This window comes from Anabaena sp. UHCC 0399, assembly GCF_034931465.1.
GTDB classification, from domain to species: Bacteria; Cyanobacteriota; Cyanobacteriia; order Cyanobacteriales; family Nostocaceae; genus Trichormus; species Trichormus minutissimus.
Map to the genome: position 1 here is coordinate 57672 of NZ_JAYGGZ010000016.1, position 49690 is coordinate 107361.

The window sequence follows — 49690 nt, forward strand, 5'->3', positions numbered from 1 at the left end:
TCTAAGTTGGCTTCCATGTGTGTCATTAACTGGACTTGTAATGACAACAATTCTGGACTTCTCACCACATCTATATATATGACGCGGGGCGGAAAGGCCGCAAACCCACTTAATGTTATGGATAATGATTCCTGCTGGCTTGTAAATTCTCTCAGCGAAGCTTCTAGACGTGATACCTTGCCATCTAGCCATTCAAAAGGGGGTTGCAGTGTAATGTGTGGCGGCGACTTTTGCGCGTGCTGACTAGCATAGTGATCAGCAAAGTGTTGCTTGATTTCGTTGGCGTAAGCTTGAATGTCTTGAGGTGGTAACAAGGCAATGAAAAACCGGCTCTTAGAAGCATCAAACATTCAAAAAACAGATAATCTTTAAGAATATTAGAACATAAAATTTCAAGAGGTCTACAGCAAAATGCCCATGTTTGTCAAAATAGAGGAAGGCAAAGTTGATAAAACTATTTTTGACCAATACGTACCCGCCCATAGAGCCTACGTTCAAGAGTTAATTGCTCAAGGACACAAAGCCAAAACAGGCTACTGGGCAAATTTTGGCGGTGGAATGTTACTATTTGAAGCTGCTTCTATGAAAGAAGCTGAGGCGATCGTGGCACTCGACCCCTTGGTAAAGAACGGGTGCGTTAACTACAAACTATACGAATGGAAAATCGTAGCGGAATAATACTCACTTACTAAATATTGATGTTATACTATTGTTTAGACCTGGATCTATGCGACTGCAACGCCTAAATTTTGTCAGGACCGGAAGGTAGCAGCAACACAGGATGCTTGTAGTAGGCGTAGTCTCCGGGTCGCCCTATTTTGTAGGAGCGATCAGCAGCAATGCCTGGTTTTGGAGATTTAGTTCAAAAAGCTTTTTACCTTGGTGTCGGTTTGGCTTCTTACGCTGGTGAGAAAGCCGGAGGCAAGTTATCTGAACTGCGATCGCAAGTCCAAAAGCTGGCAGATGAGATGGTAGCGAAGGGCGAAATGAACACAGAGGAAGCCCGCCGCTTTGTGGAAGACATGATGAGACAAGCTCAACAGCCGCAACCACCTGCTGACACTTCCGAAAAATCACCACCTTCTGAACCTCGTCGCATCGAAATTTTAGAGGAAGACGAAGAACCCACGGTGAAAAAGGAATCGACTGAAAACGTAGATCAATTACGCCAACAAGTTCTAAACCTGCAAGAAGAGTTAAAGAAGTTGCAAAACGAGTAAGGCACTAGTGAGTAATGGGTAATGGGTAATGAGTGCTGAGTAAAAAGAAGAATACTCAACGCTTTGACACTTGATAAGTGTCGTAACTTCTGTTGCAGGAATATTCTTAACCCAAGTAATGTTTATCCCTTTCTACTCACTACTCAGCACCAGCTAAACGCCGCGCTACCGCTAACATTACTCAGCACTCACAACTCACTACTCAGCACTCTTTTGCAGCTAGTACCGTAAAACTTTGGTGGAATGTCGTTTCCATAAGAATCTATAATATAGATTACCTAGGGTGTACTCTAGTGCTTCCAGCCAAGTAGCACTAAGCGTCCTGTTGAAAGGAATTAAGGGCGTAACATTTATGGAACAGTGGCAAAAAGATTTGATCGAAATCGTGGAAACCGTGGCTGATGAAGTAGAACGCTTCTTCCTAGGAATGAGTGAAATGGTAGATACTTTCTTTGAGCTAACAGAAGAGATTTCCGAACAAGTACAAAACTCGATTGCTACTGAAGTGGATCAGTATTTACAGGATATAGCTGAACCAATTTTTGATGCTTATTGGGAATTGGAAGACCTTGTAGTTGATGCTGATCCCGGTTTTCCTTATTCCGTTGAACCTTCAGTTGAACAAAACCCTGCTTGTGTCGGTTGTCAGCATTACCACGGTCATGTGTATGGGGGTAATTTGTTGGTTTGTGGGATGCACCCCCACGGCTGGGATGATGGGAGTTGTCCAGACTGGAATGGGTAGTGAGTGCTGTTAGCGGTAGCGCGGCGTTTAGCCGATGCTGAGTAAGTGAGTGGTGAGTGTTAAGTTAGTAATTATTGGGTTCTCCATATTGCTAACATAGCCACCTTAGTAACTTATGAGTAATTTATCACCAGAAAATGTATCTCAGTCTAGCCAAGAGTTGAAGTATGGCGAACGTATTATTGCGGAAGGACAGCTAATTACATTTCCTAACCCGCGTGTGGGTAGACGCTATGACGTTAATATTAGTTTGCCGGAGTTTACTTGTAAGTGTCCGTTCTCCGGCTATCCTGATTTTGCTACCATTCATATTACCTACGTTCCTGATGAGCGCGTGGTGGAGTTAAAGGCACTGAAGCTTTATATTAATAGTTATCGCGATCGCTACATTTCCCATGAAGAGTCTGCTAATCAAATTCTTGATGATTTTGTCACAGCTTGTGACCCCTTAGAAGTGACGGTGAAAGCTGATTTTACTCCCCGTGGTAATGTTCATACTGTTGTAGAAGTGCGTCATCAAAAATAATTCAATCAACCTAGAACCCCGGATTTTCCAAAAAACTGGGGTTCTCAAGTTTAATCAAGATTTATTTGGTGGCTGGAACTAGTGGTCTATCAAGTTAGCTTTGAGGGTTTGTAGTAAGGACTTTAGTCCTTAGAAAAATCAGGACTAAAGTCCTTACTACAAACCTGCTTATCTCTCAATTCAAATTTGATGACCTACTAGTTGGGAATCAGAACTCACACTATCTAAAATTTCTAAAACTTCCCGTTCAAAAGCTACTTGAGCGCGATTAGTTTTACCACCAATATACAAGCGATCGCCTGTTTCTAATGCCCAAATTTGGGAGTGAGAAAAATAACTCATCACTGTACCCAGCATCAAAATAGCAAACCCAGTATAAACAATGGGTATACCTGGGTCGGCTTTAATTTGCAAGCCTGTACTACCCACTACATCTAAAACTTTCAGAGTGACACCGTTGACTTGGGTAGACATTCCAGCGCGGACAGTATCAACTAACTTCCCTTGGGAATCGTAAATTAACACCATCCCCTGCAAGTCTTTTGCTAATAGAGACACACCCTCACTCATATCTGGCTTCGTCGGAATCCAAGTTCCCCAAATGCGACCGGGAACTTTAGTATTTAATAGTCCCATTGGTAACTGAAAGATGGGGCTTTTGTTGATGCGGACGCGAACAGCCGAAATCCCCCAATCTGTTTGATAGAAAGTTATGCCATGATAACGCAGAGGTTGGTTAACAAAAATCTTTTTGTGGTCAACTTCCTCTCCCTGATTATTCAAAACAGACATATCGGAATAAAATTGGTCAATCCCACCAGTGGGAGTGTAATCAATCCAAAATCGATTGACGCGTACAGACCAATCTTTGGGAACTGGTGCGGCTAAAGGCCCAGCATCGATAATATTATTGACTTGAAATGTATCACCACTAGCAATCATTTCTTGAGCCATAAATCCCGTCATCGCCCCCCAGATTCCCCCTAGAAGAATCATGACGATGCCAATATGCACGATAATCGGGCCAATGCGCCCGACTAGACCTTTACGGGCGTAGAGAATACCATCTTTTTCTTGAAAGATTTTATAACGACGATTTTGTAATAAGGGAGTTAAAGATTTCACAGAACCAGTATCTAGTTCTGCACTTAAAGCGAGTTTTTGAAATTGTCGTGGTTCTTCGTAATATTTCCAGCGTTGAGCAGTTTTTAAGGTTGGTAACTGACGGGTAAATGTGCAAGCAGTCAGGCTAGTTCCAAATAAGACTAACAAACTTAAAAACCACCAAGTCCGATACACATGATCTAAACCTACTACTTGAATGACCTTCCAAGTCAGAAAACCAAATAAAGCCGGGTGTTCTGGGTAGTTGGCTTGATAGAATGCTGGTGATTGACCTTGCTCGATGACAGTCCCGCTTATACTGAACAAGGCGATGATTAATAATAGTGCGATCGCCAATCGTAAATCTGTCAATACAGGTAAAAACTCTCGCCGCAAGTATTTCCCTGGTACTGACCACCAAGGGGATGCTGTAGACGTTGAATTATCTATAGTCATTGCTTACAAACTGCCAAGGGGAATCCTAGAAATTAGAGAGAATACGCCAAATCCGACTAAAAGCGCACCGCTAACGGGGTTAATCCAACCAGACCAGCGACGCAACTCTAGTAATTTTTTAATTGAAGCAGTAAAAGTACCTGCTAAAATCAATGGTGCGACATATCCGGCTGTGTAAGAAATTAACAACACAGCACCCAAAATTAAGTCCTGTGTATTCGCTACCCAACCCAATAGACTAGCTAAAACAGGTGTACTACAAGGGGATGCAACTAAGCCAAAAGTCAACCCAACCCCATAGGAACGCACCCCAGGAGGTAAATCTTGGGAAATCCAATTGGTATCACCAAAAGAAGGTAATTGCAGAGGTAATGCTTCTAGTAAGTTCAGCCCCATAAGAATGGCGATAATGCTAACAATAATCGGCAAACCAATACCTATCTGACCGTAAACCTTGCCCACCAAAGCGGCTATAATGCCTAAGCCTGCTAGGGTAGTAGCCAATCCCAAAGCGAACCACGTTGATTGGGCTGCTGCTTGGAGACGGCTTTTTGTTTCATAGCCACCAATATAGCCTATCGTAATTGGCAGCATAGACAGCATACAGGGAGTAAGGCTAGTCAGCAAACCTGCGGCAAAGATAATACCAATACTCAGCAAACTCAGGTGTGTCAGTTGATTAGCAACAAGGGTATTGGCAAATTGTTCTAGTTGGTAAAGTTGGGTTTGCAGATTCTCCAGCATTGGGTTTTAGTGAGCGTGAAATGCTTGTTCTGCTTGAATTGTAGCTTACTTTGGGATGCTAAGTTGGAGAAATGAGGATGTGTCGCCGTTGGCGATCGCTTTTCTCAATTGCTTTCCTCAATTGTTATTAGCGATTAAAATTAAGCCAGAGGTGGTTCTCTCCCCTTCGCGGGTCTCGTTGGCGCAGCCTCTGTCTAAGACAGGTGATTTCCTTTCTTTATCTTCTTTTCCTAAACAATCTGATTGTTTTTGATTATTAAATATTACTTCCGGTAAACTGTCTTCATATTCTCCATCTACATGAAATTATGTTGAATCTAAGGGTGATGATGAGAGGAATATCTGATATATTTTTACAGCATTTAAACTGATTGCTAAAAATACTCTATCTGTTTCTTTAGAATGTGGCAGTTGTGGGTGCAGAATGTAGGTTGAAATAGTTTGTAAAAAATTGAGTCTCGCCGCATAAATAATTCAGATTTTACCCAGGAGCAACCGCACTGGTGGCGTTACCACTCGCCACGAATGAAAGAAAAACTCTTGTTTCCTCTTTACTTTCACCTGTTACCTGTTACCTGTCACCTATGTTTCTCAGGAGCAAGTACCACTAGATACAGACAAACCACGAGGAGTAGTATTCGGTACTTGAGCTACTAGAGATACATTACCGTTTTTATCGACAATCCAGCCTTGCGCCTCGACTATTTTCGCTGGGGAAGATGGCAGACTTTCATTGATTACATTACTATTTTTATCAGCATCGACTGTATCTAATGTTATCCATCGTGCTGTAGATACATCACCTTGAAACGGTTCTATCGGACTGCGGGCAATTCCTCCCCTTCCTGTGACCGTAAAGGAACTACGCCTAGCAGCATTACCGGGGTTACAACTAGAGACAATTTGTTGTGACGCATCCGTGAGATTATTAGGTAACTGTACCAAACCGCGACTAGGATCTATATCGGGTGTATTAATTGTGACTGTACCTATTAAGCCAAATTGGGAACTAGCATCAATATCGTTAGTATTATTAGGCGGAGTTGATCGGCGTTGTTCCAGATTAAAAATACTCCGAGCATTAATGTTAATATTGCCACCTCGCCCTTGAAAAGCATTGGCTGTGATATCGCTATTTTCATTAGGGACGGCAACGATAAAGCCACTATCAATCAAGATGTTGCCACCATCTCCACCAGCCTGATCAATGCCTGCGGTAGTGGAAATTTGACTGTTGCGGCGTAAAAGCAAGATATCGGCAATTTTGAGCGTCATATTACCGCCCTGACCTGATGTAGTTGTGGCTGAGAGAACCGCTCGATTATCTAACAACAGGTTACGAGCTTCCACTTCTAAATTACCTGCATCTCCTAATCCCTGATTGTTCACACTAATTGTAGCCGCATCTCGCAGCGTTAACTTATCAGTTTCAATCCTCAACTTTCCTGCTGTACCAATACCTTGAGAGCTAGTAAACAAACCGCTAGGAAACTGCTGACCCGACTGATCTCGAAAAAACTGGCGATTGGGAATCTGTGGAACTGTGCCAATTAGTTCAATCGAATCAGTAGCTTTGATAAAAAGATTTCCACCTTGACCGCTACTAAAAGTCCCAGTCCCAACCCCTATTTGCGCTCCGTCTTGGACGATTAATCGAGCCGTGTCAACTCTGATTTCGCCTGCGTCGCCCTTGCCAAGAGTATTAGCAAACACAATGGTAGGTTCGCCATTTTCAGAGGTACCGGTTAATTGGATATCGTCAGCCTCGATGTTAATGTTTCCCCCCTTGCCTGTACCGTTCTCAAAAACGGTAGCTAAAGTTTGTGCGCCTTTGCTAGCGGTAAACCTGCCCGTATTCACTGTCACAGTACCACCGTCGCCAGACCCTTGAGTCTGCACTCTCAACCCACTCCCAAAACCTACGGCCATTACCTCTGAGGCATTTACGAGTATATCGCCTCCATTACCCTGATCAGAAGTAGAGGCAGTTAACCTTGCCCCATCTAGTAGAATTAGGCTTCCTGTGTTAACGAGTATATCGCCGCCATCACCCTGATTAGAAGTAGAGGCAGTTACCCTTGCCCCATCTAGTAGAATTAGGCTTCCTGTGTTAACTATTACAGTACCACCCTTGCCAGTCCCAGAAGTCTGTGCTGTCAAGCTGCTGATAAAATTACCACTTCGACCAATAACTTCTACTGACTCCCTCGCATTTACAAGCACAACGCCCCCGATACCCGCATTGGTAGTTCTGGAGGTTACCAGTCCCCCATCCTGAAGTATCAGCTTCCCTGTAGTGATATCTACTGTACCGCCCTTCCCTGTCCCCTCAGTCTGTGCTGTCAATCTGCTGGGTATTCTGCCAGTTTGATTAATGCCAGTCACTTCCACTAATTCCTTGGCGTTGACGAATATATCGCCTCCATCACCTTGACTAAAAGTTGTGACACTTATCAGTCCTCCATCCCGGAGTATCAACTTCCCTGTTGTAATATCTACTGTACCGCCTTTCCCTGTCCCCTCAGTCTGTGCTGTCAATCTACTGGGTATCCTGACAGTTTGATCAATACCAGTCACTTCCACTAATTCCTTGGCGTTGATGAGTACATTTCCTCCATCACCTTGATTAGAAGTTGAGGCACTTACCTGTGCGCCATCCAAGAGTATCAACTTACCTGTCGTGATATCTACTGTGCCGCCATTACCTGCACTCTCACTGCCAGCAAATAAGCCACTAGAAGTAATTGGCGCAATCCCAATAGCTTCCACTGACTCAGAAGCGTTCACCAGTACATTTCCTCCACGCCCCAGACTAAAAGTTGTAGCACTTACCTGCGCCCCATCTCGGAGTACCAGCCGCTTAGTTGTTACCTTAACTGTGCCGCCATCACCAGTACTGCTCTGGGCAATAGAAAATAAGCCACTGACAAAATTGCCAGTGGCCGTGATTCCTGTCGCTTCAAATAACTCTGAGGCGTTGACAATAATATTTCCACCACGTCCTTGACTAAAAGTGCTAGATGATACTTGCGCCCCATTTTGAAAAATCAATTTCTTAGTGTTAAATTCTACATCACCAGCTTTTCCTAAACCTATTGTTTCAGTGAAAAAGTTACTAGCCTCGCCATTGGGAGCAGTACCACTGGCTTCAATAGACTCAGAAGCTCTGATGCTTAAAGTTCCTCCACTTTCGTCACCCCGTGTCAGAGATAAAATCAATGAACCATCTTGTAGTGCCACTCGCCGGCCTTGCATTTGAATATTACCACCTCCAACACCACTGGTATCAATAGCAGCAGTTTGGGAGAGGAAGATGTCTTGGAAGTTCTGCACGTTCTGGTTGCTCAATTCCCACCCTGGATTGGTTGGGGTAAGACCTATTAAACCCTCTCCCTGAACACTCCAAACGGCAACTCGCCCTGATTCAGCTCTCAAACTTCCGCCTTCCAGCACGACTTCACCACCAGCCAGAGCCAAGGTTTGACCAGGGTCAACCTCCAGACCACCAGTACGATTGACCTGAACTACCCGACCAGTCTCCTGATTCATTATTAGTTCATTACCTTGCCCCTGGACGAGAATTCTGCCTGGATTTTCTCCGTATTGCAAGCCAGTGGGAACATTGAGCGTTAGTAAAGGAGGAGCAGAGGGGTTAGTAGTGCTAAATTCTATACCATCGTTAAATTTAATACTTTGGGCTGTACTGGCTAAAAAAGAACCACGGAGGTCAAGCCTGGCATTAGGGCCAAAAATAACGCCATTGGGATTTATTAAAAATAGATTCGCTCCACCGTTAACACCGAGTGTCCCCAGAATCGTTGATGGGTTAGTTCCAGTGACTCGACTGAAAATGTTGTCAATTCCCCCAGGATTAGCAAACAGGACTCGTTGTCCATCCCCAACATTGAATTCTCGAAAACTGTGAAATAAGCTTGTACCTCTTATAGCTCCCCCATCAACCCGATCAGCAGGAAGGCCGTCTATGCTAACATTTGGAGTCAGCATAGAACTTTCAGGACTTAAGGAGGAATCAGGGGTAATCTGAGCTTTGGCAATATCTCCAGATGCAGTGTATGCTGCACACACTACGAAGAAACTAGCTACCCTAAATAGCCAGCAGGAATTTGACCAGCTTAGACCCATGATTGCCATCCTCAAAAATATTAGGACTTTATTTTTAAACAACTCTGCATTTTTTAAAGAAAAACTAATGGGACAATTGAAATTAAAAGGTTAGGGAGTAGTTTTTAGGAAGATTGTACCTTCTTTTCCTGGTGGACAGGACGGCCGTATCTTGTCAACAAAGAAATCCTATTCTTGACAAAGCTCAGACTAACCGCATCAAGCCATGCTTATTGACAAAGTTTTAGGCGATGGTCTACGACCGACAGTCGGTCATCGTTTTGAGGCTTGGAAAATAAATCAAACGAGAAAGATTTTTTCGTTGGTTCTTAATCTTGGTTGTGATTAAAAATTTTTTAGATGCGTTTGAGCGGACCTCCTGGGTACAAATCAACCTCTGAGTCTGGGTCTGGTGGTGGAGATTCTGGAATCGTCCCGAACCCCGGAGACCTACCACCGGGAGTACCATCACCATCAGATGTAAGGTCAAGATTACCCCCATTGATTTGTTCTTGCTCACTCAGAGTAAGTTTAGTGAGAAAATCGATATCTTTCAGTTTTTTCAGGTTATTTTTCATGTTTACCTTTTTTGTTGCTTCAGTGTCTTACTAGCAGATGCAGTTTCCGAAAAAATCAGTCTCTTGTACAGCTTTAGCTGGACTTTATTTATCCAAGATTAAGAACTTTGTTTCTTTTATCTAAAGTTTGACCTTGTTGAGCAATTTTTGCTCGCCTGAGTTCTTTGATAGTTTTAAGTTACTCGAAAGCAGTCTTAGCAAACATCTAATAAATGTCATGACTCAACCATGACATTTGTCATAACTAAGTAAGTCGGTAGAAAAAACACAACCATGTTAAGAAAAAACTAGGCTGAAACCCTGATGCTTTCGTCAACTTACAAAAGTTTTCGGTCTACTCAAGATAGAAAAGAATTGGCAAAAATAGCAGCTTGAGTGCGATCGCGTAAGTTCAGTCGTGTCAAAATATTAGTAATATGGTTTCTCACAGTTCCTTCTGAAAGGTGGAGATCCTGAGCAATTTCTCGATTACTGTAGCCAGTTGCAATCAACTGTAAAACTTCCAGTTCCCTGGATGTGAGTTCTGCAAGTTCAGGTGGTTGCTCTTTTGGTGCTTCTGTCCCAGAAGTGGGTACAACACTCAGCATCTTTTCCAAAATTCCGGGGCCAAAGTGAGTATAGCCTTTGTAAATTGAACGGATTGCTTCTGCAAGTTCTTGTGCGGGCGTATCCTTGAGTAAGTAGCCCTTAGCTCCAAAACGTAATGCCTCAGAGATGTATTGAACATCATCAAATGTTGTTAGAATCAGGATTTTCGTGTCTGGAAACTGCTGACATAATTGTTGGGTAGCTACGACCCCATCCATGACAGGCATACGGATGTCCATCAACACAATATCGGGTTTAGCATCTCCTGTATACAGGCTTTCCATTTGATGAATTGCTTGTTGACCGTTTTCTGCTTCTGCCACTACTTGTAAGTCGGATTGAATCTCTAGTAAGGTTTTCAACCCACGACGCACAATCTCTTGGTCTTCAACAAGCAATACCCGAATCATAAATTAAATCATTCAATAGGTTAGATATTGATAGAAATCCGGTTTAATTACTGAAATCACTCTTAGAGGTAGGGAATAGGGAATAACACAACGGCTTGTGTGCCAAGTTCTTTCAGAAATTTAGATATGACTTTTATATCCACTTTTAGCACTACACAACAGTATATCAGTTACCAGAACCACAGTAAAATTACTAAGAACAATTTTAGATTCTGGAATATAATTTACCCACAAAATAAAAGGCTGGTAATTGTTAGCAATTGTTAGTATTTTTATATTGAAAAATGGCAGTAATCCTACAGCCTGCATTTGGGTTACTGATAATTTCTAAGTCACCACCTAATGCTGTAACCCTCTCTTGCATTCCCTTGAGACCAAATCCCCTAGTATTTTCGGTTACTTGGAAGCCTTTACCATTATCTTGAAGCATGAGTACCGTATGAGAATCTGTACTCTGAATCTGAATGTTAACTGTTGTCGCTTCCGCATACTTACAGATATTAGTCAAGCCTTCTTGTAAAATTCGATAAATAGTTGTATTCACTGGATGGGGCAAGTTTGGTGGGATATGAATGTTACATTCTGGTAAAATGCCAGTTAGTCGATGAAATTCTTCTGTCAGATTAGCGATCGCAGTTGCTAAAAGTTGACTTTGTAGGGGTTCTGACCTGATTAACCCCACAGATTCACGTACCGCTTTTAACGCTTGTGACCCCAGTTGTTTCGCTTCTAACAAACATTCATAAGCTTTGGTAGAGTTATCTGGCCACAAAGCCATAGCTGCTTCCAGTTGAATATTCAGTGCTACCAACGAATGGCCTAGAGAATCGTGAATATCACGGGCAATGCGATGGCGTTCTTCTATAGTTGCCATTTCCTGAAGTCGCAGATTAAGTTCTCGTTCTTGTTCTAAAGCTTTGAGTAAGTCTGCTTCTGCTTGCTGCAACCGGGAATTTTGCACTTGTAGTTGAGCTTGCAATCTCCGACTTGTCAGTTGTGTTTCCATCCGCACAAATACCTCTTCTAACTGAAAAGGCTTACTAATATAATCAACACCTCCAACTGAGAAGGCTTTGACTTTATCAAATGTTTCATTTAAAGCACTGATAAAAATTACCGGAATTTCGCAGGTGCGAGAGTCTGCTTTTAACTGCTGGCAAACTTCATAGCCATTTAATCCTGGCATGGTGATATCTAATAAAATTAAATCGGGCGGTTGAGCCTGAGATCCTATCAATGCTGTTGCCCCATTGGTGACACACCGCACCTCATACCCTTGATTAGTCAGCATTTTCGATAAGAGGCGCAGGTTATCCAAGGTGTCATCAACTATGAGAATATCTCCCTTGTGTAAGTGACTAGCATCCATAAAATTTAGCTCGAATTAAACTCAAGAAATTATCATGATTAATTGTGAAAAATTTCAAGAAAACTATACATTTTTTTATGTGATAAATAAAGATTAACTAATTTCTTGCCCCAGTTACTTTATTGCAAACTTGCCAACACAGATATAACGCTTAATGTTATGTTAATTCAGTTATCAGGAGCTTTCCCGCATAATAATTCTAAATTTCTGTATTTCTGTGCAATAAATTTGCATAAAATGAGATATAAAGACGTATATGGTTTAAAGTTATCGTTTAATTCTCAAGCAATATCATTTAAACATCAAAGCCTAGTTATGAAAAATTTCCAGCAAATGCAGTTAGAAACCGAACTGCCAGTAGTTATTACTGACCAAGAAGGATTTATTACTTATATAAACGAGGCTTTCAAAACTGTTTATGGTTGGACTGCTGAAGAAATCCTTGGGTTTCCTTTAGAAGTTATTATTCCGCAAAGCCTCCATGATTCTCATCGACTGAGTTTTTCCCGCTTCGTGATGACTGAAAAAGCGAAAGTTCTCAATCATCCTCTTTTACTCAAAACTGTAACTAAGGAGGGGATAGAAGTAGAAAGTGAACATTTTATCACGGCTGAAAAACAAGGAGAAATTTGGTTTTTCGCAGCAACAATTTCTCCATTATAAAAAGTAATATTCTTTTAAATTAGGTTATTTTTATGGATAAAGACCCTGCCCTTCAGTTAAATCTGCTGCGTTCAACTTTAGGCAAAATGGAAGTAGCATTAGGGGCTATTGATGATGCAATTGTTTGGACTGGTGAGGACACCAAGGTGCAATGGTGTAATACCGTCTTCGATCGCTTAATTGGTAGACCTCATATTACAATTTTGGGTAGATCACTAATTCAATTACTACCACTAAAACAGCAGGGTCAAGTAATTACTAATGAAGAACATCCGGTGCTAATAGCACTACAAGACCAATTAAAAGCAACAGAATATGAGTTTGAACAATCTCAGGAAACGCTAATTTTGGAAATTTCAGGAAGCTATATCGAACTTGTTGAAAGAGAAAAATGTGCTGTTTTGGCAATTCGTGATATTACCGCTCGTAAACAAACAGAAGCAGCACTCCAACAGGCTAAAGAAGCAGCAGATGTAGCCAATATTGCTAAAAGTCAGTTTTTAGCAAACATGAGTCATGAATTACGAACTCCCCTCAATATTATTTTGGGTTTTACCCAATTACTGACTAGATATGGTTCTCTTGATAACCAACAGCAAGAGTATTTAGATACTATTGCCCGCAGTGGTGAACATCTGTTGAAATTAATTGACGATGTTCTAGAAATGTCCAAAATAGAAGCTGGTAAAACCACATTGAATCAAACTGGTTTTGATTTAAAATATCTTTTGGAAACACTGTACCAAATGTTAAATTTAAAATCCCAATCGAAAGGATTACAATTAATATTTAAACTTGCTCCAGAATTACCCCAATATATCTTCGCTGATGAAAGTAAACTGCGCCAAGTTTTAATTAATTTATTAGGTAATGCCATCAAATTTACCCAAACAGGTAGTGTGACTCTGCGCGTCTGTCAAGATACAGAAGAAATAGACGCAGGGATACGCCTATTATTTGAAATTGAAGATACTGGATCTGGTATTGAATTAATTGACATGGAAAGGTTATTTGAACCTTTTGTCCAAACTCAAACAGGTCAAAACTCTCAAGAAGGAACTGGATTAGGTTTACCCATTAGTCAAAAATTTGTCCGACTCATGGGGGGAGAGATAACTGCTAACAGTCAAGTAGGCATAGGAACAATTTTTAAGTTTGATATCCACACCCAACAAGTTCGACCTGATGAAGTGGAGACAGCAAAATCTAGCCAGCAAGTCATTGCTTTGGCAGCCGGACAGCCAAAATATCGGATTCTGGTAGCAGAAGATAAACCAGAAATTCGCCAGATTATGATTAAGTTGTTGCAACCAGTTGGCTTTGATGTGCGGGAAGTGAATAATGGAGAAGAAGCGATCGCCATTTGTAAAAGTTGGTGTCCTGACTTAGTGTGGATGGATATGCGAATGCCTGTAATGGATGGGTATGAGGCAACTAAGCGCATTAAAACAGCGATTGATTCGCCGCCAGTCGTCATTGCTTTAACTGGTAGTGCATTTGAAGAAGACCGGATTGTTGCTTTATCTACAGGTTGTGATGATTTTGTCCGTAAGCCATTTCGAGTTGAAGTGATTTTTGACAAAATGGCAGAACACTTGGGTGTGAAATATATATATGCAACTGAACAAACTACACAGCCACAATCAGCAGAGATTCCTGTAAATGAATTAAGTAATGCAATGCTCCAAATGCCTGCTGAATGGATAGAACAATTGCATCAAGCAGCAAGGCGAGTCAATTCTAAGCATATTCTCCAACTGATTGCAGAAATTCCATCATCCCAGGCTGGTTTAGCTAAAACGCTAACAAACCTCGTCAATGATTTTTGTTTTGAAGAGATTATCAATTTAACTGAGAATCGTTGACTGTTGATTGTTGACTATTGATTGTTGACCGTTGACTGTTGATTGTTGACCGTTGACTGTTGATTGTTGACCGTTGATTATTGATTGTTGACCGTTGACTGTTGATTGTTGACCGTTGACTGTTGACTGTTGATTGTTGACCGTTGACTGTTGATTGTTGACCGTTGACTATTGATTGTTGACTGTGAACAATCGCAATCAATGATCACAATAGAATATTTTTTATTTCTTTAAGTCTTTCACTGAAGACAATATTACCAGTCTGCAATTAACCTGGCTTTTCTGAGCAAGAATTTCAAGACTGTTTCTTTGCGGGAAATAATATCGGCTCGTCCTTCCATTCCCGGTTGAATATTACATTGATGGTTGCTTCTACCGAATGAAAAGCTTTCTGGGAGTATCATCACCTCATAAACAGAACTCGCACTACCTTGTACGGGATGAGACTGATTTACTTGAGATTTGATAGTGTCTTCAGAAATTTGACTGACAATACCTTTGAGAGTGCCGTAATCGGGATAGGGACAAGCAGAAACCCGCATCTGTACTTCTTGACCTTTTGCCAACTTACTCACATCATCAGGGGAAACTGCGGCTTTGATGACTAAGGGTGCATTGCTAGGGACAATTTGAGCAATTTCTTCTCCCAGTTGCACCGATTGACCGGGGTTTCGCAGGTTGAGTTGAGAGAGAATCCCGTCTTCGGTGACTGTAATCTTGGTTTGGCTGAGGTCGCTTTCTACTTGTTGTAGTTCACTAGTGTCACGCTGAGTCTGATTTTTAATTTGAATCCTCTGCTGTAACAAAGCTTCCCATTCTCGGTTGAGGGTGGCGAGAGTGGCTTGACCGCTAGCAATTTCTTGGGCGATAGTTTGTTTAGCGATCGCAACTTCAGAATCACTGGGATTAAGAGCAGTTTGGGTGCGGCGTAGTTTGGCTCGTTCTGCGGCTACAGCTTGTTGTCGTTGGGCAATAATTTGCTGTTGCGCCTCCATATTAGCTCGTTGCACCTCAACCGCCTGTTTTTGTTGAGCCACATCTAACTGCACTTCTTCTAATTGATTCAAAGATAAAGCACCAGCTTGGACTACTTTCTGATAGCGATCGCGTTTGGCTTGAGCTGCACTCAACGCCGCTTCTGTAGACTGGAGGTTAGCACGAGCTGAACGCAGTTCCACCTGTGCTTGAGACCATTCATTTTGCACTCTCTTTAAGTTCGCCTCGGCTGCTTCTACTTCCGCCTGGACAGTAATTTGTTGGTCTCGATAATTGCGTTGGGTGCGCTGGAATGCGGTTTGAGCCGAAGTCACTACACGGTTTTTGCGCTCGGTTTCCGCTTGAATTTGCCGATTCAAAGCAGTAATTTGGGCATCGATTTGCAGCAGTTGCAGTTGTGTCTGCTGGATGTTGCTTTGCAATTGACTTTTTTGAGTTTGCAGGCGGGAATCATCAAGAGTGGCTAGCACGTCTCCCTTTTTCACTACCTGATTTTCTTTGAAAAAGATATTTGTTACCTGACCTGCTGTAGCTGCTTGCACGAGCCGCAATTCTCCTGTGGGGCGGATACTCGCTTGCCCTTTAACGGTTACTTTATATTCAATAATAGAAGATAGGGCGATCGCTACCCCAACAGCACCGACGAGAACCAGACCGCCTAATCTCGTCCAATTACCAATCGGTGGGAGAAATTCATTGCTTTCAACTAGGGGTAGAGAGTCTGCATTAATTTGGTTAACCATGACAGTTTTCTGGGTAGAGATTAGCGAATGCTGCTGGGGGAAATTGCATTTGGATGACAGTTGCAAGAATTTTTGGTGAAACCATTGACTCTCGATAAATCAACCCCATCGAGAAAATCTAAATGCTCACCTGCTTGACGACACAGAACCTCTGGAGAACCTTGAATTTTTAATTTCCCTTGTTCCAACATGACAATCCAATCAGCTTGCTGGATGACTTTGGGACGGTGGCTAATCAAAATCGTGGTTTGACCTTGGCGGTGAGTTAACAACTGGCTTAATACTTCGGCTTCACTAACCGGGTCGAGTGCGCCAGTAGATTCATCTAGAATTAGGACTGGAGGGTTATTGACAATGGCTCTGGCGATCGCTAATCTCTGCCGTTGTCCACCAGAAAGATTTGCACCAAATTCTCCTAAGACCGTTTGATATTTGTCGGGGAGGTTGCTAATAAACTCATCAGCCCCAGCAATCTGGCAAGCTTGCACAATCTGCTCAAAGCTAATATTAGGTGAACCTAAACGGAAGTTTTCCATAATTGACCGACTCCAAAAGTGCGCGTCTTGCGGAACTAGAACCACTTGTTGGCGGAAGCAATCTAAAGCCAGGTCGTCTAGGTTATAAATGCCAAAGCGAATATTGCCAGACTGGAGTTGATATAAACCGGCAATCAACTTAGCTAGGGTACTTTTACCACAGCCAGATTTGCCAATGAGGGCAATTACCTGACCGCCAGGAATGGTTATAGAAAAATCTTGCAGTAGTTCAACTCTACCTGGATGATGAAAGTTGAGGTTAGTACAGGTAATATCTGCGTTGCTAGAAATTTTTACCCAAGGCTTTTGACTGTTATCTAAAGTTTCTGGGGTCGCGTCAATGACTTCCGTAAGCCGTTGGGTAGCAGTTTTCGCACGGGTAAATTCATCAACAAAGTCGATAGTAGTTTGAATAAAGCTGGTAAAGTTGCCATTCATGCTATTAAATGCCAGAAGCATCCCAATAGATAATTCCTGCCGAATTACTAAGGTGCTGCCGAACCAGATCAAGGCAATACTACCGATGTTAGAGATTAAATTTGAGAAGACACCGTTAACAATGCCAATTTGAATAGTACGGAAGGTAACGTTAGCAAGGCGACTAAATCGACCTTGGAATTCTTCCCAAAATTGTGGTGCTGCGGCAGTAGTTTTTAAGGTGATCGCACCTTTGAAGGTTTCCACCAAAACACCTTGATTTTCGGCTGATAGCACCAAAACGCTGCGAATTTTTTGCTGTAAGGTGGGCAAGAAAATCACTGTGGAGAACGTCATTAAAAGAGCGATCGCACCAGCCACCATTGTCAGTTTTATACTGTAAAACAACATGAAGCCCAAAGAAACCAAGGCAATAAAAAGCTGGCTGGGCAAACTGACAACGACTTGAGAAATTAACTGGTTAATTTGTTCAATATCTTCTAGGCGACTGACAATTTCGCCACTGCGACGGGATTCATAGTAACTTAAAGGTAGGCGGAGAATTTGCCGTCCAAATTCAAAAATTAGTCCTAGTTGCAGACGTTGAGCAAAGTGAGCGACAAGATTTGATTGTGCTAGTCGTAGGCTGCTGCTGACTAGGTGCATAACGATAACACCAATAGCAACACTAGTCAGAAGTTGGGTGTCTCCCCGCACTAGCACATCATCGGTGAGAATTTGCAACAGGAAGGGAGAAGCGAGGGAAAGTAAACCTAAAACCGAGTTGAGTAACAAGGTTTGGCTAAGAATACCGCGATAAGGGGCAATACGCCGCAGGAAGCGACCAAAACCGCCAATTTTCTCTTGTTCATCTTCCTGAGTAAAAAAGCGGACTGGATCGGGTTCTAATAAGAGCATGACTCCGTTTGTCCATGCTTCTAAAAGCCACTTTTTTTCTAGATAACGAATGCCTACACCTGGATCAGCGACGATGTATTTATTGCCTTGCTTACCGTACAAAACTACCCAATGATAACCTTTCCAGTGGATGATAGCTGGTAAGGGAAGGGTTTTTTCGTTGAAAGTCTCCAGAGTTACTTTTACTGCTCGTGCATTGAAACCAAGGGCTTCTGCGCCTTGTTTCAAGCCTAGTAATGTGGTTCCTTGTTGTCTAGTTCCTACTGTTTCCCGGATGTAATTGATGGTGAAGGTCTTGCCATAATATTTGGCAATAGAAGCAAGACTTGCTGCTCCACAGTCTTCTTCGCTATTTTGTTTAACAAGTTGGTATTTCATTATTTATATCTTCTATACTAATTAGTTATTTTTTATGTGAGCCTTTTCTCGTGATAGTGAATAATTTACTTGTTTGAAATTTTCTTGTGCTTTTAATTTTATAAGTTAAATTAAATATACCTTCTGAAATTTTTCAATAACTAAATCCAAAACTAACGCTATTATTTTATTTTTAATAATATATTTTATGTAGATTAATTCTTGTTTAAATGAAGGATATTTTTGTGCAAGTCCATCCTAATTATCTAGGATGGACAAAATTTTATGGCGTATTAAAAGCCTTCATGAATCTATGAAACATGAAGCCTACACCTCTAAGATACATTTAAGGATTCACTTGTAGCATAAGTAAGTTTGCCATTTATTCCACAAATAAGATTAGGGCAACGACCAATTTTAGTTCCACAAAGCCCTCCTGTTATTGCTTCTATGCTTTCAAGATCGAGATCGACTATCTCATTTAAAGACTCAATTTCATTCATATTTTGGGGTACGATCTCATGGTTTTGGTTCATGATATGTCTCCTTCTGTTTTACAGATTGTGTTGTTTACAAAAACTGATTGCGTTGAATATTGAAAGAATGGAAAATACAATCTAATGGGTGGATCTTTGTTTCTCATCTTGAAATTACAAATGATATTGGCAAAAATGAAAATACATCATTATCACGGATGAATTGATTTTCAGTCTGTACAAAGTTTTTCAGGCTTAAAAGATACTTCAATCCTATCGACATAATCTTTATAAGCTTCAGCCGCACTAGAACGGAAGCGATTAGCAAATCCATCACAGTAGTTTGTATGAAATTTACCTTTATGACTCATTGCTAAAGCCGCACAACCACCACCACAATAGAAGGCATAGCGACACTTACGACAAACCGGATTTGATATGACTGTGCGGTTTCGCCAAGTTTGATTTAATTCCTCATTTAAAACTACTTCGTTCTCTTCATTTATGTAGCCAATGCGAATTTTTTGATCCCCTGTTTTTTCCCAACAAGCATAAATATCTCCAAAGGCATCAAAGATGTACATCTTATTGTGTGCGCCACAAAAACTAGCCTTGAAGTTAGGTAATGGATTTTCTTTCTGTTCAAATATCTGTCTTGCCCGATCCATCAAACCATCATCTGGGCGAGTAATTATTTCCATTTGGGGGTATTGCTGGTGCATTCCATCTAATGCTTTATCTAACTCCCAGGAATTGAATGTAGTTTTGATACTTGTGTTGTTATTTAATTCACTAGTAGTAATCGGTGCCGTATAGGTAGAAAAATTTTGGTAGCTGTTCCATCCTCGTGCAATTATCTCATCAGCTAATTCAGGGAGTTCGTGGATATTGTTGCGGTCAATATTCATCCGAATACTGATCTGAACCCCTAAATCTAATGCCTTTGTAATGTTGTGAGCAATTTTCTCAAAAGAACCACTTCCATCAGCATAGATACGTCGCTTGTCATGTTCACTAGGAGGTCCATCAAGAGTGATCTGAAGATTGGAAATTTTATCTTTTCCTAGTATATCTTGATAAGCTTCCAACTCAGTCCCGTTAGTAACAGCCGAAAAACTTGCTTTACCCAAAGACAATGTTTTATTAATGATGTATTCAACAATAGGGCGACTTTCTGCTAACAAAGGTTCGCCCCCAAAGAAAGTAATATTGCGGGGTAAATCCATCTCTTCTGTCACCCCATGTCCTGCCTCAATTTGGGGCATGGCAGCAAATATTCTATCTACTATCTCTGGCTGCATTGTTCGTAGCAAATGTTTAAAAATAGGATTTGTCCGCATATGGTCTTGAAAACAATAGGGACAACGCAGATTACAGCTATAGGTAGGCATAAATATATAACTGGGCATCAAGCGAGATGCTAAATGGTGCAGTTTTATTGCCATCTTGGTGAAGAATTCTTGTTCTTCTTCCAACGTCATTTCGGTCAAGTAACCTCGCTTTATGAGTAACTCTATTGTTTCAGTAGAAGGAGGTATCACGTCACCATCAATCGGTAGTTCAGGACTCCAGTCACCATAGAGAGGTTTTGGGGGACACTTGACTTCTAATGAACGCAAATAAGTAGCTACCCGTTGTGAAACATTATCGTAAGCACCTGTATAGCCATGAACGAGAAGCATTTTTTCTTGATTATTGGGTAAATCAACATAGATTGTGTAACTACTTGTACGCAACATAATTCTTTAAAGGGTATTGTGAACTTGTGATCAAAAATCTGATATAGGAATCCGACTTGATTCTTGCTAAGTATACTGAGAAAGAAACCTTTGTATGACAAGCTTCTAGGCAATTTGGTTTTTCAAAAATCAAATAGGAGTCCTATATATACGAAGCTGTTATTTACTAATTGAAGAGATAGCTCTGGTAATTTTAGTTAGCAAATAGCTTCTTTGAACTAATATTCTTGGCAATTTTCTGCACTCAAGCTGTTACGATATTCTTTATTTTTCTACACTCAAATTAATGAAGTGCAATGCCCAGTTGCTTAAAATTGTTTATGCAAGAGACTCCACGATTTGCTTCTTGATTACCCCCTACAATAGTTTCCAGGCTAGTATTTGTTAATTTAACCAGCCCTGCTGGATTTCCTTCAGATTTCCACGCCCGGATAATGTCAATATTTGTCATGTTTGTACTCCTTCAATGTTTGCAAGGATATTCAGAAATTGACCTTGGCTTTAAGGGATTAACCTGTGTTTCGGTTGTTCTGTGCTTCTCTACGATGGCTTTGAGTGTTTATGCAGCTAGCAGGAAATTTTTTTCCAAAATGTAGAAGTTACCTGGATTGCTGTGTATTACAATTAAGTAGAAATTCGTAAACTCTAAATTTTCTATACTCACATAAATTTCATGCAACCCCGACAGGGCATTATTGAAGTCTTCTCGACCTTTGTGCAGTTTGATGCAGATAGGTTCAGCCTTTGGACGATAGATAGTAAACTACAGCGAAGTATAAAAAAATGCTTAGAAAAATACCCGCAACAAACATCTGATCATTTCTGGGTGCTTTATTGGTACAAAATCTGGCAAATGGAATCCAGTCCTCTAGCGGCGGGGCATATCTCCGCTTATTTGCAGGAGGTATGCTTCTGGGTTGCTAGAAAAATAGCTGTAAACTTTATCAGTCAATTTTCGGTTGCTGATTGTTTTCAGATTGCTATTTCCTGCATTCATAAAATTCTCAAAAATTTTAATGCTGAATACAGCACAAGCTTAAAAAGCTATGCAGAATATGCTTTTGAGCGTTTTCTCAAAGACTCACTACGTTTAGGAAAGGAAGCAGATATCTGCACTGACTGGGCTTTATTGCATAAAATTAGTCGGAGACGTTTGCTAAATGCTTTAGAGAATGCTGGTTGTACCAGTCAAATTATCAATAGTTATGTCTTAGCTTGGGAATGTTTTAAGGAACTCTACACCAGTGATAGCCAAACTATCCGTCAGTTGGGAAAACCGGATACTGCAACATGGGAAGCAATTACTCAGCTATACAATAGACAAAGCTTAAGCCAAATGACTCCAGAAACTTTGGAAAAATGGTTGAGTACCTGCGCTAAATCTGTACGAAACTTTCTTTACCCCAAGTTTGTGTCTGTAGATGCTCCTATTCATGGGCAAGAATCAGGTAATTTATTAGATACATTACCCGCAGATTTACCAGCATCCTTACTTACAGAAATTATTGCCCAAGAAGAAGCCAAAACTAGACAAACACAACAAGCACAATTAAACCAAGTTTTAATAGATGCTGTAGCAGCTTTGGATATTCAGTCTCAAAAATTACTCCAAACTTATTACGAGCAAAAGCTGACTCAACAACAAATTGCCCAACAGCTAGAAATTAAGCAATATTCAGTTTCTCGCCGTCTTACTAGCATTAAACGCTCATTACTCACAACCCTAACGCAGTGGAGTCAAAATCATTTGCATATCTCCCCTACATCCGTCGTAGTGGATGGCGTAAGTAAAAGTCTGGAAGAATGGCTCAACAATTACTATAGAACCTCTTGAGATTATGTTTGATGCTGCTGTGGGTTTCGCTGTTGATAATGACTTGGTTCTAGAAATGATTCAGACATCACCAAATCTAGAGCATAATTACTCTACGTCTGGTGGTTTTCAACGTGCTTGGATCAATCAAGTTTGTTTAACTACGTTTTTAGACTGGTTGCATAAAGAAATTACACCCCATGCTAGAGTGCATCCCAACATGGCTGCTTTACCGAATATTTGGGAAGTAGTCAATGGTACTGCTATCAGTTTTGATAACTCTCGCTTGGTGTTAATTCCTACCTTAGCGATGGATGTGGATGAGTTGCGCGTACCTCAAGAATGGGTAGATATTCCCGAATGGGTGGCTGATTATTACTTAACAGTACAGGTAAATCCTGATGAAGAGTGGATCAGAATTGTGGGCTATACAACTCATCAACAACTGAAAACTTTGGGGGTTTATGATGCAGGCGATGGCGTTTCGCCCAGCGTAGCTGATCGCACTTACAGTTTAGAATCTGATCAGCTCATCTCAGACCTGAATGTGCTTTGGGTAACTCGCCAATTGTCTCCTGAAGAAGTCACCCGTGCGCCGGTTACACCTCTACCACCCTTACCCCAAACCCAAGCAGAAAATTTACTCCAAAGATTAAGTAATGCAGATATCAAATTTCCCCGCCTAGAAGTTCCCTTTCCTCTTTGGGGAGCATTGATAGCACACGGCGGTTGGCGACAACGTTTGTATGAATTGCGTCAAGGAATTATCCAATCAACATCCATCAAGCAATGGCTTCAAGAAGGTGTAACAAATTTTGCTCAACAATTTGGCTGGGAACGGCGGCAGTTTTTAGCCTTGTCTTCAGGGATGCGGAGTCGGGAAAGCCAAGAGTCTATTCTCGGCTTATCTCGACAAATATTAGTATCTGGTAACACTTACGAGTTACGAGTTTTCCCCAAAGGTAATCCAGAAGAACAAATTTGGCGTTTTGAATTACGCAGTGCAAATCCAGACAATATGATTCCTGTAGGGTTTAAACTCTGGCTACTGACGGAAGACTTGCAACCATTTCCTAACAATGAAGATACAGCAACAACGCCTGTAGAAGAATTGTCTGTAGAAGTAATGTTAGAACCGGGTGAAGGGTTAGTTTGGGAAGTCATACCTTTACCAGCAGAATATGAGCGCGAAATTTTACGTTTTTAGTTGCAGCGTAAGTAGTTATCTGTGTCTTTATGGTCTACAAGAATCTATCTTAACCTCAGAGACACAGAGAAGAATCAATATGTTTTCTTGGCTGAAGGTGGTGGGGAATGGTAAGAAAGAAATTCATGAATTTTTGTTTGCTGGTTGTGTTAACTATATTTATATGTGTTCTAATGCGTCCAGTTTTCGCAAATAGTTCCCAAAATATAATAAATCAGGATTCACAATCAAAAGTTGTCGAAAGCCAACAATTATATGCAAGTGGTAAATTTGCTGAAGCGGTGAAAGCTTTACAGCAAGAAGTCCAAGCATATCAACAGCAAGGAGATATTTTAAAACAAGCTGTAGCTTTGAGTAATTTATCCCTTGCTTATCAACAACTTGGTGATTGGCAACAGGCGCAATTAACTATTACTAAAAGCTTAGATTTACAAGGCACAAGTAATAAAAATTTAGCAGTCTTTGCCCAAACTCTAGATATTCAAGGACGCTTACAACTCTTGACAGGAAAGCCAGAAGCATCTCTTATTACTTGGAAACAAACTGAAGATATTTATACCAAGCTAGAAGATAAAAACGGTATTGCTTTGGCACTAGTTTATCAAGCTCAAGCATTACGCACTCAAGGTTTTAATAAGCAAGCTATTGAAAAACTAGAACAGGTAAATCAGACTTTAGAGCCTCAAGGTGATTCTTTGGCTAAAGCCGCAGTTTTGCTTTCCCTCGGTGATACTTTAGAAAATGTGGGAGAGTTAGAAAAATCTCGCCTGGCTTTAGAACAAAGTTTAGCAATTTATCAAAGGCTAAAATCACCTGAAAATATGGCTTTAAGTTTGCTCAGTTTAGGAAATAACGCTCGGATTCAACAAAAAAATACCCAGGCGATTGCATTCTATCAACAAACATTTGAAATATCACCTTCACCCCTTACAAAAGTTAAAGCAAAACTCAATCATCTCAATTTGCTAGTTGAAGAAAAACAACTCACCGCAACACAAACGTTAATTCCAGAAATTCAATCTCTGCTAGTACAACTCCCACCTTCGCGCTCATCAATTTACGCCCGTATTAACTTTGCTCACAGTTTGGGTAGTTTAAATACTCCCAAATCCCAAATCGCTCAACTCTTGGCTACGGCTGTACAACAAGCCAGGAATCTGAACGATATCCGCGCCGAAGCTTATGCTTTAGGTAATCTGGGTAGTTTGTATGAGAAAACGCAACAATTTGCTGAGGCTATTAGCCTGACACAAAAGGCTTTGATTTTAGCGCAAACCAGCAACGCGCCGGAAATCGCTTATCTTTGGCAATGGCAGATGGGTAGACTATTAAAAGCCCAAGGTAATTTTACCGGAGCGATCGCAGCTTACGACGCAACTATAGAAACATTGGAGTCGCTGCGTACTGATTTAGTAGCAGTTAATCAAGATATCCAGTTTAATTTCCGAGACAATGTAGAGCCAGTTTATCGTGAGTCGGTGGCGTTACTATTGCAAAATTCTGGCGAAAGCCCCGATCTTAAAACCTTAGATAAAGCTAGAACCCGCATAGAAGCGTTACAGTTAGCAGAACTGGATAACTTTTTTAGAGAAGCTTGTTTACAAGGGCAGAGGGTACTGTTAGATCAAGTAGTAGACAAAGAAAATCCCAACACTGCCATACTCTATCCAATTATTCTGCCAGAACAACTGCAAGTAATTGTGAAAATACCGCAGCAACCACTGCGTCACTATACAGTTAACAAATCTCAGGTTGCAGTAGAACGCACCTTAGCAGAACTACGGGAATATATTTTAGAACCGGATAGAACTGCGGAAGTACAAACCCTTTCCCAAGAAGTCTATAACTGGTTAATTAAACCTATAGAATCTGATTTAACCACCAGTCAAGTTAATACCCTGGTATTCGTACTAGACGGAGCATTAAAAAATATCCCCCTAACTGCGCTTTACGACGGTGAGAAATATTTAGTAGAAAAATACGCTGTTGCTCTCAGTTTAGGACTTCAGCTATTAACTCCCAAAGCTCTGGCTGAAAAACCTGTGAGTGTACTGGCTGCGGGTTTAGTGCAACCACCGCCGGAATATTCCTCATTCCCACCCTTACCAGGAATCAAGTTAGAATTTGACCTCATTGCTCAAACAGGAGCATCTACCAAAAAACTACTAGATAAAGACTTTACCAGCAGCACTCTAGAAAAAAATGTCAATACTGTGCCGTTTAATGTCTTACATTTGGCGACTCACGGACAATTTAGTTCTCGCCCGGAAGATACTTTTATTCTAGCCAATGATGGTTCTATCAATGTTTTACAGTTCGATAACTTACTCCGCTCTCAGAGTAACACTAATACACAAATCATAGAATTATTAGTTTTGAGTGCCTGTCAGACTGCCACCGGTGACAATCGTGCTACATTAGGCTTGGCAGGTGCAGCTATAAAAGCAGGCGCACGTAGCACAGTCGCTTCACTGTGGCACATCGATGATCAATCTACTGCCATCTTAATTGGTGAATTTTACAATGAATTAGTCAATAGTAAAGTGACTAAAGCAGAAGCCTTGCGTCGCGCTCAAGTAAAATTATTAACAAAGTATCCTAATTATAGTCGCCCTGCTTATTGGGCTGCTTATGTATTAGTTGGTAATTGGTTATAAGCAACAACAAAAAATTAGGGTAGGAAATTTCCTACCCTAACTCTATTTATGCTTTTTCAATTAATGCAAACTACTAGGTCATCAAATTTGAATTGAGGGATAAGCAAGTTTGTCGTATTCGCGTAGCGTCCCGCAGAGAACGTAGAGAGGACTTTATTCCTTAGAAAAATCAGGACTAAAGTCTTTACTACGAACCTTAAACTTTCGCCAATTCTGGTGTAGGACGCTTACTGTTGCGAATATTAGTAATAGCCTCAGCATAATCTTTGGCGTTAAATACAGCAGAACCAGCCACGATCGCATTTGCGCCTGCTTCTAACACTTGCCAAGTATTATTAGCTTTAAGTCCACCGTCTACTTCAATCCAAGGGTCTAAACCGCGCTCATCACACATTTGACGCAGTTTACGAATTTTTGGCACTACCCCAGGAATAAAGCTTTGACCACCAAAACCGGGGTTAACGCTCATAATTAGTATGAGGTCGCACAGTTCCAGAACATATTCAATCAGTTCTAAAGGAGTACCAGGGTTAAGTACGACCCCAGCTTGCTTACCGAGTTCTTTGATTTGTCCGAGAGTGCGGTGTAGATGTGGGGAAGCATTATGCTCGCAATGTACAGAAATAATATCAGCACCCGCTTTAGCAAAGCCTTCTACATACTTTTCGGGTTCAACAATCATCAAGTGGACATCCAGAGGCTTATTTGTAACCGGACGAATCGCCTCCACTACCAGAGGGCCTATCGTAATATTAGGTACAAATCGACCGTCCATTACATCAACATGAATCCAATCAGCTCCAGCTGCATCTACAGCGCGAATCTCGTCACCTAAACGACTAAAGTCGGCTGATAGGATAGATGGAGAAATAACAATGGGTTTTTGAGATTGGTTTTGGGTCATGGCTAGTGGCTTCTTAAGCGTCCTCGTCTGTAAGTATTGTAACAAAATAGGTAACAAAATATTGAGGATTTTTAGGATTGGGGATAGGGAATAGGGGACAGGTGACAGGGGACAGGGGATAGGGAAGAATACAAGATAGACAAATTAATGACTAATAACTATTGACTATTAACTATGAATAAAAAATTAAGCTGGATAATTTGGGGTTTAGGTGCTTCTTGTTTGAGTTTGCCGGTGTTGGCTTCGGCTTTACCAAGTTCTTTAGGAACTAATGGTATTGATGTTTTGAAGCTACATCAACCTCCTTATAATTTGCTGGGGCGGAAAATTGCGATCGGTCAGGTGGAAATTGGTCGTCCGGGTATGTTTGGCTGGGATAAGGCGGTGTCTAAAAATCGCTCTTTATCCTTGGCGGGGGTTTTTTTACGCAATGCGCCAGCTAAGTCTAATAACAGCGTTGACCCCCATGCTTATAATGTAGCTGGGGTTATGGTCAGTCGAGATAAAGGTTTACCTGGAGTTGCGCCGCAAGCGAGACTCTATTCTTCTGCTGTCGGTTCTACAAGAAATACGGGTCAACCGGAAGAGTGTTTATCAGCTCAACATATAGCTTTGCAAAATACTGGTGATGTTCGTGCCATTAACTTTAGCTTTGGTGAACCTCTCAACCGCGACCCCCGACCAGATGCTACTTTAGATGGCAAAGCTTTGTTAACGTTATGTGTTGACTGGTCTAGTCGTGTTCATGATGTTTTGTACGCGATCGCAGGCAATCAGGGTAAAGGTGGTATTCCCATCCCTACAGACAATTTTAACGGATTAAACGTGGCTTTTTCATCCCGTCGTGGGGGTATTTTTAATAAAGTCGATGTTTCTAATCTGGCGGGTTTGAATCAAGGGGTTAGTGGTCGATTGGCTGGTAAGGAATTTAATTTAGATGGGCGACGCTCTATAGGTATAGTTGCACCAGGTAGTAATATTCCTTTGCTGAATCCCGATGGCAAATTAAATAAGGTTACAGGTACAAGCTTTGCTGCACCTCATGTCACCGCTACTGTGGCTTTACTCCAAGAATTTGGCGACAGACAACTACGCACCAAACAACCAAATTGGAGTGTTGATAGTCGCCGTCATCAAGTGATGAAAGCTGTGTTACTTAATTCCGCAGAGAAAATCCAAGATCAGGGTGATGGTTTACTGTTGGGGATGACGCGGACGCTGATTGATAAACAAAACCAAGATTGGCTAGGTTCTGATGCTTATAAAAACCCAAAAATTCCTTTGGATTCTCAAATGGGAACGGGTCATTTAAATGTTTTTCGCGCTTATCAGCAATTTAGTGCCGGTCAATGGCTACCGACTGCTGCTATCCCGGCTGTTGGGTGGGATTATCGACAAGTAGATGCTAGTAAATCTGTTGACTATACCTTAGCAAAACCCTTAAAGCAGGGAAGTTTTGTCTCTATTACTTTGAGTTGGGATCGTTTGGTGGAACTCAAGGATACTAACAAAAACCAAATGTATGATTTAGGAGAGAAATTTAGCGATCGCAGTTTGAATAATTTAGACCTCTATCTCGTCAAAGCAGATAATAAAAATCCCGATGCTGGCACAATTTGTTCTTCAATGAGTGACGTTGATAGTGTAGAACACATTTTTTGCCCCGTTCCTGCTACTGGTAACTACAAAATCCGTGTGCAGTTCCGTCAGCAAGTCAACGAACCAATTCAAGCCTATAGTTTGGCATGGTGGACTGTTTCTAGTAAATGAATAATGAATTAGTGGATATTCTTTAATTATTTTTTTTGATTTATGTAAATCCCCTCCTCGTAAACCTACGGTGTACACACATCTTTGTGCTGGATGCAAAATGTAGTATTGTCCCCCTAAATCCCCTTTTTAAGGGGGATTTAGGGGGATCAAAACGATGTGGAATAAGGTTATTAAACTTATGTGTACACCGTAGCCTCGTAAGTTGGGAGGTGATTGGGGCTAGATTTCTTGTATCTTAATCGAAATAAAAACACTATAATATTTCTCTATTTATGTAATCTCTTTAATGCAATATTGTAGTATCTCTTGTTGTGCTTCTGTTAAATCAATTTTAAGATAATTACAGAGATGAATAAGATTAGATATTCCATATTCAGATAAGCCCTGCCGAAAAGTTTGCACTTCCTCTATGATGCCCTGAATGTGTCTTTTGAGAGCTATTCTTGACGGAAAATGATTACAAAATTGGTCTGCGATGTCTATTAAATTTACTGAATAGTGGTTTTGTATGACGCAATATTTTGTGTTTTCCGCAGATAGTAGATATTTATTAAACAGTAGAAATTCTTTATTTATCAGTTCAATTAAAATCTGCGCTTTCAGCCGCTCTACTACATACTCCATCACAGTATGCTTTTGGATATAACCTTGAGCTTGTTTCTCAATTAATGAACGCCAAATCAATCTCTCCATAGCGTTCAAAATTTGGTATTTAGGAACAGTCAGGCAAATGCTTTTAGCTAAGGTATCAATATTTGTTACTTGCTGATTAATAGCTATACAGTACATAATATACCATTCAAGCTCAGAAATATGATGTAAGTGCTGCTTGATTAATTGATTAATATTACTGAGTAATAAGGTATTTTGCTCTAGAAATTTGTCTATGTTGCCATCAAATAGCTCGATGATGGCATTAGCCACCATATTTATTTGTAAAGGGTTATGACTGTAGAGAAGACACAATTCCTGTTTTTGCTCATCTGAACCTAGCAGTTGCTTTGATTGCAGTAGGTGAAGAGCTACTTCTTGAGAGCCTTCCAACTTGAGGGAACGCATCTTTAAACCTGCTCCCTCTACTGTAAAAACTTCAGCCGGGTTTTCTCTAGATGTTAAAACCATACAGCTATTATGGTTTGTTTTGGCGATCGCTTGGATTAAATCACCATATATCTGATAATCTGAGCGATACTTTCCCATCAAATTCCCATCTAAGGCTATTTCTAGGTTGTCTAAAATTAATAGACATCGGGAAGTACGTAGATAATGAATTAGCAGATTAATGTCGGGTTTGGTTTCTTGCTGATTGGATAAAAATGATACTAATTCAGTTAAAAGGTCATTTCCTGGAGAAGTATGTTGTATTGACCTCCAAATGACATACTCAAATTGATCTTGAATTGATAATGCTAATTTAGTGGCTAAAGTCGTTTTCCCCACACCACCCATACCGGAGACTGTCACTAAGCGACAGCCATCTTCTAGAATCCATGAGGTTAGCGATGTTAGTTCTTGTGCGCGTCCATGAAATGAGGAAACATCAATTGCTGCACCCCAAGATGTGTTTTTTTTTGCAAATAAATATGTATTATTACTTAAAGCTTTTGATTGAGGATTAGGTATAGAGATTTCTCTCCAATCCAGATTTAATCTATGAGATAATTCTTCAAAATTTGCATGACTAATTGGTTTCCCGGTGAGGAATTTGCTAACTGTGGCTAGAGCTAGTCCTGTATCATTAGCCAAGCTTGTTTGGTTGGGGTAGCCATTACGTACCAGTGATACTTTGACTTGATCCATATAGTCATGGTGAACTTTCAATGACCTTGGCATTTTGCATGATGTTTCTTGGGGTTATCTATTGAGTTTACAATAGCGTTTAAGCAAATATATATGGATTGAATATTATCTCAAAAAATAATTTGATTTTTAGACTGACTAAATTACCTTTTTAAGAAGAATATTAAAAAATCATTAAAATTAGTCGAAAGTCATAATAAGTCAGTATTTTCTATAGCCGAAGTTAGTAAGTAGCCAAATATTATAAATTTTGGCGTAAGTGATTTTACTTAGCCGTACTTATATATACTCTTTTTTGCTGCATATCTCTCTTTTATATGACACTGATTCCCAAATTTGCTTTAGAGGATGTTTGAAAATTATCATTACTAACACCAAAATCTTAAAAACCTAACCCCTTGAGCCTTCCCGTCCCTACGAGGGAATGGGGTTTTCAAAGCCTCTCTCCGTTTCGGGGAGAGGTTTGGAGAGGGGTTTCTAGTATACTTTTCGACTTTTCAAACACGCTCTTAAAAAAGCGCACATTTTTTTGTGCTTAGTTATCGATGCGATTCGCCAATTAAGGAATAAAACCATGAAAAGCAAATTATTTTCTAACAATTTGATTAGTGAACTAGACTTGTCTGAGATTGATGGAATCTTGGATGTCACGCGAAGCAATGCCTATTCTTATCTCAGCAGCTTCCGCAATGATGCAGGGTATAGCCAGAAGTTGGAGACTGCGTTTGGTACTGGTTTTGATCAGGCAACAGCTAATTCATTATTTGATAGTTTTGCTCAAGGGGATTTTGGTGATATTCCAAGCATCGAGATTGTGAATAGTAGTGATATTAATGGTGCGAATGGTGCTTTCTCTATCACTACAGGTAAGATTTATTTAGCTGCTGAGTTTATTAGTCAAAATGCTCAGAATATTAATGCTGTTGTGTCGGTGTTGCTGGAGGAAATTGGGCATTCTATTGATGCACAAATTAATGTGGCTGATGCTGCTGGGGATGAGGGTGATATTTTTGCGCGGTTGGTGCAAGGGGAGAGTGTAACTGAGTCAGAGTTAGCGGTTTTGCGGGCTGAGGATGATACTACAACTGTGACGTTGGATGGTCAGATTGTTGAGATTGAGCAAAATACTGGTCTTCAAGGTAGCTATCAAGTTATTAATCGTGGGTTCAGTGGAGATTATCAAATTGATGCTCTAATTAACCCAAATTTAGGGCATGAAGGTGCATGGGCTGCTGGCACATCACCATCTCCTGGTACGCCCTTAACAATTACCTACAGTTTTTATAAACAACCAAATTTATACCCTTACACCGCCGCATCCAGTACAAATTTTGGGGAATTGAGCGATGCAGTAAAAAATCCAATAAGAGAGATATTAAACAAAATTCAGTCAAAAGTTAATATCAATTTTGTTGAAGTAGCAGAAAATAATGGAAATTATGGTCAACTTCGCTATATCTATGACTCTACTTCTGATACTAGGCGTGTTGTAGATTTTCCAACTCAGGACTCTTATTACTATGGCGATAGATTTGTTGAGGGGTATCAAGATAATAATAAAAATACTCATCAGCAAGGAGATATAATTCTTAATGGTGATAATAGTTCTCCTGATAATTTCGCTAAATTTATAATAGTACACGAAACATTGCACGCTTTGGGTCTTACGCATAGCTCCTACGACAAGTTTGAAAATAAACAAAGGATACAATACACAGGATATTTAAAAGGGGATTTACCAGACAATGAGGATAATCGTTGGCATACAGTGATGACTTATAACTGGTATGACGGTTCACCAGAAACCACTGAGCCAATGCCTTATGATCTCAAAGCATTAGGATATTTGTACAACTTAAGACAAACTGGGGACGAGTCACATTCCGAGAAGCTAGGAAGAAATACGAACGATATATATGTATTTGATACAGACACCCCACAAGGCTCAGACATAATAAACGAAACCACAATTGCCCTCAAGACCTATAAAAACACTTACGTTCAGGCTGATGGTGCTATTACTATGAATCATTACCCTACCAGTATTGGTACTTGGGAAGAGTTTCAAGTTATTAATCGGGGTTCTGGAAAAATTGCATTACAAACTCATCGTAATTTCTTTGTTCAAGCAGTTCGCGAAGGTGGGATTTTTCAAACTCCTAATCTTGATTATTGGGAAACATTTACAGTTAGAGATAGAGGTGCTGGAAAAATTGCACTACAGGCTCATAATCCTGATACAGGCTGGTATATTCGAGCTTTCCATGATGGAACTCTAAATCAAACTCCCTATGCTGATGAATGGGAAACATTTACTCCTGAGGTGCAAAATGACGATATTGATACATTGGATTTTTCAGCAACCACCACGAAAAGAATCAACGTAGACCTTAGTATTGCTGGACAACAGACAATTAATGAAAATCTTAAGTTGACTTTAGGGATTACTTTAGCTGGAGTATCTTATGTAGATATTGAAAATGCCATTGGTGGTAGTTTAGACGATACTTTAAAGGGGAATCACTTAAATAACCTTTTGAGAGGGAACAATGGTGTTGACACCTTATATGGGGGAGATGGCAATGACACCTTAGATGGTGGTGCTGGCAATGACATCCTGAATCCTGGTTATAGCCAATATTCCACTGATACAGTTAATGGAGGAGATGGTGATGACCTTCTCCAAGTTGATTATAGTAGTAAGACTAGTGCTAGTGTGGGTATCCATTTAGGGTCTAATAACACTAATGCAATTTATCATCGTGCTGGAAATATTGAGGATAATCTTGTATTAGTTAAGTTTTCCAATATTGAACGTTTTGAGATTACTGGCACACAATATGATGACGTTTTTGAGGGGCTTGGTGGTAATGATATATTCAATGGTGGTGCTGGCAATGACACACTAAATGGTGGTGCTGGCAATGACATACTAAATGGCGGTGCTGGCAATGACATACTAAATGGCGGTGCTGGCAATGACATACTAAATGGTGGTGCTGACAATGACACATATTTATTTGATACAGATACCCAACAAGGGTCAGACATAATTTCCATCACAATTGCCTTAAGAACCCACCATAATAGATTCGTTTCTGCCCGAAATGATTCGTTTTGGAATATAAATGGTCAACCTTCTGCAATAGGCGATTGGGAAAAATTCAGAGTTGAAGATGATGGTAATGGAAACATTGCTCTAAGAACCCACCATAATAGATTCGTTTCTGCCAATTTTTGGCCGTCTTGGAATATAGATGGTTTTGCTTCCACAATAGACAATTGGGAAAAATTCAGAGTTGTAGACGCTGGTAATGGAAAAATTGCTCTAAGAACCCACCATAATGGGTACATTTCTGCCCGAAATGATTCGTCTTGGAATATAAATGGTCAACCCTCTGCAATAGGCGATTGGGAAAAATTCACAGTCAGCCAGCAAGATACTAACGACACAGATACACTAGACTTCTCTGCAACTACCACCAAAAGGATCAATCTAGACCTCAGCCGTGCTGGACAACAGCAAATAAATGAGAATCTTTCTCTGACTTTAGGTTTTACTTTAGGTTCACAGACTTACACAAGCATAAAAAATGCCATTGGTGGTAGTTTAGATGACACATTAAAAGGAAATCACTTCAATAACACTCTTAATGGTGGTGCTGGTAAGGACACATTAGATGGTGGTGCTGGTGGTGACACACTAACCGGGGGAACTGAAGCAGATATTTTTGTCTACCGCAACTTAACTAATTCCCTTCTGAATAACTTTGATGTCATTACAGACTTCAATGCTAATGAAGACCAATTTCAAATTTCTACTGTATCTGGGTTCTACTTTTATGATGCGGGTTTTATTACAAAAGGCACTCTCGATGCGTCTTCAATTGATGGAGCATTAAATATAGGTAACTTCCCTTACGGATTTACACCCAATGCTGCTGCCCTATTTAGCCATAGCAGCGATCGCTACTTGGTTATTAATGATGGTACAGCAGGATTTCAAGCAGGTAGTGATGCCATCATTAAACTTGAAAATCTACAGGGAACCCTTCAAGCCAGTAATTTTATAGATCCTAATGGTACTGTTGCTCAAAATTCTGTACCAACGTTACCAGATTTTGGTGGTGGTTTCGATTTAGGTGGTGGTGGAGGTTTTGTTCTTTTACCATTATCTTTTAGTGGTGGTTTAGATACTAATGGTGGCAATGCTACATTCTCTACATTCAATATTCGTCCCCAATCTGTTACTTTTAATCCATCCAGTCAGCTGCTAAATGAAGTCACTGGTACATCAGGGCGTGATACATTAACCGGAACTTCTGGAAACGATCGCATCACCGGCTTACAAGGTGCAGATACACTAACTGGTGGTGAAGGGTATGACCAATTTGTCTTTACTAGTATCCGCGATCGCGGTGATACAATTACAGACTTTGAGATTAACAAAGATAGTATTGTCTTAACGGAACTGCTCAACAGCATAGTTCCAGGAGGCTACAACGGTACAAACGCAATAGCCGATGGCTATGTGAAATTTGTGCAGGGTACTAGCAACAACAACTTCACTGTGCAAATTGATGCTGATGGCTCCACAGGTAATGACATCTTCAGACATTTTCTCACCGTAAACCTGGCTAATACTGGCACTTTAGATAACCCCAGCAACTTTGTATTTTGACGTGAGTTCGACGGTTGGAAAAACCCCTCTCCAAACCTCTCCCCTGCAAGGAGAGAGGCTTTAAAACCTTTATTTTTCGTCGATATGTCATGATCTTTACTCCCCTCTCCGCGTCGGAGAGGGGTTGGGGGAGAGGTCAAAAAAGACTTGTCGAACTCACGTCATATTGGGGTTAAGTCTTCCCAACTAATAACGAATAAGACATTTACTCACCAAGCACTTTCACCAATTTCCAGGAGTTTTATTATGTTGAATACAACTTTTATGGCACGCAGACTTCATCAGGCTATGGTTGTTAGCTTCTTGAGTTTGAGCAGCTTCACCATTGCCTCCCCTACTTTTGCCGCCAGTCTTGATTTCAGCACTTGGGAAACATCAGGTGATGTTTCTCCAACTCTAACTGAAACTAAATTAACAAATGCCTTTGCTGATGGCAGTGATGATGCTGTCAACTACAATCTCTCAGGTAATGACCCAACCGATATTAACTCACTAGAAACTTTCCTAGCTATCAATCCAGGAAACCTTGGTAGTGATGCCACCGAAGGTTCTGCAATTAAAACCGCTTTAAATGTCCTAGCTGGGGATATTTTCAGCTTTGACTATTCCTTATTAACCTATGATACAGTGTCCAGCGATCGCGCCTTTGTCACCATTGGCAATTCAGTTTTCTCACTAAATGGAAGTACCCCTTTTAGCTATACATTTGCCACATCTGGCATCTACGACATTGGCATTGGTGTTATCGATGTGAATGATGTTGTTAACTCATCAATATTGTCATTAACAAATGCTTCCTTGACCAATTCTCAATCAGTCCCCGAACCTGTAACTACCTTTGCTTCTATTTTGGCTGGTGGCGTTGGTCTAATGTTAAAGAGAAAAGATAGCAAAAAAGCTTAACCACATTAGTAGCAAAAAAATGCGGATTGGGTGGACGCAAGAAAGCCCAATCCCATTATTCATGTTGGGTTTTGGGCGTTCTACTCCATAATGTAACAAAATGTAAATAAAGCAAAATCAGTCGATGCCTGCGGCGGGCGTAGCCATCGCATCATGCTAAGGGAACACCAAAAAATAAATTATCCGCAATTGATGGTTGGGTAGGGTGCGTCAGTATGAATAATTTCTGAGTATAGTTAGGTTCTATCGCACTGACGCACCCTACAGTTTGGATATTTTTTTATCTGGAAGTCCCTAAATCAAATCTCGGTGCGATCGCTTTCAGATGTTATGTTCTGATGGTTAGAGTCAAAACTCAAACAAAGCACTTTTTAAAATACGCGTAGACGTAGCCCACCGCAGGTATCGCTTCCTAATTTGTTTCATTTCAAATTCGTTTAATCACTTTACCTTGCATGACATAATCATTAGAAACAATAGGTTAAAATTCATGTAGGAGGTAAGCTATATGTTAAAAACAATTCAAGGAATTTATAAAAACGGCAAAATTGAATTAGCTGAAACACCACAGGGTATTACTGAAAGTTTAGTTTTCGTTACATTCCTAGAAACTAAACCCAGCCAATGGCCAGACATAATTATGCAACATTCTGGTGTAAAAGAAAGTATTATATTTGAATCATATCGAGATGAATTGTTACCGCCAAAGGAAATAGAACTTTAATTATGTATGGGTTATCTACTAGATACTTGCGTAATTAGTGATGTTGTCAAAGGAGAAGAAAACACCCTCAAGCGAATAAAATTAATCTCTCCTACTGAAATTTTTATTTCATCTCTAACAGTTATGGAAGTCAAATATGGATTAGCTATCAACCCACAACGCGCTGTTAAAATCCAACCAATTGTTGAAATATTATTAAGTTCAATTACAATTTTACCTTTTGATGCAAAAGAAGCAGAGCAAGCAGCCCACATCAGAAGCTTTCTTAAATTAGCAGGTTTACCTATTGGTGCTTATGATGTACTTATAGCAGCCACCGCAGTAATCAATAATCACATTGTGGTGACATCTAATGTCCGAGAATTTCAAAGAGTACCTAACTTGCAAATCGAAAATTGGCGTTCAGTGTAAATAGTTGACTCCTTAGAGGTTGTCTCTCAAGAAATGTAAATAGAGAAAAATCAGGCGATGCCTGCGGCGGGCGTAGCCATCGCACCATGCTATGACAAATCAGCGAAATAGAGTGAGATCGCTTCTTTGTGGAGTGACACAACTCAGTAGATGGGCGTAAATAAATATAATATGCTCTGTCATTGCGATCGCACCAGCGTCCCATAGGGAATCAATCACAAAGCCTTTCGGATTGCTACCCTTCGGCTATGGTGTACACACAAGTCTGATAAATCCCAGTCAAAACTTGCTTTATAGCCCTTAAATGTCATTCTGAGTGGAGCTTTGCAAAGGGTAAAGCCTGCGGCATCGTTTAGTAATTATCAATACAGTTTTTTATCTTAAAATGTATTCAAAACAGTTCTATTATTGATGATTACATTTACTAAACTCCTATAAAATTTGCCTGGAATTGTGAACTGAAAATTACCGTTACCAAAACTGTAACCGCCGAGTATTTAAATTGTTATTAATGCAAAATTAAATAGTGAACACAGCATTAACGTCAATATTTGGTAGACAGGTCATAAATTTCGGCACATGAGGTAGTAAAATGATTCGGCAAAAATTCAGTGGTGTGAAAGAAAGCTTCCTGCAAAGACGTTACGCTGTGAGCTTAGGAAGACGTTATGTTCTAGCCGCAGCTAGCGTGGTTTTATTTGGAGTTTTAGGTTGTTCTCAAGTAAATGATAGTACAAGTGCGCTAGCCCAATCCGATTTACCTCAAACAGAGGCATCAGTGCAAAAAAAAACAGTAATTCCCGATACAAAAATCATCTCTGCTAACAATAAGTTTGGCTTCAAATTATTTCAGGAAATCGGGAAACAAGAGAGTAGCACCAAGAATATTTTTGTGTCGCCTACCAGTATCGCGATCGCTCTGTCCATGACCTACAATGGTGCTAGCGGCTCTACTCAACAAGCAATGGCTAAGACTCTGGAGTTACAGGGTATCAATCTACCAGAACTTAACTCTGCTTACGCTTCACTCAACCAGCTGCTAGAAAATCCTGATCAAAATGTGCAACTGAAGATTGCTAACTCATTATGGGCGAATCAAAATGCTAGCCTGCGTCCTGATTTTATTCAGAGAACCCAAGATTTCTATAAAGCCAAAGTCACAACTGTAGACTTTCAGGATGCTGCTACACCTAATACCATTAACAGATGGGTAAAAGATAATACCAATGGCAAAATCGATAGCATTGTTAACAAAATAGAACCAAATCAAATGCTGTTTTTGGTGAATGCCATATATTTTAAAGGGCAATGGAGCGAGAAATTTGATCAAAGTCAAACTAAACCCCAACCCTTTTACATCTCATCAACTCAGCAAAAACCACACCCCATGATGTCCCAAACGGGTGATTATAAATACTACGAAACTGAACAATTCCAGGCTGTGAGTTTGCCTTATGGTCAGGATGGTAAAGTTAGTCTGTACATCTTTTTACCCAAGCAGAACTCTAACCTTAAAGCCTTCTCGCAAAACTTGAATGCTGAAAACTGGGACAAATGGATGTCTCAATTTAGCCAGCGTGAAGGATCAATTAAGTTACCTCGCTTTCAGACAGACTATGATATTACCCTCAACGATGCGCTCAAAGCTTTAGGCATGGGAGAGGCTTTTAGTCAACAGGCTAATTTTTCCGGTATCGGCAAAAATCTAGCTATCAGCCAGGTAAGACATAAAACTTTTGTAGAAGTCAACGAAGAAGGTACAGAAGCTAGTGCAGCCACTTCTGTCGGGATAGTTGCCACATCTTTCAAAGAGCCACAAGTACCATTCAAAATGATTGTTGACCGTCCCTTCTTCACTGCAATTCGCGACAATCAGACAGGGAGCATTTTATTTATGGGTGCGATCGTTGATCCAAAATAAATGATGTAGAGACGGGATTAATCGCGTCTCTACAAGAGTGTTGAGGGTGGAAATTAAGGTAAAGTTGGCTGTTCAGAAACGTTCAAAGCCTTTTTTGTCTCTGCTTTGGGATTCTCTCCTGGCGTGATTGATGTAGTTGTCTCTGTGTGACTTGTACTTTCGTCTGCTTCAGTAATGAAGCTAGTAGGACGCAAAGCAGTTAGAGCAGTCTTAATAATGACAGCCGTAGGTACAGCTACGATTACCCCTAAAAGTCCGCCAATTCTAGCTCCTGTTAACACAGAAATTAATATCCACACAGGATTTAACCCAGTAAAGCTGCCTAAAATCCGTGGTGCAATCAAGTTTTCCAGAATTTGCTGCACAATGACAGCTGCGATTAAAACTCTTACACCCATCGAGAAATCTTGCAACGCCACTAGGGAAGTAGTGAGGGCAATACCTACAGAACCACCAAACGGCACGAGAGCCATAATGCCAATAGTTAGGCCAAATAATAGACCAAAAGGCACTTTCAGCCACAAAAAGGTAGGAATCAGGGCTGAGGCCATACAAGTGGATAAAATTAGCTGGGTAATAAAGAAATTTTGAAAGCTCAGGCGTACTGTTTGGGAAAAAGGGTTACGAAATCTTGTTGGTAGCCATTCCACTAGACTTTCCCAGAGTTCGCCGCCGTGCTGTAAAAGATAGAAAGTTAAAACCATCGTCAAGAGAAAATCTAGCAGGCTGGTGACAGTCACCACAGCCAGATTTAACACTTGCCCCGCGATCGCCTGCAATTGTCCCTTGACGCGATCGTTAATTTGCACTACCAAAGCATCCAGGTTAAGAGGTAAGCCCATCACTTCGGCTTTTTCGTTCAACATCATTAACTGCGATCGCCCAGAATCAATTAATTCGGGAAGGCGAGCCACTAATTGTTGAGCTTGGGTAAGTGCCAAAGGAAACAAAGTTACACCTAAAGCCAAAAGCACCGATAGAGCCAATAAAAAGACTAAAATAGCTACTTGCTCTCGTTTTGCACCGTGATACTCCATCCAGCTAACGGGATAGTTGAGCAGAAATGCTAAAACGGAAGCTCCAACTAAAATAGCTATTAGGGAGTGGAAATAATTAAAAATTGCGGCAAATGCCCAACCATTGAGAACCAGCAATGGGGCGAAGATAGCGATCGCCCCAATTCTCGCTATTGGTGTTAGTGTCTGCCACCAGTTGAATAGCTTGCGTGTCTGCATCTTAAACCGATTGCGGGATAGAACTCAATAAAATTCTGAATCTATAGCTTATTATCTCTAACTACACCACTGTCATTCATCTCTCTAGTTTAGGATTTGACAAAATTATGAAAAATTCGGAATCGAGTGATCATTCTCTGTATCAAGAGAGTAAAGGCTGGGAAATGGGGAGTAGGGAAGATGTGACCCAATCCCTATTCTGTAAACAAGATGCGGAAAATAACAAAATCCAGTTGATTTTATATTTAATTCCCGCGATAGGTTTTTTTCCTTCCCTATGGACGATTTATCGTCGCCAAGGTAACCGGGAACAACTAGCTGTTTGTCGTCTGTCTATTACTCTGGCATTTACCTGGCTGTTAGGCTATGCCTTATTAGCCACCGGCGCAGCAACTTCCGATTTTTTAGCTCTACGTTTACTAATCCTCAATAGTTTTTGTACATCTGGTTATTTTCTGGTGAGTATCTGGCTGATTTTCAGAATTATTCAAGGTAAGTCTCACCGCTTACCAGGGTTAAGCCATTTGGCACAAAAATTGTTGGATTAGGTGACAGGGGACAGGGAAAACTAATTTATCTACAAGGGGCGTGAGCGAAAACCAGTCTGGCTTTAGACCTTTACATTTTTTATCAAAAGAAACAGTGTCTCTAGAGATATTTCTCACCATCAATCAAATAGAAAGCCCAAACTAAGTAAAACCACACAAATTTCAAAATTCCACACATATAAATAGTATCTAATTCCCAATCCCCAATCCCCAGTCCCTAGTCCCCAAGAGTTTTTCATGTTGAATTGTGAATTGACTTGTCCCCAATTTCCAGAAAATTTTCTGTCCACATCTAGTCAAACTCACTGAATTGTTGTCATACTTCAAGAAAATATGGAGAGATTTGCCACAACTAACAAAAAATCCTGCTATAAGTGTTGTGGTTGAAACTGTATTTATAGATCAGCATGGTTTATTAAAAGTTAGCTATTATGGGTTGATTTATCTGCATTAATTGTTAGTTGGCAAATTTACCTAATTTAATCAGTTAAGTGTGAGGCAGTCTGTGACCAGTCAAAGAACTTCGACCGAAGGAAACCAATCAGCAAAAACCCCTAAGTCCAGGGGGAAAAATGCCAAGTCTGGGCGTTGGCTATGGTTCTGGGTGGGGATGAGTGGTATTGCTATGGTATCGGCAACAGCAGGGGCGTTGTTGGCAGTGTCTTTAAGTGGTACACAGTTACAACAAGCAGAACTTAGTCCCCAAGAAGAAGCTGTCTTTGATGGCGATCGCATTGCTGGTAATGGGTTGCGTTTCTCAGAATTAACTCGTCCCGTAAATCTTCTTGTTATGGGCATGAGTGTACTACCGCCAGATGTCCGGAATCCTCCGGCTGAAACCCAAAATCTCCGACACTTACCGCAAATCAATTCCTTCGATGGTCTTGCGGATGTCATGCTTTTGGTTCAATTTCAACCAGAAAAGAAAAAAATAGCGATCCTGTCTATCCCCAGGGATACCCGCACCCAAATACAAGGGTATGGGACAAGAAAAATTAATGCTGCCAATATCGAAGGTGGGCCGGCTTTAACTGCTAAAACAGTTAGCAATGTTTTGGGAGGTGCAGGAATTGATCGCTACATCCGCATTAATGTTTTAGGGGTGGGTAAACTAATCGATGCTTTGGGTGGAGTCACAGTCTTCATCCCCAAAGATATGAAGTATCAAGATGATTCCCAACATCTATATATTAATTTAAAGGCAGGTAAACAGCATCTCAACGGCGATCAAGCACTACAATTACTTCGGTTTCGCCACGATGCACTGGGAGATATTGGCCGCATTCAACGCCAGCAAATGGTAATTCGCGCATTGATTGACCAGAGTCTCAACCCAGCTACAGTGACTCAATTACCAAAAATTCTCAACGTTGTCAAAGATAACATTGACACTAATTTAACCGTTGAAGAATTAGTGGCACTATTGGGCTTTGGAGTCCGCACCAATCGGGCTAATATGCAAATGTTTATGTTGCCTGGTCGCTTTAGCGAAAATGGTGAGTATGATGCTAGCTACTGGATACCGAGTAAAAGAGGTATTGCCAACCTGATGTCTCAGCACTTTGGCTTAGAATCATTCTCGGAACGCCAAATTACTAAGCCGGGCGCATTAAAGGTTGCAATACAAGATAGCACAGGCAGCGATCGCTCTCAACTCCGTCCTTTGATCAAAACTTTGGAAGAAGCTGGATATCGCAATATCTATATATATAAAGCTTGGTCTGAACCTTTGGAAGTGACTAATATTATTGCTCAACAGGGCGATGGCGATAGTGCAGAATCAATTCGCAATACTTTAGGTTTTGGAGAAGTCCGCGTAGAAAGTACCGGCAGTCTCGATTCCGATATTAGTATCCAGATAGGTAGAGATTGGTTGGAAAAAAAAGATTTGTTAGAGAATTCCAGTAATTTTTGATAAGTCAATCAATTTTGGATTTTGGATTTTGGATTAGTTTGAGTCAAAGCCCCGTCTTTTGTGAAGTAGGGGTGGGTTTACCCGAATGATCGTGAATAATTGAGGATATCTGTGAACCCGCTCCTACTAAAATCAAAAATTGGTTGACTTTGGCGTAGCGGTACTAGGATGTTGACGCTCAAAGCAAAAGAGACGCGAAATTTCGCGTCTCTAAAAATTTTATTCCTATTACTTCTTACTCATTACTCATTTAAATGCGTGCTAAAACTGGTTGATTTTGTACTGCACTAACAGTGTTAGATTCAGCATCCGTGCAGTAAATTTCACAGGAATTATTCGGACTTTCAATGAGTTTTATCTTGTGTAGCTTTGCACCTAGGTTTTGTACAGGCGATCGCAGTAAATTACTAATATACAGAGCGATATTTTCAGCAGTTGGTACAACCTCTGCAAAGTAAGGAATATCTTTGTTTAAAAAGCTGTGGTCAAATGCTTCTAGCACATGATCATCTATCGCCTGATTCAAAGCACCTAAATCGGCAATCATCCCAGTACGCTGATCAATTTCACCTTTAACAGTTACTTCCAAGTGGTAGTTGTGTCCGTGTCCGTGGGGACGGGCGCATTTACCATAAATCTCAGCATTATCTTCATCACTGAGTTGAGGATGTGCTAGCCGATGGGCTGCACTAAAGTGAGTGCTAATAGTGAGGTAAGCTTCCATTCCGTTTCCTATGTAATCTGCCCAAAGTTCAGGATGTTCAAACAACTGTATGCGGACTAGTGGTAAATGGGGTGCTAGTCGCTGCCAAATTACCCGTGCGATATTCTCCGTCGTGGGCAAAGTTTGCTGAAATTCTGCCCAGACATCGTTGAGATAGGAAAAGTCCAATTGGCTGGTAACTTCGCTTTTAATTACGTGTTTCACGTCAGACAAGTTCAACACCATGCCATATTCATCTAGTTCTCCAGCCATAGAGACAAATAAGACATAGTTGTGTCCATGTCCGGGAAATTTAGAGCAAGCACCAAATTTCTCAATATTTTCGGCTGGACTCAATTCTGGCAACCAATAGCGATGGCTTGCCGAAAACTGAGCGCGGCGATTTACAATACATTGCATGAGTACACTGGGAGCAGAATTTAAAATTTCTTAACGTTTCTCTGTTCCCAGCATAAACTAATTCAGCCGTTTCGCGGAGTCAAAAGTTCATAGTCCATAGCCTCAAGAAACTAATGCTAACGATTGATCATTCAACAGATGCTTGCGCTTCACAATGCAATCTTGTGGCAATACGAAATAGTTCTTGACCTGTGTGTAGATAACGCTCATCATAGTTCAAGGGAAAGTAAGCCAATTCTTCTAGTCCATCTCCGACTTGACTAAGGCTGTAATAGAGATGAGCTGCGCTTCTAGCTAGACTGGGAGGATTAGGTAAGGAACGAAAAGTAATTTGGGCTTGTTTAAGGTCGGACTTACAGCGTTGTAAGTATTCCTGAAATTCGTCTAATAATTCATCATCAAAGGGATCGGCAGCTAGTTCTTCAATTTGCTCTTCTAGAGAATTGAGAATGCTGCATAATAAACGATTAACTGGTTGATATACTAGGCGCAGCCATTCCTCAACTTGCTCATCAGCGTCTTTTCCTGATTTGCGTTTGGTTTGGTAATGTTTTTGCGCTGATGCTGTACGCTGTAGGCGATCGCTATTTAATTTTAGATCCTCACCCCGCAGTTGCTGGTCATAATTGAGGCGACTTTGACTGTCACCTAATACTTCATACGCTGCGTTAATCCGGATAATTTGCTCATGGTTAGCTGTGTCCTGATTACTATCAGGATGAAATAATTTCACCAAGCGGCGGTAGGCTTGCTTAATCTCCGCTTGGCTAGCACTGAAACTCACTTTGAGAGTTTTGTAGTGGTTGGAATCTTGTTTAAAATCGACCATTCATTCACTTGATTGTTAGCTGACGCTAGTGGCTACCTTAGCTTCTAGGTCTTGGAATAACGGCGTACTCAAATATCTTTCGCCAAAACTGGGCTGAATCATCACGATTAAGCGTCCCGCGTTTTCTGGGCGTTGGGCAACACGAACAGCAGCGCATAAAGCTGCACCACTAGAAATTCCAGATAATAACCCTTCTTCTCTAGCTAAACGTCGGCTGTAAGCGATCGCTTCTTCATCACTGACTGTAATCACTTCATCAATTAAGTCTACCTTGAGTACCTGGGGAATAAACCCTGCCCCAATACCTTGGATTTTATGGGGGCCTGGTTTACCGCCTGATAAAACTGGGCTGTTGGTTGGTTCAACTGCGATCGCTTGAAAGCTGGGTTTACGGCTTTTCAGCACTTCCGCTACACCTGTGATCGTACCACCTGTACCTACCCCTGCCACAATCATATCTACTTGTCCATCGGTGTCTTGCCAAATTTCTTCGGCGGTAGTTTCTCGATGTATTTTCACGTTAGCTGGGTTGCGGAACTGTTGCAACATATAAGCATGGGGCGTAGTATTAACTATCTCCTGGGCGCGGCGAATTGCCCCACTCATTCCTTCCATCCCTGGGGTGAGTTCCAATTCCGCACCGAAAGCCCGCAACATTGCCCGCCGTTCACCACTCATAGTTTCCGGCATGGTTAAGATTAATCGATAACCCTTAGCAGCAGCTGCCATTGCTAGAGCAATACCTGTATTTCCCGATGTGGGTTCTACCAATACTGTCTTTCCAGGAGCAATTAACCTTTCCTCTTCGGCATCATTAATCATACTCACGCCAATTCTGTCTTTTACCGATGATGAGGGGTTCATACTTTCCAGTTTGACTAAAATTTGCGCCACACATCCCTCAGCTTGGGGAATACGATTTAGCTGCACTAAAGGCGTCCGACCAATCAATTCTGTAATGTTATTAGCAATCTGCATACTCTTTCCTTATCCATTATTTATTAATCATTTATCCATAATCTCAGTATTCATAGTCTAGAGTCTACAGCTTTCTCTTTGATTGACTCATGACCAATGACTATGGACTAAATGTAGTACATAATATCCAACTGCCGCCGAGAATCTCTTGTTTCGCACAGATCCTGAAGGGAGTAGTTCTTTAACACAGAGTTAGCCGCTTGACAAGCTTCTTGCCAAATTTCTTCTATGACTGCATTGTCTAAAGTTTTAGAGTTGCCGTTATTTTCACTAGTCCTCACATCTAACCCTTCCAAACATTCTAATATTTCAAAGAGGGTGATTTTGCGAGGTTCTCTCGCTAAAAAATAGCCCCCTTTTGACCCACGTTGGCTTTTGAGTATGCCTCCACGCCTTAAGGTTGCCAATAACTGCTCCAAATAGCGATCGGGTATTTTTTGCTGGGCGGCGATTTGTCGAATTTGCATTGGTTCGCCGCTTTCGTAATGAGTTGCCATCTCTAATAAGGCAAGAATTGCGTATTCTGATTTACACGATAGTTCCACAAGCAAAATAGTAAGTGATGAATGAAATTATGAGAAAGTTAAGGCTGATCCCTCAACTTTCTTTAGTATACTCCGGTTCAACACTAGGGTTTCTGCCTTATGGTAATTAGTAATTAATGCTGAGTTGCTGTTAAAGATAGTAAGTGCAGATAACGTTAACTCAGTCAAATAAAAAACCCCGCTTCGTAGCGGGGATAAATTCAGTTTAAAGCGTTTAAGATTTGGAACAATCTAGAAGGTGAAAGTAGTTCTTAGAGTACCAATAATCGCATCATCATTATTGCCATTTTGATTAACATTGGTCAACCAGATGACACCAGGAGTGATAGAGATATTATCAGAAACACGGTACTTATAGAAACCTTCAACTTGGTAAGGTACTTCGTTAGTACCAGGATTTAGTCTGCCTAGTGAATAGGGTTGCGCGCCAGCGAAAATACCCAGAACGTTACCTTGCTTACCAAAGTCAGGTAACGCTACACCAACACCGTAGCTCCAAACTTCTTTGTCGTTATTTGCACCAGAGGCTGTGACATCAGTATAAGAAACGAAGCCGCTTACTGACAATTTATCACTAGGTCTGAAGGCTGCAGATAAACCATAGGAGTTGCTGGAAGCTGGGTCATTCAAAGTGTTAGCTTGTGGAGTCCCTACTAAAGCCAGGTTGTCTTCATTTGCGAAGAGCTGACTTCCTGCACCGGTGTAACCATGAACGTAGGTGGCAGCTAAAGCTATGCGATCGCCTACACTAAAGTTCAACTGACCTAATGCAGCATAGTTACCGTTGAAGATACCTGAACCAGTACCAGGATTGTTAGGCTCAGAACCTAAATAACCTACAGTTAGAGAACTTGGTCTAAGGATACCGCCACCTCTACCAAAGGGCAGATTGACTGCTATACCAGCACCACCGCCAATCCGATAGATGGGGCTTTCAGAAGAGAAGCTAGATAACGCACCGTTACCACCATCTGTTTTGTCAAAGAAGTAGGGGTTGTTAACAGCAGCATAATGGCTGTGTCGTCCACCAGCAGCTGCCAAGTAGACTTGAGCTGGGCCTACGGGTGCTTCATAGGTCAGTCTGTCTATTTCAACATTGTTGCCAGCAGTGCTACCAACTTGGAATGTTTGTAAACCTTCGCCACCAGTAGTAGGCGTACCAGTGTTGTCTACAAATCTGTTGGCATTACCAGACGCTAAACGAGTAGTTAATAGGTCTCTACCTGTGAAGCTGGTGTTTAGGCTTAGGCGTACTCTGTTTTGGAAGACGGTGTTATTGGCATCGCCAATGTTATCACCAAACACATCGGTCACTGCAAAAATAGCTTCACCGGCTAGTTTGGTGGTGGTGGAGAATTGGTTGGCTTCCAATTCCGCAGTCCGTGCTTCTAAAGCGTCTACACGACCACGCAAGGTTGCTAGTTCAGCAGAAAATTCTTCTTGCAGGCGTTGTAGGGTAGCTAAATCTTCTTTTGTTACTAAGTCAGCTGTTGCTGTAGCAATCAGTTCGTTAACCCGATCTAAACAGGCGTTCAAACCTGCTGCAAATTCATAACGGGTTAAAGCTCTGTTACCACGATAAGTGCCGTTGGGATAACCAGCGATACAACCGTAACGCTCAACCAAGGACTGCAATGCTTGGAATGCCCAATCGGTTGGTTGTACGTCGGAAAACTGAGAAACTGATGTAACTTGAGACTGAGAATTGTTAGCTCTGCCTTCGTTACTATAGAGATTAACTTGGTTTATTACTTTTGTATCTTCAGATGTTGGGGCTGCCTGCGCCACAATTACTGGTTCTTGAGCGACTTCAGACAGCTTGGTTTCTGTTGTTGCTACTTCAGTTGTTGGTACTACAGTTGTTCGGACTTCTGTATTTGTACTGGGGGCTGCGATCGCTGTCGAAGAAACTAACAGGGTTGCTCCTAATACCGCAGGGCTAACCACTAGAGATTTCCACAATAAATTAGACATCTTTACTTTTCTCCTCACACCTTGTATAGATAATTGTTTTCGCTGCACTTACATTCTCAAAAACGGACATCTTATTGAAATCTGTCGATGAGGCATAGTTGCCACTACCACAATTTTAGTTTTTGCAAAGTTAATAACTGATTAACTTAAGCGAAAACATAGCTATATAGCTTATTATTATAGATTATTTCAGCTATATGGCAAGAGATAGGCGATCAGCTCATTAACTGTCACACTACATCACCCATATAAAAAAGAGAGAGTAAGGTTTTAAAAGTTCCCTACTCTCCGCAGATGTTTAGGTTGCCTGAGCCTTAAACTAGCTTGCATAATATCTTTTAATTAATCCGAGAAATTACTTCTGCCAAATCAAAATCGTTTTGGGTTAAGCCACCTGCATCATGAGTTGTTAATGTGATTTTCACTTTGTTATAAGATATTTCTATATCTGGATGATGTCCGGCTGATTCCGCAGGTTCTACCAGCTTATTGACAAATGCGATCGCTGCAACAAAGTCTTTAAATTTGCGGGTAGTTTGCAACTTAGAATCTGCCACAGTCCAACCTAAAAGGCTGCTAGCTTGTGTTTGAATTTCTGCTTCCGTTAGTAGTTGCGCCATCACAAAAACCCCTACTATTTATATCCTTGCTATATCTGCTTATGCAAGACATTCACCTACTGTAGGCGGAACGCCATCGCCACTCAAATCTCCGACGACAACTATCAATAACTCTTAGAATACCTATAAAAAACTATCCGCTCTGATGTTAGATCAGTTGATCTATATCAGAGCGGTGTAGCGGGTCTTCAGGTTGCAACCAGACTGCCGGAAGGAACTCCGTGCTTTAGCCTAGCTACTAGTAGCTTACTTAGTCTGACTAGCAGACTAAGGCTAACTTTTAGAGAACAGCCCCGGCACACAGCCGGCTAACTGCAACCTGATGACCCATGGGTTTACTACTTTCTATCATGGGCATCACCTCCTTATTGCCTAATCGGTCTAATTCTCAAAAAAGCAGAGAGTAAATCTCTGGGCGTTAACCTTCGATTACTATAGCATATCAATTCAGAGTCGCTCACCATTGATCAAAAAAACCTCCGCATTTTAGCGGAGGTTATGAAAATTCAAACAAAAGATGTATGTTAATTCACCAGGATTAGAGTGCGTTACCGCGA

Annotated in this window: 38 protein-coding genes and 1 other RNA gene (1 of these 39 running past the window's edge); 18 read left to right on the forward strand and 21 right to left on the reverse strand. The window is 40.9% G+C overall.

The features are described from left to right. Positions 1 to 350 carry the 5' portion of a 2'-5' RNA ligase family protein gene (locus tag VB693_RS11230; protein ID WP_323266337.1) on the reverse strand. It extends 217 nt beyond the left edge of the window, so 350 of the gene's 567 nt are visible here — the first part of the coding sequence; it begins with the start codon at positions 348 to 350; the stop codon falls past the left edge of the window. Positions 351 to 411: 61 nt separating this feature from the next. Between VB693_RS11230 and VB693_RS11235 the strand changes: the two genes are divergently transcribed. The 5 genes from VB693_RS11235 (at position 412) to queF (ending at position 2491) form a co-directional block, all read left to right on the forward strand. After that, positions 412 to 678 (forward strand): YciI family protein, encoded by a 267-nt coding sequence (locus VB693_RS11235; RefSeq protein WP_190706853.1) that lies wholly within the window; start codon positions 412 to 414, stop codon positions 676 to 678. Positions 679 to 716: 38 nt separating this feature from the next. Next, positions 717 to 813, forward strand: an RNA gene (ffs, locus tag VB693_RS11240) — signal recognition particle sRNA small type. 26 nt (positions 814 to 839) lie between these two features. Continuing rightward, the gene (locus VB693_RS11245) at positions 840 to 1220 is read left to right on the forward strand and encodes a phasin family protein (protein WP_190706857.1); all 381 of its coding nucleotides are present in this window, start codon (positions 840 to 842) and stop codon (positions 1218 to 1220) included. A gap of 352 nt (positions 1221 to 1572) precedes the next feature. After that, positions 1573 to 1965, forward strand: coding sequence for a hypothetical protein (locus VB693_RS11250; RefSeq protein ID WP_190706860.1), 393 nt, complete (start codon positions 1573 to 1575; stop codon positions 1963 to 1965). A gap of 115 nt (positions 1966 to 2080) precedes the next feature. Then, complete coding sequence (gene queF, locus VB693_RS11255) at positions 2081 to 2491, forward strand: preQ(1) synthase (protein WP_190706862.1); 411 nt, start codon at positions 2081 to 2083, stop codon at positions 2489 to 2491. A gap of 180 nt (positions 2492 to 2671) precedes the next feature. Here queF and VB693_RS11260 read toward each other — a convergent pair whose 3' ends face one another. From VB693_RS11260 to VB693_RS11285, 6 genes are all read right to left on the reverse strand, one after another. Beyond that, positions 2672 to 4051: a cytochrome c biogenesis protein gene (locus VB693_RS11260; protein ID WP_323266338.1), complete on the reverse strand. Its 1380-nt coding sequence runs from the start codon at positions 4049 to 4051 to the stop codon at positions 2672 to 2674. A gap of 3 nt (positions 4052 to 4054) precedes the next feature. Further along, on the reverse strand, positions 4055 to 4795 hold the full coding sequence (locus tag VB693_RS11265) for a cytochrome c biogenesis protein CcdA (protein ID WP_323266339.1): 741 nt from the start codon (positions 4793 to 4795) through the stop codon (positions 4055 to 4057). A gap of 591 nt (positions 4796 to 5386) precedes the next feature. Beyond that, positions 5387 to 8938, reverse strand: a complete 3552-nt coding sequence (locus VB693_RS11270) for a filamentous hemagglutinin N-terminal domain-containing protein (protein WP_323266340.1) — start codon at positions 8936 to 8938, stop codon at positions 5387 to 5389. Positions 8939 to 9273: 335 nt separating this feature from the next. Further along, positions 9274 to 9495, reverse strand: coding sequence for a hypothetical protein (locus tag VB693_RS11275; protein WP_323266341.1), 222 nt, complete (start codon positions 9493 to 9495; stop codon positions 9274 to 9276). A gap of 338 nt (positions 9496 to 9833) precedes the next feature. Further along, positions 9834 to 10493, reverse strand: coding sequence for a response regulator transcription factor (locus VB693_RS11280; RefSeq protein WP_323266342.1), 660 nt, complete (start codon positions 10491 to 10493; stop codon positions 9834 to 9836). Between the two features lie 253 nt (positions 10494 to 10746). Next, positions 10747 to 11862, reverse strand: a complete 1116-nt coding sequence (locus tag VB693_RS11285; protein ID WP_323266343.1) for a response regulator — start codon at positions 11860 to 11862, stop codon at positions 10747 to 10749. A 237-nt stretch (positions 11863 to 12099) separates the two neighbouring features. On the opposite strand from VB693_RS11285, the gene VB693_RS11290 reads away from it, so the two are divergent. After that, positions 12100 to 12525, forward strand: a complete 426-nt coding sequence (locus tag VB693_RS11290; RefSeq protein WP_323266344.1) for a PAS domain S-box protein — start codon at positions 12100 to 12102, stop codon at positions 12523 to 12525. A 32-nt stretch (positions 12526 to 12557) separates the two neighbouring features. Continuing rightward, positions 12558 to 14390: an ATP-binding protein gene (locus tag VB693_RS11295; protein WP_323266345.1), complete on the forward strand. Its 1833-nt coding sequence runs from the start codon at positions 12558 to 12560 to the stop codon at positions 14388 to 14390. Positions 14391 to 14644: 254 nt separating this feature from the next. Here the strand turns inward: VB693_RS11295 and VB693_RS11300 are convergent, their stop codons facing one another. The 5 genes from VB693_RS11300 to VB693_RS11320 all read right to left on the reverse strand — a co-directional run bounded on the left by VB693_RS11300 (position 14645) and on the right by VB693_RS11320 (position 21023). Beyond that, positions 14645 to 16129, reverse strand: a complete 1485-nt coding sequence (locus VB693_RS11300; RefSeq protein WP_323266346.1) for a biotin/lipoyl-binding protein — start codon at positions 16127 to 16129, stop codon at positions 14645 to 14647. 20 nt (positions 16130 to 16149) lie between these two features. Beyond that, positions 16150 to 18378: a peptidase domain-containing ABC transporter gene (locus tag VB693_RS11305; RefSeq protein WP_323266347.1), complete on the reverse strand. Its 2229-nt coding sequence runs from the start codon at positions 18376 to 18378 to the stop codon at positions 16150 to 16152. A gap of 314 nt (positions 18379 to 18692) precedes the next feature. After that, a complete protein-coding gene (locus VB693_RS11310) occupies positions 18693 to 18893 on the reverse strand; it encodes a hypothetical protein (RefSeq protein ID WP_190706894.1) in 201 nt (66 codons plus the stop codon). Between the two features lie 170 nt (positions 18894 to 19063). Then, the gene (locus VB693_RS11315) at positions 19064 to 20572 is read right to left on the reverse strand and encodes a radical SAM/SPASM domain-containing protein (RefSeq protein WP_323266348.1); all 1509 of its coding nucleotides are present in this window, start codon (positions 20570 to 20572) and stop codon (positions 19064 to 19066) included. Between the two features lie 283 nt (positions 20573 to 20855). Continuing rightward, positions 20856 to 21023, reverse strand: a complete 168-nt coding sequence (locus VB693_RS11320) for a DUF1559 domain-containing protein (protein WP_190706899.1) — start codon at positions 21021 to 21023, stop codon at positions 20856 to 20858. Positions 21024 to 21245: 222 nt separating this feature from the next. Here VB693_RS11320 and VB693_RS11325 point away from each other — a divergent pair, with 222 nt between their 5' ends. The 3 genes from VB693_RS11325 to VB693_RS11335 all read left to right on the forward strand — a co-directional run bounded on the left by VB693_RS11325 (position 21246) and on the right by VB693_RS11335 (position 26249). After that, complete coding sequence (locus VB693_RS11325) at positions 21246 to 22406, forward strand: sigma-70 family RNA polymerase sigma factor (RefSeq protein ID WP_323266349.1); 1161 nt, start codon at positions 21246 to 21248, stop codon at positions 22404 to 22406. A 4-nt stretch (positions 22407 to 22410) separates the two neighbouring features. Then, a complete protein-coding gene (locus VB693_RS11330) occupies positions 22411 to 23592 on the forward strand; it encodes a DUF1822 family protein (RefSeq protein ID WP_323266350.1) in 1182 nt (393 codons plus the stop codon). A gap of 107 nt (positions 23593 to 23699) precedes the next feature. Next, positions 23700 to 26249 (forward strand): CHAT domain-containing protein, encoded by a 2550-nt coding sequence (locus tag VB693_RS11335; RefSeq protein ID WP_416233382.1) that lies wholly within the window; start codon positions 23700 to 23702, stop codon positions 26247 to 26249. A 196-nt stretch (positions 26250 to 26445) separates the two neighbouring features. On the opposite strand, the gene rpe is transcribed toward VB693_RS11335, so the two are convergent. Beyond that, the gene (gene rpe, locus VB693_RS11340) at positions 26446 to 27153 is read right to left on the reverse strand and encodes a ribulose-phosphate 3-epimerase (protein ID WP_190706910.1); all 708 of its coding nucleotides are present in this window, start codon (positions 27151 to 27153) and stop codon (positions 26446 to 26448) included. Positions 27154 to 27327: 174 nt separating this feature from the next. Between rpe and VB693_RS11345 the strand changes: the two genes are divergently transcribed. Beyond that, entirely contained in the window at positions 27328 to 28923 is a 1596-nt protein-coding gene (locus tag VB693_RS11345; RefSeq protein ID WP_323266352.1) for a S8 family serine peptidase, read from the forward strand. Between the two features lie 273 nt (positions 28924 to 29196). Here the strand turns inward: VB693_RS11345 and VB693_RS11350 are convergent, their stop codons facing one another. Beyond that, the gene (locus VB693_RS11350; RefSeq protein ID WP_323266353.1) at positions 29197 to 30759 is read right to left on the reverse strand and encodes an NB-ARC domain-containing protein; all 1563 of its coding nucleotides are present in this window, start codon (positions 30757 to 30759) and stop codon (positions 29197 to 29199) included. A gap of 541 nt (positions 30760 to 31300) precedes the next feature. Between VB693_RS11350 and VB693_RS11355 the strand changes: the two genes are divergently transcribed. The 5 genes from VB693_RS11355 to VB693_RS11375 all read left to right on the forward strand — a co-directional run bounded on the left by VB693_RS11355 (position 31301) and on the right by VB693_RS11375 (position 39366). Further along, entirely contained in the window at positions 31301 to 35407 is a 4107-nt protein-coding gene (locus VB693_RS11355; protein WP_323266354.1) for a bluetail domain-containing putative surface protein, read from the forward strand. Positions 35408 to 35653: 246 nt separating this feature from the next. After that, positions 35654 to 36310: a PEP-CTERM sorting domain-containing protein gene (locus VB693_RS11360; RefSeq protein ID WP_323266355.1), complete on the forward strand. Its 657-nt coding sequence runs from the start codon at positions 35654 to 35656 to the stop codon at positions 36308 to 36310. Positions 36311 to 36818: 508 nt separating this feature from the next. After that, positions 36819 to 37034: a hypothetical protein gene (locus VB693_RS11365; protein WP_323266356.1), complete on the forward strand. Its 216-nt coding sequence runs from the start codon at positions 36819 to 36821 to the stop codon at positions 37032 to 37034. A gap of 6 nt (positions 37035 to 37040) precedes the next feature. Further along, the gene (locus VB693_RS11370) at positions 37041 to 37445 is read left to right on the forward strand and encodes a type II toxin-antitoxin system VapC family toxin (protein ID WP_323266357.1); all 405 of its coding nucleotides are present in this window, start codon (positions 37041 to 37043) and stop codon (positions 37443 to 37445) included. Between the two features lie 592 nt (positions 37446 to 38037). Further along, on the forward strand, positions 38038 to 39366 hold the full coding sequence (locus tag VB693_RS11375; RefSeq protein WP_323266358.1) for a serpin family protein: 1329 nt from the start codon (positions 38038 to 38040) through the stop codon (positions 39364 to 39366). A gap of 53 nt (positions 39367 to 39419) precedes the next feature. Here the strand turns inward: VB693_RS11375 and VB693_RS11380 are convergent, their stop codons facing one another. Beyond that, positions 39420 to 40601 (reverse strand): AI-2E family transporter, encoded by a 1182-nt coding sequence (locus VB693_RS11380; RefSeq protein ID WP_323266359.1) that lies wholly within the window; start codon positions 40599 to 40601, stop codon positions 39420 to 39422. 164 nt (positions 40602 to 40765) lie between these two features. On the opposite strand from VB693_RS11380, the gene VB693_RS11385 reads away from it, so the two are divergent. Both VB693_RS11385 and VB693_RS11390 read left to right on the forward strand, forming a co-directional pair. Then, positions 40766 to 41149 (forward strand): hypothetical protein, encoded by a 384-nt coding sequence (locus VB693_RS11385; RefSeq protein WP_323266369.1) that lies wholly within the window; start codon positions 40766 to 40768, stop codon positions 41147 to 41149. Positions 41150 to 41654: 505 nt separating this feature from the next. Further along, positions 41655 to 43064 carry an LCP family protein gene (locus VB693_RS11390; protein ID WP_323266360.1) on the forward strand — a complete coding sequence of 470 codons (1410 nt, stop codon included), beginning with the start codon at positions 41655 to 41657 and terminating at the stop codon, positions 43062 to 43064. Between the two features lie 250 nt (positions 43065 to 43314). Here VB693_RS11390 and VB693_RS11395 read toward each other — a convergent pair whose 3' ends face one another. The 6 genes from VB693_RS11395 to VB693_RS11420 all read right to left on the reverse strand — a co-directional run bounded on the left by VB693_RS11395 (position 43315) and on the right by VB693_RS11420 (position 49133). Continuing rightward, positions 43315 to 44187, reverse strand: a complete 873-nt coding sequence (locus VB693_RS11395; protein ID WP_190706931.1) for a 6-carboxytetrahydropterin synthase — start codon at positions 44185 to 44187, stop codon at positions 43315 to 43317. Between the two features lie 127 nt (positions 44188 to 44314). After that, on the reverse strand, positions 44315 to 45016 hold the full coding sequence (locus VB693_RS11400) for a J domain-containing protein (protein WP_323266361.1): 702 nt from the start codon (positions 45014 to 45016) through the stop codon (positions 44315 to 44317). 15 nt (positions 45017 to 45031) lie between these two features. After that, positions 45032 to 45994 carry a cysteine synthase A gene (gene cysK / locus VB693_RS11405; protein WP_323266362.1) on the reverse strand — a complete coding sequence of 321 codons (963 nt, stop codon included), beginning with the start codon at positions 45992 to 45994 and terminating at the stop codon, positions 45032 to 45034. Between the two features lie 107 nt (positions 45995 to 46101). Then, positions 46102 to 46539, reverse strand: a complete 438-nt coding sequence (locus VB693_RS11410; RefSeq protein WP_323266363.1) for an Rrf2 family transcriptional regulator — start codon at positions 46537 to 46539, stop codon at positions 46102 to 46104. A gap of 231 nt (positions 46540 to 46770) precedes the next feature. After that, entirely contained in the window at positions 46771 to 48513 is a 1743-nt protein-coding gene (locus tag VB693_RS11415) for an iron uptake porin (protein WP_323266364.1), read from the reverse strand. 338 nt (positions 48514 to 48851) lie between these two features. Continuing rightward, the gene (locus tag VB693_RS11420; protein ID WP_323266365.1) at positions 48852 to 49133 is read right to left on the reverse strand and encodes a 4a-hydroxytetrahydrobiopterin dehydratase; all 282 of its coding nucleotides are present in this window, start codon (positions 49131 to 49133) and stop codon (positions 48852 to 48854) included. Positions 49134 to 49690: the final 557 nt, after the last annotated feature.

What these genes read in the sequence shown, in the direction of transcription:
- VB693_RS11235 (WP_190706853.1), top strand. Translation starts at nt 412, where the DNA reads ATGCCCATGTTTGTCAAAATAGAGGAAGGCAAAGTTGATAAAACTATT.
- VB693_RS11245 (WP_190706857.1), top strand. Translation starts at nt 840, where the DNA reads ATGCCTGGTTTTGGAGATTTAGTTCAAAAAGCTTTTTACCTTGGTGTC.
- VB693_RS11250 (WP_190706860.1), top strand. Translation starts at nt 1,573, where the DNA reads ATGGAACAGTGGCAAAAAGATTTGATCGAAATCGTGGAAACCGTGGCT.
- queF (WP_190706862.1), top strand. Translation starts at nt 2,081, where the DNA reads ATGAGTAATTTATCACCAGAAAATGTATCTCAGTCTAGCCAAGAGTTG.
- VB693_RS11260 (WP_323266338.1), bottom strand. Translation starts at nt 4,051, where the DNA reads ATGACTATAGATAATTCAACGTCTACAGCATCCCCTTGGTGGTCAGTA.
- VB693_RS11265 (WP_323266339.1), bottom strand. Translation starts at nt 4,795, where the DNA reads ATGCTGGAGAATCTGCAAACCCAACTTTACCAACTAGAACAATTTGCC.
- VB693_RS11270 (WP_323266340.1), bottom strand. Translation starts at nt 8,938, where the DNA reads ATGGGTCTAAGCTGGTCAAATTCCTGCTGGCTATTTAGGGTAGCTAGT.
- VB693_RS11275 (WP_323266341.1), bottom strand. Translation starts at nt 9,495, where the DNA reads ATGAAAAATAACCTGAAAAAACTGAAAGATATCGATTTTCTCACTAAA.
- VB693_RS11280 (WP_323266342.1), bottom strand. Translation starts at nt 10,493, where the DNA reads ATGATTCGGGTATTGCTTGTTGAAGACCAAGAGATTGTGCGTCGTGGG.
- VB693_RS11285 (WP_323266343.1), bottom strand. Translation starts at nt 11,862, where the DNA reads ATGGATGCTAGTCACTTACACAAGGGAGATATTCTCATAGTTGATGAC.
- VB693_RS11290 (WP_323266344.1), top strand. Translation starts at nt 12,100, where the DNA reads ATGAGATATAAAGACGTATATGGTTTAAAGTTATCGTTTAATTCTCAA.
- VB693_RS11295 (WP_323266345.1), top strand. Translation starts at nt 12,558, where the DNA reads ATGGATAAAGACCCTGCCCTTCAGTTAAATCTGCTGCGTTCAACTTTA.
- VB693_RS11300 (WP_323266346.1), bottom strand. Translation starts at nt 16,129, where the DNA reads ATGGTTAACCAAATTAATGCAGACTCTCTACCCCTAGTTGAAAGCAAT.
- VB693_RS11305 (WP_323266347.1), bottom strand. Translation starts at nt 18,378, where the DNA reads ATGAAATACCAACTTGTTAAACAAAATAGCGAAGAAGACTGTGGAGCA.
- VB693_RS11310 (WP_190706894.1), bottom strand. Translation starts at nt 18,893, where the DNA reads ATGAACCAAAACCATGAGATCGTACCCCAAAATATGAATGAAATTGAG.
- VB693_RS11315 (WP_323266348.1), bottom strand. Translation starts at nt 20,572, where the DNA reads ATGTTGCGTACAAGTAGTTACACAATCTATGTTGATTTACCCAATAAT.
- VB693_RS11320 (WP_190706899.1), bottom strand. Translation starts at nt 21,023, where the DNA reads ATGACAAATATTGACATTATCCGGGCGTGGAAATCTGAAGGAAATCCA.
- VB693_RS11325 (WP_323266349.1), top strand. Translation starts at nt 21,246, where the DNA reads ATGCAACCCCGACAGGGCATTATTGAAGTCTTCTCGACCTTTGTGCAG.
- VB693_RS11330 (WP_323266350.1), top strand. Translation starts at nt 22,411, where the DNA reads ATGTTTGATGCTGCTGTGGGTTTCGCTGTTGATAATGACTTGGTTCTA.
- VB693_RS11335 (WP_416233382.1), top strand. Translation starts at nt 23,700, where the DNA reads ATGGTAAGAAAGAAATTCATGAATTTTTGTTTGCTGGTTGTGTTAACT.
- rpe (WP_190706910.1), bottom strand. Translation starts at nt 27,153, where the DNA reads ATGACCCAAAACCAATCTCAAAAACCCATTGTTATTTCTCCATCTATC.
- VB693_RS11345 (WP_323266352.1), top strand. Translation starts at nt 27,328, where the DNA reads ATGAATAAAAAATTAAGCTGGATAATTTGGGGTTTAGGTGCTTCTTGT.
- VB693_RS11350 (WP_323266353.1), bottom strand. Translation starts at nt 30,759, where the DNA reads ATGCCAAGGTCATTGAAAGTTCACCATGACTATATGGATCAAGTCAAA.
- VB693_RS11355 (WP_323266354.1), top strand. Translation starts at nt 31,301, where the DNA reads ATGAAAAGCAAATTATTTTCTAACAATTTGATTAGTGAACTAGACTTG.
- VB693_RS11360 (WP_323266355.1), top strand. Translation starts at nt 35,654, where the DNA reads ATGTTGAATACAACTTTTATGGCACGCAGACTTCATCAGGCTATGGTT.
- VB693_RS11365 (WP_323266356.1), top strand. Translation starts at nt 36,819, where the DNA reads ATGTTAAAAACAATTCAAGGAATTTATAAAAACGGCAAAATTGAATTA.
- VB693_RS11370 (WP_323266357.1), top strand. Translation starts at nt 37,041, where the DNA reads ATGGGTTATCTACTAGATACTTGCGTAATTAGTGATGTTGTCAAAGGA.
- VB693_RS11375 (WP_323266358.1), top strand. Translation starts at nt 38,038, where the DNA reads ATGATTCGGCAAAAATTCAGTGGTGTGAAAGAAAGCTTCCTGCAAAGA.
- VB693_RS11380 (WP_323266359.1), bottom strand. Translation starts at nt 40,601, where the DNA reads ATGCAGACACGCAAGCTATTCAACTGGTGGCAGACACTAACACCAATA.
- VB693_RS11385 (WP_323266369.1), top strand. Translation starts at nt 40,766, where the DNA reads ATGGGGAGTAGGGAAGATGTGACCCAATCCCTATTCTGTAAACAAGAT.
- VB693_RS11395 (WP_190706931.1), bottom strand. Translation starts at nt 44,187, where the DNA reads ATGCAATGTATTGTAAATCGCCGCGCTCAGTTTTCGGCAAGCCATCGC.
- VB693_RS11400 (WP_323266361.1), bottom strand. Translation starts at nt 45,016, where the DNA reads ATGGTCGATTTTAAACAAGATTCCAACCACTACAAAACTCTCAAAGTG.
- cysK (WP_323266362.1), bottom strand. Translation starts at nt 45,994, where the DNA reads ATGCAGATTGCTAATAACATTACAGAATTGATTGGTCGGACGCCTTTA.
- VB693_RS11415 (WP_323266364.1), bottom strand. Translation starts at nt 48,513, where the DNA reads ATGTCTAATTTATTGTGGAAATCTCTAGTGGTTAGCCCTGCGGTATTA.
- VB693_RS11420 (WP_323266365.1), bottom strand. Translation starts at nt 49,133, where the DNA reads ATGGCGCAACTACTAACGGAAGCAGAAATTCAAACACAAGCTAGCAGC.